Source organism: Candidatus Woesearchaeota archaeon (assembly GCA_021735165.1).
Classification (GTDB): domain Archaea; phylum Nanobdellota; class Nanobdellia; order Woesearchaeales; family 21-14-0-10-32-9; genus JAIPET01.
In genome coordinates, this window is sequence record JAIPHP010000010.1 from 1 (window position 1) to 45,524 (window position 45,524).

A 45,524-nucleotide genomic window follows, 5' to 3' on the forward strand; every position below is an offset into this window, starting at 1 on the left:
CCTTTTTCTTGGAGTTTTTGTAGTATTTTTTGTGGTATTTTTTCAGTGTTTGGTGTTGTTGGTGTTGTTGGAGTTATTGGTTGGGTTTTGTTGTCTGGTTTTTGCGTTTTATTATCTTTCTTTTCGGAAGCTTCAATTATCGTCACATTGAATTCGTTGCTTGTGAGTGTTGTTTGTTGGCTATTTGCATATATTTTTGTTGGCCATATTCCAGTTTTTAGTGGAGTTATTACTAGTATTTCGGGATTTGGATTGTTGAGTTCCAAGCTTTCAAATGTATAATTATATCCTGGACTGCTTTGAAGGTCGTAGAAAATATTTTGTCCTTGAAAGTATTCTGATAGGTTTAGTGTTATTTGCTGATTTGTTATTATTTCTTGGTTTTCTATGTTTTTTATTTGCTGTATTGTTTGGTTGGTTGTTGTTGTGAGGTGTATTGTTTCTAATTGCAATGTTCCTTGAGTAATCATTATTTGTATATTTTGTAAGTTTAATGATTGTAGACTGCAGGTTTCTTGACATTCTTGTTCGAAAGTATATGTTGTTTGTGTTTCATTGTTTATTTGGAGCGTAGTATTGGTTTTATTTATTGTTTCGTTAGTAGTCACGTTTGTTGTTGTGTTTGTTGTTGCATTAGTTAGATTTGGTGTGTTGTTTAATTGATTGTTTGTTGTTTCATTCTTTGTAGTATTTGTTTCATTTGTCGACGTATTTGTCCCTGTGTTTGTTTGATTTACCGTTTCGTTTATTGTAGTATTTGATGTTGTTGTATTTATCGTAGAATTTTCTGGGTTTTCGGGATTTACTATTGGTGTATTGGGCAAGGGTATATTAATTTCTGTTTGTTTATTTTTGTTATTTTCATTTTCTTTTGTTACAAATCCTGTTATTAAGTTTGTGGACGTTTGGTTTTGTGTTTGAGTTTTTTCTAGTATTGTAAGATTACCTCTATCTGTAATTGCTAAAATTTTTATTGGTTCATTTCCTGTGTAAGCTCCTGTTATTTTTATGCTTGTTACTTGCTGTTTTGTTATGTTAATGGTTGAGTTTTGGGAGAAGTTTTGGTTTATTTGTATTTGTTGACTTTGTTCTATGGGAAGAATCGTTAGTCCTGTTGAGAAATTGCTTTGGAATGAGTCGTTGGTTAGCACTAGTGCAACTAGAAATATTACTAAAATTATACTTATTGCTACTGTATATTGTATGCTATCAACACTGTGTTTTTTCATGAAACACCAATAGCCATCAGACTACAAACAGCGCTATATTATCCTCTATTCTTAACACTATTTAGTTTTGTCCTATGACTCCTTCTCCCAACATATAAAATCATTGTTTTTCTTTATAAATTTTTTGTTTTTTTCGTCGAGAAGCAGAACTGCAATTATGGGTGATGAAAAGCAAGCATTAAGGACGAAATATTTGAGTAAATATCATTTTGATACGAATAAATGCGTACAAAACAAAAAAAAGAACAAAACAAAACAGGAAACAAACAATAAATGAATAATAAATGAATAATAAAGCATATTTTTAAAAATATATGTTAGTTCACCATAGTTCGTATTAGTAAAAAAGTTTTTAAAGCACTTTTAAGTTCGATATGAATATGGCATTTATGATTTTTTGTTATGCAAGCATCAAAGTGTAACAAAATGGAAACAAATATGCGGGCCCGTGGCTTAGCCTGGTAGAGCGCACGACTGATACATTTGTGGAACGGAAATGGTCCGAACGCAAGTGAAAGACATCGTGAGGTCCGGAGTTCAAATCTCCGCGGGCCCATTTTAATTCATTCTTTTCTGTTTTGATGTTTTATTTTTGGGAATTTTTTGGATAATTCGTTGAATTAATGTGCGGCACTCCATGTTTTTTATTAGAAATGTCTTTATGTCTATGAAAAAAAATAGTTTTGCTAAAAAAATACAGAAATACATACAAAAACATATTAAAACATCTAACTACAAAAACAAAAACAAATACAAAACAAACATTAAAACACTTACTAAAATATCCTCTAAAAAAACAAAAAAAACAAATTAGTTATGGGGATACCAGTATCATCACTAACGCTCTGGACAGCCACCCCCATAAAAAAAAAACAAAAAAAACAAATTAGTTATGGGGATACCAGTATCATCACTAACGCTCTGGACAGCCACCCCCATAAAAAAAAAACAAAAAAAACAAATTAGTTATGGGGATACCAGGATTTGAACCCGGGTCTGACGGCCCCCAGCCGCCAATGATAGCCAAACTACACTATATCCCCTATCAACAATTGATATTGAAAGAAAAAAACACTCATTTAAAAATATTTTACTTTAACAACCAATTAAAGCCATTGTTTACAAGTTTAGAAACTCTAGTTTGTGTATTCTCGTCGATTTTTTTTGCATTATCTAGAATAAAACCTTTACTTTTAATACCGCAAAATCCAAGAATGTCTTTACAAACAACTTTTCTGCCTCTTCCTCCTAAGTATCCTTCAAAAGCAATTTTAGGAGAACCAGTAGTATAAAAAACAGCTGCTTTTTTCCCTATTAATAGTTTTATAGGAATGAATAAGTTTCTAGTTATTTCTTTGTAAGTAAAAGCGAATCTTCCTGTTAGAACTTTATCAAAAAAACCTTTCAAAATAGCAGGGGGCCCATTCCACCAAATGGGAAAAATAAAAATTAATTTTTCGTGTTCTTTAATTAAATTTTGATAATTGAAAACTTGTTTGGAAAGTTCTCTTTTTCCTTGTGTGTACAACTCAGTATCCTCGAGCACAGGGTTAAACTTGTCTTTATATAAATCAACGACGGAATAGTTCAAATTTTTTTCTTTAAGAAGTTTTTTTACATTATTAAAAATCAAGACGTTATGACCTTCTTTGCTGGGATGCGCAAAAACAATCAAAACTTCAGATTTTTTATTCATGAAATTAACACCTTAAGCTATTCTAACTCCAAACAAACCAAGTAAATCGCTAAATCCAAGTTTAATCCAACCTAAATAAGGAATTCTAAAAATTGCTTTACCGGCAACTGTTGATTCTAAAATTCTAGTCTCATCAAAATTGCTACTAGGAGGTTTTAGAGAACCAGGATTATTATCTCCTTTAGTACTATAAAAATACATACTGCTCTGTTCAAATTTATCATAGACTCTGTGAATAATAGGAGTCCCTCCCGTTCTATACATAACTATAACATCTCCAATATCTGTATTGTTGATGTTGGAACCTACTAAAACCATCAGATCTCCTTTGTTAAAACCATTTTTGAAAGGAAAATTCTTGAATTGTTGTTCTGAAATATTATGTTCCATATACCATTCTAATTGAGTACATTTGCCTGTAGAACAATAAGCTTGGTCCTCAACAAACCACATATTTCCTTGAGGGTGTTCCATGCTAGTGCTAATAACTGCCACAATAGGCAAATTAGTGCCAAAAAGTAAGCCTAAGCCAGGATAAACTAAGAATTTTATAATTAGAAACGCAATAACAACGTCAATAATCCAGCCCCAAGGACCATCATTATTGAATAAAAAATCCCAGATTTTTCTAAAATTGGACTTTTTTTTGTTTTTCTTAAGCTTCATAAGTCCAAGAAACATAGAACACATTTAAATAATCTTTTAATTTTACATCTATAATGAAAAAATTTTGTCCAAAATGTGGAAAAATAATAACTGAAGGAAAGTTCTGCGAAAATTGCAGAGTAATTAAACTAGAAATAAAACCTATCAACATAAAATTATGTCCAAGCAAGAGATATTTTTATAGAAATAAATGGACAAAATTTGAAGATTTAAAAAAACTGACAAAAAAATTAGTAGAAGAATCAACAAAACAAAAGATAAAAATAATTAAGGGACTTGAACAATACGAAGAAATTCTTTTACAACAAGGAATGCAAAAAGATTTGCCTGTGCAAATAGAATATAAAAAAGAAAAATTTGAAATACCTATAAACACAGAAATAACTTTAAGCCCTCAAGTAGCAAAAGTAGATTCAGAATATTATGAAGGAATATTACAAATAAGAAACAGCACTCCTGAAGTTAAAGCATACATACAAAAATATATTTCAAAAGATCCTGAGAGGTACATGATAAATAAAATACAGGAAAAAGAAAATTATTTAGATATTTATTTTCAGAAAAAGAAAGTGATAGAACATATAGCTTTAAAGATACAAAGAAATTATGGAGGAATAATGCATACAAATGCTCAATTATTCAGCTACAATAAGCAAAAGAGCAAAGACATATACAGAATAAACACATTATTAACTTTACCTAAGTTTGCAAAAAAAGATGTGATAATACACGACAATAAACCATTACAAATAACGGGGACAAAAAACATAATTACTGCAACCAATTTAAAGACAGGAAAAAAATATACATTTAAACCAACACAACAGGAATTAGATGAAATAAATCCTGTTAAAAAATATAAGACGCGAGTAACAAAAATTTATCCCCAATTAGAAATAATGGATCCTCAAACGTATCAAAGTATTCCTATTAAGTATAATTTGGATGCTACAATAGAGTTTAAGCCGGGGCAAAAAATTACTGTAATAAGATTCAAAAATCTGTATTATCTGATAGAATAGAAAACTTATGAGGTTTTTTGTAAAAAGAATCATCTTTAGAAATTTCTTTAATCACACCATAATCATTAACAATAAGCCATAAACTGTACATGAAATAATTTGAGATAGGATTGTCAATTTCTTTGGCAGAATCACGATTAAATAAATTGCCGTAATTATTTTCTATATTCAGAAAAAGTTCTGAATTCAATTCTTCTAAACTATTGTTGCTAGTGGATTCTAATTTTAGCATGCCAGTGACATAATCATATTGTAAGCCGCTCAAGATACCTTGAAAAATGAATTCATTATCAAAAAAAGCTATATTTTCAAACGGGAATTGTTTGATTAAAGACCCTATTTTTTTAGAGGAAATCAAATCACTTTTTTCAACAACCTTTAATTCGTCGTATTTCAAAACAATTCGTTTAAATTCTTCACCATTAGCGGTTTCTATAAAGAAATCAATTTTAGCATAATTTTCTGATAGATTGAAAGGATTTTGAGGATTCCTATATATTTCATGGACTAACCCTGAATAATGCTTTTTTTTAGAAGGTAAAAAAAAAGAAACTTCGTCACAAATATCTACACTCTCAAAGTTCAATAAATTATTTATCATTTTAATTTCTTTGAAAAAATGTTTTGAATATAAAACTTCCGTTCAAATATTTAAATATGATTTGTTTTACTAACATATTAGTTCATAAAGTAGCATAGATAATGTGTGTTTATTGTTTCCATAATTTTTATCGTCGCTGCCATCAAATTATCTTCATATTTATTGCATTAAAAATCTTCTAGACTTATTTGGCCTTTTCTTTTTTTTGGTTTGACAATTATTTTATCTTCTGATAAGTTTTGGCCAACTTGTTTTTTTACGTCCAAAGCCAGTTTTTTGCCGATTAAAGAAGCAAGGCTGGAAATATCAATTTTTTTAACGTCGCCAAGATCCTTGACGCTGTTAGCAAATAGTTTTCTAGCACGAACACGACCAACACCTTTTAACTTAAGCAAAGGTAATAATTCTTCGCGTACACCATTCTTTAATCTGATTCTTAACTTTAAAATAAAATTGCTAATTTCTCTAAATCCTCGAATTTTACTAAGTTCATAGCAACTAAACAATAACCAATCCATTCTGTCAAGTTTAGAATTCAATTCACCTGGAGTGACGTTGTATTCGTCAAATAATTTGTCCTCGCCAAATTCATCAATCCAAGAATCTAAAACAATGCTTGTTTTAATGCTGTCAAGAAACTCATCATATTCTTCGTTGTACTCATCAGGTTCTAAACAGTAAAAACTGCCAGATTCTTCAACAAGTTTGGAGTTGACTAAGGGAATATCTTTTTGTCTAGTGCGAATAAGAGGCCTCATTTCTAAAGTCCAACTAGCCATTTGCAAAAAACTAAAAGGTTTGAGAACTTTTGCATCATTAGCTCTTTGCATACAAAGCAATAAATAATTAGCAGTTTGGGGATCTAAGTATAGTTCAGCAATTCTTTCTCCTAGTTTTGTAGCTTTTAATTCAAAATCTTTATTTTCATTATTTAAGATGTCTGAAGCAGACATAAAATCAGTGTTTAAAGATTTGTATTCTGATCTTTGTTCTTTGTTCTTTGTTTTTTTATCATTATTTGAAATAATGAATTCCCATTCTTCTAATTTTAAAACCATTAAGTCAAGAATTGAAAATAATTTGGATAAATCTTTATATTGATGCGCATAAAAAGTTTTAGATAAAAATGTTCTCAGTTCAGACATGCTACCTACGATTTTAGTGGCAACTAAGCTAAGAATGTATGTTCTAAGAACTGGTTCAACAGCTAGCTTAGATAATATTTCTTCAGGAAAACCTTTAACATAAGTCTCCCAAATGTCTTCTTTTTCGCTATTAGTTGATGCAATGCAAACAGCTTCACCTGTTTTGTCAAATTTTGGGCGTCCGGCTCTCCCAGCTTGTTGTTCATATTCCAGAACAGGAATATTACTCATCCCCCAGACACCTCCGTACCTTTTCAAATCTCGAATAATAACACGACCTGCAGGTAAATCTACGCCTGCCGCAAGAGTTGGAGTAGCACAAATTATCTTTATTGTTTTGTTTCTAAAACCTTCTTCGATTAAATCTCTTTGTAAAGAATTAAGACCTGAGTGATGAAACGCAACACCTCTAAGTAAGGTTTTACTAAGGCGTTTACACTGTTTTGTAGGATTGGAAAGTGCATGTAAAACTTTATCAGATAATGTTTCTAAATCTTTAGACTCGTCATTAGTAGAAAACGCCTTGCTATAAAGGCGTTCAGCAACTGCTTCTGCACTTCTTTTAGTGTTTACAAAGACAATTAGCTGTTTATTTTTTTTTAAAGCATCCAGTGCAATATCCACTAAAGAATCTCCGCTTTTTTCACTGACTTGTTCAAAGACTCCCATTTCTTAATGAATGTTCAGATCATTTATAAATATTAAGCCGGTTTGACCAGTGAATCTTTGTTTATTATCTACAGGCAAAGAATTTTTTTGTTAAATTGTTTGTAAAAAGCTTTTTTTAGTTAACTTTTTTAATTGGTCTTTTTTTCTGTTATGTTATGGAAGCTGAAAAGACGAAATTTCATTCATGGAAAGCAGGGAATTTATGTACTGGGTGCAGTATGTGTGTTGAAGGTAAGAAACTTGTTTTATTTGTTACAGGTAAGTGTCCTAATCGTTGTTTTTATTGTCCTGTTAGCGAAGATAAATTTGGTGCAGATGTTGTTTATGCTAATGAGTGGCAAGTTCTTGATCCTAATAATCCTTTGGAGATGCTTGAGGAAGCTAGGCTTACTGAAGCAATGGGTGCTGGCATTACAGGAGGAGATCCTCTGGCGGATTTAAAGAGAACTTGTAAATATATTCGTATTTTAAAAGATGAGTTTGGTAAAAGTTTTCACATTCATCTCTATACTCCTTTGACATTAGTCACTGAAAGTTCTTTAAAAAAATTGTTTGATGCGGGTTTAGATGAAATTCGTTTTCATCCTATGGTTGATGATGATAAACTTTGGAAGCGTTTGGAGTTAGCCAAAGCTTTTGATTGGAGTGTTGGTGTTGAGATTCCTTGTGTTCCTGGAAAGGAAGCTGAAAGTAAGAAATTGATTGATTTTATGGTTGACAAAGTTGATTTTTTGAATTTGAATGAATTAGAGAGGAGTGATACTACTATTAGTCATTATAAATTGGATGAAATGGGTTTTAAGCAGAGAAATGATACTACTTATGGCGTTATTGGAAGTAGGGAGTTGGGTTTCGAATTGATTAAATACGGTCGTTCTAAAGGATTACCTGTTCATTTTTGTACCGGTAAATTGAAAGATAGTGTTCAGGTTGGAAATAGGTTGAAAAGAAGGGCTAAGAATGCTAAGAAAACTTTTGATTTTGTTACTAGTGAAGGTTTATTGATTAGGGGTGTTGCTTATTATTCTGGTTTGGAGCCTGGTTTTGATTTTAAGAAACGTATTTTAGAGGCGAACAGATTTAAAGTTGTTTATGAATTGTCTAATATGAAGAGTGAGCTTTTGAAAAGTTATGATTTGAAAGAAGAAGATATTTTTTTGGATGAATTGCATTTGAGGCTTTGTATGAGTACGGAATTGTGCGAAGATTTATGTGAGGATTTGAAAGCTTTAGGTTTGGTTCCTGCATTAGTCGAGGAGTATCCTACTGTGGATGCTTTTAGTGTTGAGGTTGAGTTTTTATGATTGGTTCAAGTAAGCTTTTGAGGGAAATTAAGGATAAATTGGATGTTTTTGACAGCAGATTAAAGGATGTTGAGAATTTTAATGAAAGCTTAAAAGTAAAGCTAAATTCTGTTGAAGGTTTTGTTTCTGGTTTTGATGTTAAATTAAAAGATGTTCATAATGATGTTGTTGAAAGTTTTGATTCTTTTAAATTGTCTTTGAGTGATGAATTGTCTAGACTTGGTGCTTTAAATGATGAGTTTGAGAAAAGAATTAATAATTTTAAATTTTTAGAAAGTAATCTTCAAAAAAAACTTGGTGAGAAGGCAGAATTTGAGTTAAAGGATCAATTAAAGGATTTGTCTAAAACTGCTAATGAATATAAGAAAATTGAAAAGGATATTGTTGAAAGCAAAGATTCTTTGAGTTATTTGAACAGGATTCTTGGTGATTTAGTTGATATTTCAAAAAGTATTAGAAAAGAAGATTTTGTTTTAAGTAAGCATGCTAAGAATTTGGAGTTGGCTGACAAAGAAAAGCTTAATTTGATAAGAGAAAATGAAAATTTGAAAAGACTTATTGGTAAATTAAGATCTAATAGAACATAATTATTTTTTTATGTAGTTGTGTAATAGTTTTTCTACATTTTCTGGTTCTTTTACGTATTTTAGTGTAAGGTCTGGTGTTGAATCTTCTGCAGTATGTAATATTATGTCTCCTGCCTTGCTTATTCTATCCCAAAGATCTACGTTTGTTGTTATGTTTGTGATTTTTGAGTATAGAGTTGATTTTTTTCTTATTATTATGAATTTGAATATTTTTTCTGCGTAATGGTTGTAAAATTTGTATGTTGTGCATTTTAGCATAATAATTCTTATTGTGGTAGGCACTATTGTTAATATTATCACGGGCGAAATTAAGACTATTATTTCTAGTTCAAATATCATAATATTTAGTCCTGTTAGTTTTAGTAGGAAGATGAATATGTAAAGTATTGTTGTTAGTATTATTGATATAAAGAAGCTTTTTATGAATGTTGGTAGTAAAGCATTTAAGAGACTTGGTTTTATTATGTAAGGTTTTTCTTCTTTTGACATTTAATATGCCTCAAAAAATAATAGTTTTAAATTATTAAAAAAAAAAGTATTTTGGTGTGATTTATTTTTTGTGTTCTTCTTTTTCAGCATGTTCTTTTTCTTGTTTGTGTTTTTTTGTGTTTTTTTCTTTTTTTGTATCTTGTTTTTTATGCACTAAGAACACTATTAATCCTATCACAACTAACAACACAATTATTATTGTTATTGTAGGCAATGGGTTTCTTTGTATTTTGCTAAATAACGTATTTTGGGTTTCTTCTGTTTCATCTGCAAGGTCTGTTTGTTCTTGTGTTTCTTGTTTTGTTATAGATCCTATTACAAAGTAGCTGAATCCTGGTGTTTCTGCTTCGAAATAATAGTTATTCTCGTCTTCATTAAAATATGTTGTCAGTAGTTCATCCCATTGGTTTGTGTATCTGTATAATCTTACGTCTTCTTTTATCATTCCTTTTTCTTGTAACCAAGTTTTTGATACTTTGAATTTTATTTTTGCGGTTTCTAAGTCTTCTTGTTTTATGTTTTCAACGTTTATTTCTAAGTATTGGTATGTTTCTCCTTCAAAATTCGGGGAGTCTTCTGTTTTTTCTGAGTATTTTCTTAAGGTTATTTTTCCGTTTGAAATTTCATTTTTTACTTTTAGCATTATTTCTTCTACGTCTATGTTTTCGTTTTCTATTTGTTTTCTTATTTCTTGTTTAGGCATTAAGTTTTCTAATGTTATTTCTTCTTCATCGATTATTATTTGTTGTTTTTGTTGTTGGGTTGTTTCTTCTTGAGTTGTTTCTTCTTCGTTTTGTTCTTCATCATTTAGTATTGTAGCTCCTGGCCCTCCTGAAGGTCCTCCTGAAGGGGTTGTGCTTGGCGTTGTTGTTTCACCTGTGTCTGAGTCATCATCTCCAGATACTATTGTTGTAACGCTATCTTGTAATGTGTCTCCTAAATATACGTATGTTGTATATGTATCAGCTGCGTCATATCCTGTGGTGCTTGACCAACTGTATGATGCTGATGCTCCTGCTGCTATGCTTGTAGGAAAGCTTCTTGTTGATTCTGTGTTTAGTTTTATTTTTACATTGTTTGCAGTTGTACCGCCTATGTTGGATATTTTTATATCTAATGAATCTCCAGTAGCGTATGCTGATGGCGGGTTTTGGTATTCTACTGTTAGTTGGGCGGGACTTGTGACTGTTACAGCGGTTTCATCTGCTCCTGACCAAGCATTTGTTGCACTGCTACTTATGGTGTATGAGACTTCGTACGTATTTGGTGAGTCTCCTGACACAGTCCATTTTGCGGTGCTTGAGGATTGGTCAGATATTGATGTGCTCATTGTTTGACTGTTTGTTAGCGTTAGTCCTGAGCTAGGGTTGATGTTTGGTGTTATTTGAACATTTGCTGCTGTTCCACCGCTTGCTGTACATCTTATTTCAATGTTTGAAGTTGAAAATTGAGGTATTGATATGCTAGCACTTGTTGTTTGTTGGCAGTTCAGTGTGGCTGCTTGCGCAGTTGTTATTATTAGTAAAAAGGTTATTAGCATTGTTAGTGCGTTTTTTATGTTTTTTTTCTGTGTCATTTTGTTTCACCTCAGCTCCATGTGCAACCTATATCTATGTCAGCAGGCATACATCCTTCTGAGTTATTTATGTATTGGCAGCTTTCTACAGTTATGCAGGTTGATGAATTTGTATTCCATGTGCATGCTCCGTAAGTTGCGTTTTGAACAGTAGTACAATTTCCACTATCTTGTATTGCTGTGCAGTCTAGTGTTCCTGAACAGCTTAGTGGACCTGTTATTATTGGTGTTACGTTCACTGGAAAGCTTATTTCATTTAGGAATATTCCTAATTGGCCTATGTTGTTTGCGATTGTTCCTGATAATACATTTTCTTGTGGTATATCCATAAAAAAGTCAAAAGATAAGTTGTTTATTCCTATTGTTGTCGGTGTTCTTTGTGTATCTAGGAATTCTGCAGTTTGAGGACCTAAGATTGTTATTGGTGCAGGATATAATGTTGTGTCTCCTATTAATGAAGCGTTGACATCAAAAGAGACGTTCATTGAGTAATTGTCTGAGTTATTAAATAGCACACTTATATTTGCTTGGGTTCCATTATCTATTTGAACTAATCCATTAACAGGTTCGTTATTTATGTATATGTCTCCTGATATGTGTGGAACCATTACGTTGAGCGTTTCTTGCGCGGTTATGTTTAGGCCCATTACTTCTATTTCTATATCTGAATAATCGTAGTATTCAGGTAGCATTATGAACAAATCGTATATTCCCGGAGGTAAAGATGTGTTGAACATGCTTTCATTGTTTGTGTATATTGTTGCTATTGTTTGCATATTGCTTGTGTTTATTATTTCTATTGTTGCGTTTTCTATTATTGATCCTGTTACTGTTCCTGATAAGCCCGCTGTTTGTGGTTCTTGGCTTTGGTTTCCAGGTATAATTTCTACTGTTTCTGTTGTAAAGCTGTAAACATTTGATTCATTAGTTAGTAAAGTCACATTATTAGTAGCATTACCTACATCAACAGCTGTAAAGTTCACTTCTGCTATGAATGCTTGACCTGTGTTTAGGTTTAAATCCCAAGTTATCCTGTTTAATGTTTCATTATAATCATCAAACAACGGATATGTTTCATTTTCAAAATCAAGTATTCCTTCAGGTATTCCCCCATACATATCTACGAGTTGGAAGTTTGTAGCGTTTAGAGTTCCTATGTTTGTAACATTAATTATAAAAGTTACAATGCTTCCATTTTCAACTCTGTTTTCAATAGCTGTTTTTGAAAGTGAAAGATTCATTGTTCCTTGTTGCTCTTGGCCTCCTTGGCTTTGAGGAATTACTTCAACTATTTCTTCATCAAAGTCTACAAAGTCACCTTGATTATCTAACAACGTCACATTATTAGTTGCATTACCAAGATTTGTTGCTGTAAAATTTACTTCTATCATTGTTGTTTGCCCAGCAGATATATTTAGATACCATATAATTTTGTCCAAAGATTCGTTGTAGTATGTATATATTGGATTTGCTTCATCTCCGAAATCAAGTATTCCTTCAGGTATTCCCCCATACATATCTATGAGCTCGACATTGGTTGCATTGATAATGTCTTGATTTGTTATATTTATGACAAATGTTATTACGCTGCCGTTTTCAACTGTTTGTTGTAGTGCTGTTTTTGTTACAGTCATGTTTATTGTGTTTTGTTCTTCGCTTCCACAGTCTGTTAATGCGTTTGAAATCATTGTCGATATTATTGTTGAGTTCATTCCATCGTCGAATTCTGTTGCAAATACTCCAGTTATGTTTGTGCATGTATCTATTTGTACTTGAGAGTTTGGTATTCTAAAAGTTATTGTGTTTGTATTGCAGTCTTTGTAGTAATCCATAGCGTTTGTTAGTGTGTTGTTTGTGACAAATTCTGATCCGTTCCAGTATGCTGCTTCAGGGTTTTGTGTTCCGTTGTAGTTCATTTCAACATTTAATTTGTAATCTTCTGTTCCATTGCATTCTTCTGGTATATTGCAACCTCCTGGTGCTTGGTTGTCAAAGGTTATTTGCCATCTTTCAAAACTGCCCATGTTTAAGTTTTCTCCTCCACACATAGAGATTGTGGAGAGGTTCTGCAGAGTCATTTGGAATTCTGTTGTTGTATCATTTTTGTTTATTACTGCGTTTGTTATGTTTAGTTCTTGTCTTTCTGATTGTGGTAAAGGTTCTTGTTCGCAGGTAATACCAATTGAATCTAGTAGGCTGTCTTGGATGTTGTAGAATTCCGTGGAGTCATCACCATACCATGTTTCGTATCGTAGTTGTATTACTCCGCATGTTATTCCTATGTCTTCTTTTAGTATGTTTATGAAGATTTGGTTTGTTTGGCAAGATATTTCTGTAGAGAATGTTTTTGATTCATTTACAGTCATTGAAGATCCGTTCCAGTATTCTAGTTCGTTTTCTTTGTATCCTGAGCTATTCACGCTTATTATTGCTGCGTAGTCTTCTTCAAGCCAACAACCCTCGTCGTCGCATCCACCGTTAGTGCTGTTTATTCCCACTACCCATTCTTCGAATTCTTCTTCTGTTATTGAAGTTCCATTGCAGTAAGGCGAATTAGATAAGTTTTCTATTTGGAATTCAAATAGCATGTGTGTGTCATTTGCTACTGTATTCGCATTATTTATTATTAGTTCTTCTAGTTCCTGGGTTTCATTTGTTTGGTTTGTGTCATTTAAGTCTCCGGGGGTTTCCCATACGCATTGGCTAAAATTCCATCCTCTGCAATCATCTATACATCCTAGTGTTCCTGATGTGTATCCGAAATTTGAACAGGTCATTCCGTTAACGTTTTGTCCGTCGCAATTCTCTGATCCTGTTACATTTCCATCCCCGCATATGTCTGTAACTCCACTACAATCTATGGAACAAGTTGATATTTCTTCTATCGCGCATCTTCCGTCTCCGCAGTAATTTTGTATTATTCCTCCGCTTAGTGAAGAGTTTACTTCGTATTCTTTTTCTAATAGCGCGGATATTGTTGCGTTTTGAATTTGGGAATTTTGCAGTATTATTGAAATTTCATTTGTCACATCTTTTTTGAGTTGTATTAGCACTTTGTAAGGTTCAGTTCTAGTTATGTTTTCTGGCGTTACTTCTGTTGTTTCTATTGTTGTTTCATTTAGAGTTACATTTGTAGTTATTAGTTCTTCAGATGCGGCTATTACGCTTAAATCTGAATTATCTAAGTCTACGAAGTTGTTTCCTGTGTTGTTCATTGTTGTTGTTACTAGTATTTTTTTTGTTGTCAAGTTTGTTGATGGAGTTATTTGTATTATTGTTTCGTTTAGTTCCGCATCCATATTTATGTCGTATATGTAAACTGTTAGGTTTGAGACGTCTTGTGTTATGTTTAGTAAGTTATCGGATTTTACGAAGTATTTTGTTCCATCACTCATTTTTTTCTCTAAGATTAGTTGTTTGAATCCTTTTGCTACATTCACAGAATATTGTCCTTGTGCATTTGTAAAGACTTCTGCTTTTCCTATTTTTATTTTTGCGTTGTAGACTGGAGAGTTATTTTCTAGGTAATGTACTGTTCCGTTTACTGTTTGTGTTTCTACTTTTACTGTTATTGGCGTTATGAGTATTTTTTGAAATGCTCCTTCTGAGTCCATTGACGCTGATATGTCCATTATAGGCATTCCTAAATAATATTCTCCTGGTTCTGACGGACTTAATATTTTGAAATCTGCGTAGCTTTTGTTATTCTCAGAATCATTCTTTAGGAATACGCCTCCTTCTACGAACCATTCTTTTTCTTTTTCTGTGTTGTCTTTTAGGAAGAACATTCCCATCATCGCTTTTAGTCTGTTATCATTTGTTGATTCTATATGTATGTCTATTAGTTCATTGACGCCTACTGTTTCGCTTGCAGTTATTGTTGAAACGTTATCATCCATTATTACAAATTGTAAATTATCTGTAGAGTATGATGTTCCATCTGCACCTATTACTCTTAAGAGCACGTTTACAGGTCCTGTTGTTATATTTGTTATGTTTTCTGTTTCTTCATCTATTCCTTGCGAGGGTATTGTAAATGAGTATTCTACGTTTCCTTGTGTTAAAGGTAGATTTAGAGATTCATTTTCATATACTATTATTTCGCTGAATCCTGTTAAGTCTTCAAGCAATGCTTCTATAGTGGTTAAGGTTCCGTTGATTGGTTCTCCGTAGTCATTTGTAACTGTTATGTTTAATGTTACTGTGTCTCCTATGGTGTAAGTTAAGTCTGAATTAACCTCTATGTTTCCTGAGCTTACGATGAAGTCTTGGAAATATCCTATGTCCTCTCTTTGATCATTGAATTCCATAAATTCCATTAGAGGAAATATGTCTACGAAGTATTCTCCGTCCGGCAGAGGACATAATTCTAATACTAGTTTTCCCAAACTATTTGTCTCTAGTTGCAAGTTGCTATTAGGAGCCCATCCTCCTCCAGATTCCCAACTTTGTGCAGCTTCTAAAGAAGTGCAATCTACTCCGCTTAAAGGCAGTATTGATCCTTCATAGTCTAAATCGTGGAATAGAGTCAAGTCTAGTTTTTGACTTATTGGATTTCCGTTTCTATCAGTTGTTGTTATATCTATTTTTAGATTTTCTCCTGGAGCAAATTTTGTTTTCATATCTACTTGTAGGGATTTTGTTCCAACATCTATAAAGTAAGCTATGTCTTGTCTTTTTCTTTCATTGTTTATTGTGCATGATGCTGTTCCTTCAACAAGATATTGACCTGGCAAGGAAGGTGTTATGTATGAAAATTCGTAAGTTCCATTTCCTGTTACATTTCCTGTTACATTCATCGTTTTTACTAGTTGGTAATTTTTCTCATCGTACATTCCTGTGAATCTTATAGTGCAGTTTGTTAGCGGATCTCCTTGTAAATCTGCTGCTAGCACCCACACATTTTGTGTGCTTTTTGGTTGCAAATTAACTGTATTTTTTGATATTGATACGTGGAATTGTTCTACTTGTACGAATTGTGTTTTTTGGTATTCTTCACTATCATCATCTATGTATTCAAATACTAAATCGTATTTTTTTCCTTGAGTTAAGTTTAGTATTGTAGGGTTTAATGTGAATACTGCCATGCCTGGCATTTCATATGGTCCCATCATTTCTCCTTCTCCCGGGCCTCCGCCCATCATGTCTTGTTCTCCTGAATACATGCAAGAGTCCATGTTCCATGAACAACCAGTATTGACACATTCTTGTTCTGAATCTATTATTCCGCACACGACAGATAGATCTTGACAGAAGTATGTTTCTGAAGGATCATCATATAACCAACCGCAATAATCTTTTGTGTCGCACTCTTCTTCGGTTTCTAAATCATAGCAAATAACGTTGTCTTCATTACTTTGATCTCCGCCAGATATCATAAAGTCAGGGAAGTCGTTTGTTGTTTGGTTTATTCCAAGATGAGATACATCTATTAATTGGAATGTTTGTAGGTCTTTTATACCGACTAATGTTATTGTTTTGTTAGCTAATGGTCCAAACCAAGAACCTGAGTTACAATCTGGGCAAAATGGATCTTCGTCTGATTCTCCAAATAATTCAGCAACCACTGTAAAATTTATTTCAGGTATTATGTTTTCACCATTAGGCATGAATGTTGTCATTTCTGTTCCGCTTCCTATTATGAAGTCTTCGTATATGAATTCTGAGAATCCTTCACTTCTTATTATTTCTATTTCCATGGTGTACCAACCAGGGAATTGAGGTGTTGTAAAGTTTAATTCCAAAGCGCTTCCTGTGTTTATTAGAGGTTCATTATAGGATTTCCCGTTTGGACCCCATATGTTTCTTAAGGTTGCATTTGTTGCGCCTGTTAATTGTAAAGTATAACTTTGTCCTCCAAAAATTACATCCGGTACAGATCCTGTTCCATCTATGATTTGAGCATTTGGTTTTGTGCCGTTGCTTAGTCTGAACCATGACCAACCATTTGAGACTCCGCTTGATGTTAAATTCATTTTTAGTTTGATTTCAAATTCATACACATTATCTAATAAAAGCGCTGAAGCATTTGGCTGCAATTCTATTAGGGCTTCTCCGTCAGTCACATCAAACGTCGAGGATGTTAATCCGAATGCACTTATTGGAATTTCTTGAGGTTCCCAAGTTCCTGGTTCGTGTTTTAGTATTTTTTCTATTTGTATATTTCCATCTTCTTCTATTGGTTGCCAGTCGTCTATATTTCTTGCTCTTGCATTAAGTTCTATTGTGTCAGTTATACCATATTCCCATTCTGTTGTGTATGCGTCTACTGCGTATGTTCTTACTTGGAAATCAAACCATATTGTTTGTCCTCCCACAAGCAGTCGTCCTGTGTATCCTCCTGTTTCTAAGCTTGGTATTTGCGATAAGTCCATTTTGAATTCTACGGAGCCATTAGTTGCTGTTTGATTTTCAGGTGTGAAACTGTATGCGGATGTTGGAACTACTATTTGTGTTGGTTCATCATCCCAATTTTCAGGTCTTGTTTCTAACCTAACAAATTGTGCTTGAACTCCTGAGACTGGTTGACCTGCATCTCTTACTTTTACTATCAAAGTGTAATTTTCCGATGTTGAATAATCCCATTTTGCCTGGTCCCAAAATACTTCTAGATTATCATTTCCTTTTACAAAGAAATCGACAGGTATAATTCTTGGAGTTCCTCCTATTGTTACGTTTAGTTCTGCGTGGTAGTTTCCTGTTTCAAAGTTGTCCGTTGTTATGTTTGCTGTGTTTCCTGAAGTTGTAAATGTGTATCTACTAGAGTCCATGTCACTCCAATAAATATCTTTTAGAACTGCCAAATCTATGTTTTCTGCAGTTACAGGTTGCCAGTTGTCTGTTATATTATATATATCGACTTGTATTTGTGCAGGGTTTCCTGCTTGGTATTCCCATTGTGTAGTCCATGCCCATGCTTCATAGTTGTCCGGGTATATGTCTATGAAGAAGTATTCTTTTGGTTTTTTTGTTGAGCCATCATCTAATTCCAGTATTATATCGTGAGGTCCTGTTGATGTTAGATTCAAGTCGTTTAAGCTGTAACTAAATATTTTGTTTTGATTTGAGGTTTCTGCTGTTGTAAGGTCTGTCTTTATAGTTTTTGTTCCTGTAAATAAGTTTTTGAAAGTTAAAGTTAATGATGCATTCGCTAATGTTGAAGATACGTTAAATGTGAAGTTTCTATTATCGGTTAATACGTATCTGTTGTTTCCATGAGGCCAATTTACATTGAATCCTGATTGTATTATTCTTATGTTTTCTCCGTTAGGAAATGCATCCCATTTTGTGTCGCCGTAGCTGTAAACGAAGTTTCCGTTGTAGTCAAAAGTGTAATTTATGTTTGTTAATCCCGGGCTTATTGTTCTTTTTAGTAATTCATTTCCTGTAAATGGATCTAGTATCCAAAAATTTGTTGTTCTATTTAAGCTTGAAGTTATGTTGAATTGTACCATTTCATTTACGTTAGCTTGTTCTGGTGCGTCTATTTGTACATCTTTGTATCTTATGTCAAAGAAAGCGTTCCAATAATATACTTCTCCGCTTTCATTTATTCTAAAGTTTGCTTCATAAAATCCGTTTTCTAAATTTGTTAGTTGGAATTCTGTTGTTCCGCCAAAAGCCATTAGTTGATCAGGATCCACATCTGTATATTCCCAAGTCTGATAGTTCCAGTATCCTTCAAGCCATATGTCTGGAGTGTTCAGACCATTGATTGTGAAATTTATTGTTGCATTTCGGGTGCTTGAATTTGTTGTTGTTTCGACGAATATTCTTACATTATTATCTATTCTAAAATACATGTTGTTTGTAAATTCTGGATTTTCTAGTATTTCAAAATTTAACAAGTAGTCTCCTGAACTAAGCGCGTATGAAGTTAAATCTAATGAATAAATATCATTTCCTTCTCCGTTAAAAGATATGCCTACAGGGATTTCTTCTCCAGTCCACATATTTTCTATTGTCGTAATATTTATTGTGCCATTAGCATCATTTATGCCATTTACACCATTTGTAAAAACGGTGTAATTTATGTTTATAGTATCGCTAGAGCCAAATGTTGGGTCTAAAGGAGGATTTATTTGCATCCATGGTGCAATTACATCAAACCATAGTGTTTTGGTTACTGTTTTTCCACTTTGAGTTATGCTTACATCCGCAAAATAAGGTCCTGGAGTTAGTTCATTATTTATAGTTAAAAGGTTGTTTGAATAATAATAATCTATTCCACTTACAGTGTTTCCTGTTATGTCTTTAATTGTGGTTGTTACAGTTGCGTCTCCTGTCACGCTTATATTTACATAGATTGTTTCTCCTGTTGAGTATGATTCTTTGTTATCTGTGAAGAAAACTGTTGTATCAAAGGGTTTAATTTCAAATTCTCCAGAGCCAAATCCTATAAAGTTGCCTGAATTTTCTTGTATGCTTAGGATTGGAGCGTACCTTCCTGGATTGTAGTTTGCTGCAGAGACTGTTATTGTTGCTACTCCGTTAGAAGCAGTTGTTGCTTGTTTGTTTGCTGCAACTGGAGCCCATGTATTGAAATTCATCAGTCCTGTTAAATTGACGGTAACATTTGATTTTGGAGTATCATTTTGATGTGTTACTTTAACATTTATTTCAATATTGTCCGTTTGGCTAAATTGTTTGTCTGCATCATTTATTGTTACAATTATTTTATCTTCCACTATTCTAAATCCAAATCCGCCAAATGTTAAATCTGTGCCTTTTGATGCTTGTAGTTCTACAAAATATTCTCCTGGTTCTAAATTACTATTTTGTAAAAGCGTAATCGTAGTGACACCATATTGATCTGTAAGCGCAGCACCTGTATCTGTAATTCTTGAAGTGACATCTGAAAAATCTGATGCTCTAAAAACTCTTGCCACAGTAACATTTGTTTGATTTACTAATGAACCTTGTTTTTCTATTGTTACGTCTGCAATTATATTATCGCCAGGAGCAAATTTTCCGTTGTTCCTTACATTAATGCTTCTGAAATTCAAATTTCTAATTTCAAAGAATCCATTACCTAATCCTGATTCTCCATCATCTGTTTCAACATCTATTCCAAAACCGTAGAAACCTGATTCGGAAGGAAGTTTCAAACTATTTGAGCTTGCAGTGCTTGACAATACCACTGAACCTTTTCCATTTATTACTTCAAAAGTTGCTTCTGGATAAAAATCTCTGTGGAGTCTGGCAGTTCCATTTTTGTTTGTAGATAATTGAATAGAAATGTTTATTGATTCACCTGAGGCGAATACTTCTTTTCTCTGACCATTAGAACCATAAGTTGAAACATCAACGTCAAAAGCACTTATTCCAAACCAGCCTTCTCCATTAAAGCTTTTACCTGCAGTGTCAACTAAAGTATATTCAACTCTGTAAATACCATTATCTAATGAGGGAGGCAGTATCTTGTATACTAATATGCCTACATCTTCATCGCTTAAACTATTATTTTTTATGGCATTAACATTGGCGTATTCTTTTTGATTTTCTTCATTTACAAGCTTATCTATTTTAACAGTAAAACCAGTCAGATCTGCAGGTTCATTATTAACTATGTCAAAAACATTGATATGTCCTAAAAAATTTTCTCCTGCTTGAAAACCGAACTGAAATTCATTATTTAAATTTCTCATATCCATAAAAGATTGATAATTTTGAACAGAAAACCATCTGTCCCTTACAACTGTGTTTCCATCACTTGTTGTTACTGTTAATTTAGCTCTATATTTCTCAGTTGTTTGTGGAACATTAAAAGAAATTTCGCTAGAGCTTTCTGAAGAAATGCTAACATTATAAGTGTTTTGAAGAACGCCATCTCTATTATAAATCTCAAGCACAGCAAATGAAAGATTAGTATTTGATTCAAATTTGACTTTTGCAGATTCTCCTGGATTAAAAATATCTCTGAATCCATCATAATAATCTGTTAATTTCATAAATAACTGAGTGTTAGAAACTTCAAAATATTCATTAGAACTTCCAGATTTTCCAGAACTTACTGCTTTAACCCTTAAAAAATAAGCGCCATCTTCTAAAGAAGCAGGAACCGTATATGCAACTACAGACGTTGTTGTAGGATCTGAATCTGAAGAAGCAACTACGCTACTAACATCATAAAATTTGCCGTTTTGTTCTAATTCGAAAAAATAAGTAACCTCATCATGATCTAAAAGAGTACCGTCTGTTAAATCTTTTACTATCAAATCAAACTCTGCAACTTCACCAGAAACATAAGGTTTTTTATCTACCAAATCAACATCAACATTTAAACCTAAAACTTTAAAGAATCCAAAAACTTTTTGTTCGTTATTGGATCTATCTCTCATTATGAATTCAACATTGTACTCTCCTGCTCTTAATTGTATAGGAGTGCCTGTTTGAGTAACATTAGTATTGCCGTTGTAAATACCGTTTGATTCAGCAAACGAAACTGTTTTAACAGTTCCTGCTGGATCAGTAACTTTTGCGGTAACGGTAGCATTAGTAATTCTTTGTCCATTAGAGTATCCTTCTACTTCAAAATAAGCAATGCCTCCTGGTTTAAAAGTGTCTTTAAGATTACCTACAGAGTCCGTTATTTTGAATTTAAGAGTGAATTTTGCAACTGACACCGTAAAAGATTTTTGGCCATTCACAATTATAGTATAAGTTCCGGCAACTGAAGGAAGCGTCAAAAGCTCAGATACACCGCTAATACCTGCATAAGTATTTACTGTAGAACCATTTTCATAGAAAACTGTATAATTATAAGGATTTGATGTGAGAACTAAACCTTCATATTCGTTCACAGTAAAATTAAGAACTGGATTACTAAAAGGAACAACTAATGAACTTGCAATGATTTGATAAGTGGGCTTGGCTTGAACAACACTAAATGTTAAGAACTGCTCTGCTTGGGAGGTATTAGCAGTAACATTATGAGATCCTATAGATACATTATTTATATAATATTCAAAGTATCCATTAATATCACTTGCTCCAGAATATACTAGGGTTCCATCGTAATAGATACTTATAGGCGTACTATTTAGTGCGCCAAAGTTATCATCTAAAGTATAGCCAAAAACTTTAGCGGATTCTCCTGTTGAATAAACTTGACTGTTCAAATTGAGAACTAGAGTCTCAGCAGAAACTGTTGTTGTAAAAATAATCAAACAAATAATTAATAACCCATAATTTACAAGCTTGTTGTTCATATTAGCAACCCCCTCGCTATCTTGAATAACAATTTTAACACTAAAATCGTTAATAATTATAACTTTGGAAAATTAAATATATATAAATTTGCGTCACCACCAATAATTAGTAAATTCAAGTCCCTGATTTATTTTCTCGACAATTTTTTAAATACAAAAGAATTAAAGAAGAATTGAGAACTAATTAAAGAAAAAAACATAAAAAACCTATATAAAAAAACACCATAAAACATCATTATAAAAAGTTGTTATAAAAGTTTCATTGATTTTAAAACAAAACTAAAAAACAAAACTAAAATAAACACGAAGCAAAAACAAACATTAAAGCTTTATTTAAAAAAAAGCTGTTTTTACACAAACAAAAATAATTTAAGATAAATTTAAATAGTACTAAATTGTCAAAGAAAATACTAAAAGAGGCAGTGAAAAAACAATGACCAAAGTCTTAAAACTCGAACTCAAAGGATTCAAATCATTTGCAAATAAAACAGAAATCCCCTTCGGTGACGATTTCAACTGTGTTCTAGGACCAAACGGATCCGGAAAATCAAACATATTAGACGCAATATGTTTCGTATTAGGAAAAGCAGGATCAAAAGGTCTTCGTGCAGAAAAAACCGCGAATCTGATATACAATGGTGGAAAGAAAAAAACACCTGCAAAAGAAGGAGAAGTCTCAATATACTTTGATAACACAAAAAAGATATTCAACAACACAGATAAAATCATAAAAGTAACACGAATAATAAAACAATCAGGACAATCAGTATACAAAATAAACGGGCAAAACAGAACAAGACAACAAATTCTAGACATGCTAAGCAAATCAAAAATAAACCCTGATGGATACAACATAATACTGCAAGGAGACATAGTAAAACTAGTAGAAATGACAGGAACAGAAAGAAGGCAAATAATAGAAGAAATAGCAGGCATAAGCATATACGAAGAAAAAAAACTCAAAGCAATACGCGAACTAGACAGAGTAGAACAAAAAATGAATGAAGCAGAAATCATACTTGCAGAAAGAAAAACCTACCTAAAAGAACTAAAGAGCGACAGAGACAAAGCAATGAAATTCAAAGATTTAGACGACAAAATAAAAAGAAACAAAGCAACAATGCTTGACAAACAATCAAAAGAAAAAACAGCAACAAAAGAAAAACACGAAAAAGAAATAGAAAATTACAAAAACGAAATAGCAAAATCAGAAGACCAAATACAACTAAGAAGAGAAGAAATAACAAATACAAAAGAACAAGTCAACGAAATAAACAAAGAAGTAGAACAAAAAGGAGAAAAAGAACAAGTAGAAATACACAAAAAAGTAGAACAACTAAAAGTAGACCTAGCACTAAACAACCAAAGAATAAAAAACATAGACCAAGAACTAGAAAAAATAGAAACCAGAAGAAAAGAACAAACAGGAAGCTTCACAGAAATAGAAGGAAAACTCAAAATACTAGAAAACTCAAAAAAAGAATTCAAAGAAAAAATAAAACATAAAGAAACACAAATCAAAACAATACAACAAAAAATTTCTGAATTCAAAAAGAAAAACAAAATGGAGAACGCTTCTGAATTCGACAAACAAATAGAAGAAATAGATCAAAAAATAGAAATCACACAAGAAGAAATAAACAAACTAAGAGATAAACAACAAGAAACAATAAGAGAAAAAGACAAAGTAGAAACAAGACTGCAAACAATAGATGAAAAAATGCAGAAAATGCTTGAAATAGAAAAAGAAAACAAAGGACAACTAGAAAAACTAAAACAATACAAAATAGAATTCAAAAAAGCAGCGCTAGACCTTAACAAATCACTAACAGAAGACTCAAGTCTAGCAAGTCAAATAAGCAACGCACATCAAAAATTACTATCAAGAAAAGAAGAACAAACCAAACTCAAAGCAAGAACTCAAAGCATTAGAGAACACCTAGCAGGAGGACAAGCAATACAAACAGTTCTAAGCATGAAAGACCCCGGCGTATACGGACTGATATCAGAACTGGGAAATGTAAAAGCAGAACACGCGCTAGCCTTAGAAGTAGCAGCCGGAGGAAGAATGAGAAGCATAGTCACCGATTCAGATCAAACAGCGGCAAAATGCATAAACTACCTAAAAAAAACAAGAGGAGGCATAGCAACATTCATACCTTTAAACAAAATAAGAACAACAAATACTGATCAACAACAAAACAATATTAAAACACCAGGAGTAATAGGCCCTGCAATAGACCTTATTTCCTACGACAAAAAGCACGAGAAAGCATTTCAATACGTATTTGGAAACACACTAGTAGTTCAAGACATAACAACTGCAAGAAAAATAGGTGTTGGAACCATAAGAATGGTAACACTAGACGGAGACCTAATAGAAACAAGCGGAGCAATGCAAGGAGGTCACAGACAAAGAGAAAGACAAGTCGGCTTCATGGAAAAAGAAACAAAAGAAAAACTAGACAGATTAGAAAAAGAAATAACAGAACTAGAGAACGTAACAATCAGCTTGCAACAAAAAAGAACAGACAACGAAGAACTAATAACAAGATTAAGAGAACTAAAAGCAAATCTAGAAGGAGATATAATAAAACTAGAAAAAATTCTAAGACTAGACTCAGAAGACACCACTGCAGACAAATCAATGAAAAAAGACATAAGTAAAGAACTGCAAGAAAAAGAAAAAACAATAGACCAATTGACAAATGAAATAATGAAAAAAAATTCTGAACTAGCCCAATTAAAAATAAAAAAACAAACATTTAGAGAACAAATCAACCAATTAAGAAATCCAAGGTTACTCGCAGAACTAACAAGCTACGAACAACAACAAAACGAACTAAACCAAAACATCCAACAACTAAACATGGAAATAAGAAACACAGACGCCCAAAGAGATACAATACTAGGGCCTGAAAGAGAAAACCTACAAAAAATATTAAAACAACTAGACAAAGAAGAAAAAGACTTTAAAGATGAACAAAAAAATCTAAAAGACTTAGTAAAAACACAAACCAAAGAACTACAAGAAAAAGAAGAATCAGAAAAAAAATTCTATGCGCAATTCAAAGACCTATTCAACAAAAGAAATAAACTAACAGACCAAATAAACAAACTAGAAAACCAAATATTAAAAGAAAATGACGACAACAGACAAAAAGAACAAAAAATGAACCTAATTGCTATGGAAAATGCAAAAGTAAAAGCAGAATTAGCAGGACTAGAAGAGGAATACAAACAGTATGAAGGAATACCACTATACAAAAATAAACCCATAGAAGAAATAAAAAAAGAAATAAAAGACTTTGAAAAAATGAGAGAAAGCATAGGCGCAGTAAATATGAAAGCCCTTGAAATATATGAAAACGTAGAAAAAGAATACTTTAAATTAACAGAAAAAAAAGAAAAACTTAATAGCGAAAAAAATGACGTACTAATAATGATAAACGAAGTAGACTCAAAGAAAAAAGAATTATTCATGAAAACATATGAAGTCGTAAACCACAATTTTAAAGAAATATTTAGAACGCTAAGCACAAAAGGAACAGCAACATTAGACTTAGAAGATAAAAAGGACCCATTCAACGGAGGACTGATGATAAAAGTAAAACTCTCCGGAAAAAAATACATGGACATACGTTCATTAAGCGGAGGCGAAAAAACAATGACTGCCTTAGCATTTATTTTTGCCGTCCAAGAACACGAACCAGCAGCATTTTACGTCTTAGACGAAGTAGACGCAGCACTTGACAAAAAAAATAGTGAAAGACTCGCAAAACTAGTTAAACAATACAGCAGAAGAGCCCAGTACATAATGATTTCTCATAATGATGGAGTGATAGGAGAAGCAACACAACTATACGGCATAAGCATGAACGAACACGGACAAAGCAAAGTCACAAGTTTGAAAGTATAATCTAAAAGTATACCCTCTTTTTACAAAAACTCTCAAAAAAAGTTCATATCAATACATTCTTCAAAAACTTTATAATTAAAACCTTAATTTGAATTTCTATGGTCATAGAAACCGGAAATATAATATTATCAACACTCACACTAGTAGGCAATATTTTTATAATTCTATTTTTAGTACATGCCCTTTACATAAAACTATTTAGCAAAGAAAACAAAATAAGTAAGTTCTTCACCAAAAACGCTTTAAAATTCTCATTAATAACGGCACTAATGGCGATGTTAGGAAGCCTATTTTATTCAGAAATCGCCAATTATACGCCTTGCGAACTATGCTGGTATCAAAGAATACTTATGTACCCATTAGTTTTGATATTAGGAATTGCTCTATACAAAAAAGATTACAAGATAAAAAATTACGTCATCCCTATTAGCATAATAGGTAGTTTAATAGCACTATATCACTACAGCATACAAAGACTCTCAATAATAACAAGTTGTTCAGCAGACGCTGTGAGCTGCACTTCAAAGTATGCTTTTCATTATGGGTATATCACAATACCTTTAATGGCATTTACAGCGTTCATGATGATAATAATATTCATGCACCACTGCAAGAATAAATAGAATCAGAGAAAAAAATTAATAACCGCAGAATTTTCGGAAATCTATAGTTTTTTTCCGAATTCTGGCTGATAAATATTAAAAATAAGTTTAAGTATTCTAAAACAATGAAAGATAATTTAATTAATATTTTAATTTTGTTCCACAAACTAATGTCGGACAAGTCTCAAATAGAAAAAAATAAAGAAACAAATAATAAAGAAACAAAATCTAAAGAAAACTACAACTCTAAAGAAACCACCTCTGAAAATACAACTAGCAACTCCAAAAAAAGTCCAGAATCTCAAAATCCACACAATAAAGAAAATTCCTCAAAAAGAGAACAATCAACGAATTATGCAAAAAACTCAAATACGAACACATATGCTTCAAGACCACGAGTAAGAACACAAAAAGGTTTTCTTTCAAAAAAAGAAATTATTAAAGAACTAGATAAATATGTTGTGAATCAATACGAAGCAAAAAATGTTCTTGCAGCTGCAGGATTTATACATCAATCAAGAATAAATAAAGGTGTTGGTGATAAATCTAATGTCCTAATATTCGGACCAAGTGGTTCAGGAAAAACATATTTAGTAAGCAACCTTTCCAAAATTCTTAAGTTGCCCATGTTATCAATTGATGCAACAGCACTAACCGCGTCAGGGTATGTAGGTGAAAAAATAGATCAAAATTTTAAAAATTTCGTTCAAAACTACACTATAAATGAAATAGAAAAAGGAATTGTTTTCATTGATGAAATTGACAAATTAGCTCCTGTGACAAGAGACTCTTCTGTAGGAACCACTGAAGTTCAATATGATTTACTTAAAGTTCTTGAAGGAAAAAATATTCTAACCCAAAAAGGAAAAATTAACACAGAAAACATACTTTTTATATGCGCAGGAGCATTTTTAGGCAATGAAAAAGAAAACATACCAAGTCTTAAAGACATGGTTTTAGAACGATATTCTTCTCATAAAAAAAACGATGTAGGCTTTGTAACTCATAATACTCATAAAAACTACGAATTAGATGAAATAAATGTTTATTCTCAAGTAACTCCTAAAGATCTAAGACAGTATGGGCTCATAAATGAACTTGTTGGCAGAATCCCTTTCAGAACATTTGTAAAAGAGCTTGAAGCTATAGAGCTAAAAAAAATATTAATAGAACCAGAGAATAATTTAGTTATTAAAACAAAAAAATTTTTTGATGCTTACAATCTTGAAATAGATTTTAAAGATTCAGCTCTTGATTTTATCGCGTGGAAAGCTTTTTATGATGGTTCAGGAGCCAGAGCTCTTTCAACTTATATTCAAAACATTCAAAAAAATTTAATGGATGAAATAGATATAAAACAAAGAATTGTTTTAGATCATAAGAATATTGAAGATTACATCAAATAGATTTACACGTAAACGTTTTTATTCTTATCGGAAATGACCTAATAAAACAACGAAAAGTATTCCAAGAATCAATGCAAATACTGTTGAACTTTCCATTTTTATAACTTTTTTATTATATTAATTATTTCAGGAAACTTAGAAATCTGAAAGTGCCCTGGAATATGTTTGTAAATGTGAATATTTGCTTTTTTTAATTTCTTTTTGTATTTCTCTGTTTGACTAGGCGGAACAACGGGATCATTTTCTGAAAAGAACAAATGAACACTTTTAGAACAATTATCAATCATTGATAAATCTTTTTTTAGCTTAAATCCACCGACTAAATCTTCCCCAGAAATTGTGTTGTCATAAGGAGGACAAACTAATAATAATGCTTTAATTTTCTTAGGAAATTTATTTTCTGATAAGTACTTTGCAAGAAAGATACCTCCTAACGAACTGCCAATAAGAATTACATTGTTTTTTAATAAGGGTAGATATCTTTCAAAATGAATTTTCCATTCAGCATATTTAGCATTATCTTGTAAAGGCATTCTTGGCCTAATTATTTCATATTTTTTTCCGAGTAACTTATCCATATAATCTTTTGTCCAACTATAATATTTATCAAGAGAAATGGTTCTTGTTCTCAAATGATTAATGTAGTCTTTTTTAGATTTAAAAGTCATGCCGCCGTGAATCATAAGGATTTGAGTTCTCATAAAAGTTTTTATCTGTGCATTTATTAATAAATATTCTGATTTAATATTTGTGTTCTGAAGATTTTTAGCGCTTTGAATACAACTCCAAGGTAATACAGATATTTGCAACGCACCCTTTTAAACAACAAATTATTTAAAACCCAATACTTAAAAAAAAGATTATGAATCAAAAGGATTATGTGATGGTTTGCCCTAAGTGTGGGTCTGTTGATGTCGTGCATGATTATTCTCAACCTGCTTTAGTTGCAGGAGGTATTTTTTCATATAAGTGCAATAATTGTGAACATGTAGCTGTAAGTTTTCCAGAAGTTCAGGTTAGAGATTTACAAAAACCAAAAGAACCTCAAAAAATACAAGATAAAGTGTTTGTTGAAGAAGAATTTGGAAAGGGCATGATGGGTTTTTTTAAAATTATAGCTCCTTTAGGCGTTTTATTTAATATTTTGTTAATGGTTGAATCTGATTATTTTTGGTTCGGATTATTCGGAGTTTTTTTCTTTTTGGCTATAACTTTACTTTCTTTTGATAAGGAAATTCATAAAGATCCTCTTAAGCTTAGTATTCTTTGGATTTTTATTATTTCAGGAATACTTTTAGGTTCAATAATATTTTTTTGGAGGTAGATAATATGAAAGAAATTAAGAAAATAGATGTTTTTAGTGCAGCATTAATTCAAGGAATTATCTCTGCAATGGTTGGTTTGTTAATTGGAATCTTCATGACCATAATTGCAAGTATCAGTCCTGTTGCAACACCTTTTTTAGGGATTGCGTTTGGCGTTGCGTCTATAATTATCATGCCTGTCTTTTACGGATTGATTGGTTTTGTATTCGGTGCACTTAGCGTTTGGGTTTATAATTTGATTGCTGGGCGGATTGGAGGAGTAAAGATAGATTTGAAGTAAATTTATTTTTATTTTTTTAGCTGTAACAAGGGTTATTTTTAAGCATTTAATTATAGAATTTTAAAGTTTTGACGTCTTTTGTTGCAAAATATTTAAAAATTAAAGGTTTATTTTGTATGTAGAGAGGATTTGAGGGAAGCATTATGATGAAATTTCTTGGTATGATATTGTTGATTTTTTTAGTGTTTAATGTTTCTGCCATGGCAGTTCCTTCAAATGTCGTTTACGATTCTGTTGAAGAAAAGATTCTTAATGAGGGAAACGCTAGAGTCATAGTTAAAGTTTTAGAGCACAAACCTGAAAAAAAGAAGAGTTCCAAGTTTGGTGTTTCTTTAGCTTCTAATGAAGCATCTAATGTTCAAAATTTGCCTATAATTAATGGTTTTTCAGGTGTTTTAACTATAGACGGTTTAAAGAAGCTTGAAGACTCCGGTTTAAAATATGAAATTTTTGAAGATACAATGATTCAGTTAACGCCTATTAAGTCAGAATATGAGGTTGCTTTGACAACTAGCAGAGATAGTGTTGGTGCTTCAATTGTAGAATCTAATTATAATATTACAGGCAGAGGCGTAAAGGTTGCAGTCATTGATACTGGAATTGATTATACTCATGAAAGTTTAGGAGCTTGCAACCCTAGACAGATTAATTACACTGGTACCCCTATCTTTTTGAATGAAACTGATTCTGAACTTGTTAACTCTACTATTGCGTATGATGGGTTAGTTGTTGAGTCTGGTCATCCATATACGGATAATACTTCACATGAGTGGAATATTACGATGCCTGGTTTTGAAAATATTAGTGTTCATTTTAGTTTGTTGGAATTAGAAGGAGGGTATGATTATATTTATGTATATGATGGTGGCGGAAGTTTAGTTGCTAATTATACTGGTAATATGACTGGTGTTTGGAGCCCTCATGTTTCAGGGAATACTACTAGAATAGTATTAGATTCAGATAGCGGGGTTTCAAAGCAAGGTTTTATTATTGATCGAGTTCTTAATGGTACGTCTAGCACTATTTATAATTGGTCTTCTTGTTCTAAAATTAAGGGCGGATATGATTTTTTTGAGGGAAATGAAGATCCTATGGATGATCATTATCATGGAACTCATGTTGCAGGTATAGTTGGAGGTAATGGAACCATTACAGGTATTGCTAAGGATGCTGAACTTTACGCTTTGAAAGCTTGCGATTATGGGGGTGCATGTTTTACTTCTGCAATTCTTAGTTCTTTGCAGTGGGCTCTTGATAATAATATGGATATTGCTAGTCTTTCAATCTCTTCAGGTATTAATGCGGATCTTTTAAATAGCAATACAGGTTTATCTGCGGTTAGTCAAGCAGTAAATACTGCGGCGAGCAATGGTTTAATTGTTGTGGTTGCTGCAGGTAATACTGGTCCTGGTGTAAATACTATTGGAAGTCCTGCAGATGCTGTTTCTGCAATTAGTGTTGGCGCTTCAAGTGATTATCAAAATACTGATTTAAGTGATGATTACGTTGCTAGTTTTAGTGCTCGTGGACCTAGTGCGTTTGGAAGATTAGATCCTGACTTAGTTGCGCCTGGTTATTTGATTTATAGCACTAGCATCGGAAATACTTATGTTACTATTTCAGGTACGAGTATGGCAACTCCTCATGTTTCTGGCGCTGCTGCGCTTTTGTTGGAAGAGTTTGGTTCCTTAACTCCGAGTCAAATTAGAGCAATGCTTATGGCTTCTTCACATAATATTTCTGGAAGTGTTTTAGAGAAGGGTGCAGGTCAGCTTAATGTTCTTAATGCTTTGAATCTTAACATGTATGCATTAGCTAATTATACGGATCCTACAAGTAACGTAGTTTCTTCTGATAGATGGGAATTTGTTGTTGATAGATATGGTTCTAATTCTGTTAATCTAACTATTTTTAATCGTAATAATTATGAAATTAATTTTACTTTTGCTATTGATTCTTTTAACGATTTAGTTTCGGGTTTTGATTTTAATGAATCTGATTTTTCAATTCCTAGTTTAGTAATTGTTCCTGCTAATAGCAACATTACTTTTCAGATTAATTACAGCGTTAGTGATTATTTTAATGCCGTGCCTGGTACTTATGCAGGTATTTTGAGAATGTATGGGCTTGGCAATAATGGGAGTTCTTCTGTTTCTAAGAATATTTCTTTCCCTATTGTCACAACAATGCCCATTAGTTATGATTATACTGGTAATTTTACTTCTTCTTATTCTGAATATGAGAGGCCTTCTGATAATATTAGTGTTGATGGAGACAACATTTATTTTGCGCTTACATCTAATGTTGATAGTTTATTTAATGTTTCTGTTAGTTATTCTAGTTATGAACCTGTTTTCAATATATCTATTTTTAATAGTACAGGGAGATTTTTAAGCAATGATGATTCTTTTAATAAGACCAGTATTAATTTAAGTTCTTCTGTTACAATTTCTGATAACGTGCACTGGATTCAAGCTTATAATTATAATACGAGTACGCCTTTTGTTTTTACTTTATCTGTTTCTGACAACATTAGTAATTCCGCGCCTAATATTTTTAATGTTACAACTCTTGCAGGTTCAGATAATTTAACTTTTGTCAGGCCTAATAATGTTACGTTGGTTTTGAATTTTAATGATAGTGATGACGATTTTGTTACGGTAAGCATTAATGATTCTTATTATTCTAATATTTCTGGTAATGGACGAAATATGTCTGTTTTTTATAGGGGTACTGATGAGTCTTGTTTTGGCAATCATTCTGTTTTATTTACTTTAGTTGATGAAGAAGCTAATTCCGTTAATTATACTGCTAACATAACTGTTTTAAGTCCTGTTGATTATTCGCCTATTTTTTTAAGTAGTTCTCCATGGCATGGTAATGTTAGTGTTTCTGAGTTTCAAAATCAGAGTTTTAGTGTTAGCGTTTGTGATGTTAATAGTTATTCTTTGAATTATTATTGGTTTTTGAACGGTAGTAATATTCTTAATGGTTCTGAGTACAATTTTTCAGGTAATTCTTCTTATGCCGATTATAATTTGACGTTGATAGTTTCCAATAATTTCAGCAATTCTTCTGTTGGATGGAATTTGAGTGTTGTTCCTAATGTTGCTCCAATTATTCATAATGTTTTTAATTTTAGTAATGGTACAGATTTTGTTTTTAATAGGTCAGAGATTGCTTATATAAGATTGAATTTTTCTGATGCTAATAATGATTCTGTTTCTTCAACTATTAATGAATCGGATTATTCTTTAGTTAGTTCTGATAATGTTAGTGCTTTGTTTTCTTTGAATACTAGTGCTACTTGTTTGATGAATCATTCTGTTGTTGTTAATGTTTCTGATGAGTTTGGCAATTATAGTTTAGCTGAAAAAAATATTAGCATTTTAACAGATATTGATTATCCTCCAATCATATATTCTTATGACGGCATCAACAATTTTGTTGTTAATAATGGTTCTTCTTATGTTCTTAATATAACTGTTTGTGATGGCAATAATAGAAATATGACTATTTATTGGTTTGTTAATGAAAGTATTATTTCTAGTTCTGAAAATGATACTTCTTTTAATATTGTTGATTCTGTTCTTCCTATGAGAAATAATAATGTTACAGTTATTGTGAGTAATGGGGTTAGTAATGTTAGTCATGAGTGGAACATTATAAGAAATAATCCTGTTTCGTATTATACTGCTGAGGATATTCCTAATTTATCTTGGGATCAAGGCAGTAGTGAGAGTGATGCTTTTGAGATTGATGATTATTTTAGGGATGCGGATGGTGATAGCATTTCTTATTATTTGATAAATGGTTCTAGTATTTCTATGTCTATTAGTAATAATTTGGTTTCTTTTACTTCTTCATCTAGTTATTCTGGTTCAAGAGAGGTTTATATTAGAGCTACTGATGGCTATAGTAATGCCACAAGCAACATTTTTACTTTGACTGTTAATTCTGTTTCTTCTCCAGGCTCTACTACTAGTTCGAGCACAAACAGTCCTGGTAGTAATTTGGGTTCTGATGATACTAGCGGTGTTGTTGAATATTCTAAGCTTTTTACGACTGCTTCTGGAACAATTGAGTTGTCTGAGGATTATTCGAGTGTTGCTATTAATAATGTTAAGGTTTCTTTGAATGGAGAAAGATCTAATGTTAGAATTGGTGTGAAAAAGCTTGATGGTTCAGAGGAACCTTCTTATGTTTCTGATTTTGGTTTTGTTAAGTATCAGGTTTTAGAGATTGAGCATGAGAATTTGGATGATTCAGATATTTCTGATGTCAAAATAGGGTTTAAAGTTCCTAAAACTTATGTTTTAACTCAGAGCATTAGTAGGAACGATATTGTTCTTTATAGATATTCTGATGGAAAGTGGAAGCCTTTGAGTACTTCTTATACTGGTGTTTCTGGAGATAATTATTTGTTTGAAGCAGATAGTCCTGGTCTTAGTACTTTTATTGTTGGACATGAAGAAAAATCTGTTGTTTCTCAGTCTAATAATGAAATAAGTGGAGATAATCAGGATTCATCTAAAAATTCAAATTCAGGTTTTGTTAGTGGTTCTGATAATAATAGTGTTAATGGAACAGGGTTAGGTTCTAAAGGTGTACTTTCTGGCGTTGTTGTTGTGAGCTATGTTGTATTCGGGATTTTTATTGTTTTAGGCATTTTTATTGTTGTTAAGCATCATTTGCAATTGGTTCATGATGAGAAGAATTCTAAATTAAAAAGTAAAGATAAGAAATTCAAAGTCCAACCTAGAGTCAAAAGAGATGATTTTAAGCATACTAAGATTAGTATTCCTGGTTATTCTGATACGGAAAAGAAAAGTAAGAAAAATAATGTTAATTATGTTTCGTCTGAATCAAGTTATGTTTTTGATATGAGGAAAAAGATTGCTGATAAGCTTAAAGAAAAAAGCGAGTTTTTTAAAACTAGGTTAAAGGAAGGTTCTAAGAAAACTAAAGATTTAATTAAGAGCAAGAAAAAAGATAAATATGAACATGGAAGAATAAAGCTTGATTAAACTTTTATTTTATTATTATTGCAGGTTTTCCTGGTATTGCGTTTCCTGCTTTGTTTTCTTTTGACTTATCTCCTAATTCTAGTTCTATAGTGCAGTTGAATTCTTTTTCTAGGTTTTCTTTGTTGTCTTTGAGGTTTTTTAGTTCTTCTTCTAAGTTTATTGTTTGTTTGGGAATTTTTGATTCATCTTTTAGAAATGCAGGTATTAATTTCATTATGTCTTTCCCGTTTTTCTTTAGTTCTGTTTTCATGACTTTTGATATTATGTCTTTTGGGTTTCTTGTTTCTTTTATTGTCTCTTTGAACAATTTTATGAATTCATATTTCCATTTCTGACTTAATATTATTTTTATTTTTTCTGGGTTTTCTTTTCCTAGTAGTTTTAGCAATTGTCTTAAGTCTTCTTTTAGGTTGTCTATTGATTCGTCTAAGTAATCAAGTTTTTCATCTATTAAATCTTCGTTGTGTTTTGGCCATTTTTCTAGGGATATTAATTTTTTATTTCCTAGTTTTTCCCATAGTTCTTCTGCTGTGTGAGGACAAAAGGGCGCTAAGAGTTTAATGTAGCATTCTAAATCTGTTTTGCTTATTCCTTTTTCTAAGTGTTCAAATAATTCTCTTATTTGTATTATGGCAATATTATATTTCATGTTTTCAATATTTTCTGTTACGTTCTTAATTGTTGCATGTAATTTATTTTTTACTTTTGAATTTGTTTCTATTTGTGTTTTTGTTTCTTTGTAGTTTTCTATGAAATTTATTATTTTGTTTAGGAATCTTTGACTTCCTTCTGCTCCTTTATCTGACCAGTTTATGTCTTTGTCTGGACTGGCTTGAGAAACTAAGAACATTCTCGCGCTATCTAATCCGAATTTTTCAGAGACGGTTTCTGGCAATATAATGTTGCCTTTTGATTTTGACATTTTTTCTCCGTCCGGGCCTTGTAACATGCCTTGGTTGAATAATTTTTTTGCTGGCTCATCAAAGTTTAACAGTCCTATATCTCTTAGGAATTTAGTGTAGAATCTTATGTAAATTAAGTGCATACATGCGTGTTCTTTTCCGCCTATGTATGTATCAACAGGACACCAGTAATCAGCTTTTTGAGAAGTGAATGGCGTTTCATTATTTTTAGGGTCTGTGTATCTTAGGTAGTACCATGAGCTGTTTACAAAGGTGTCCATGGTATCTGTTTCTAATCGATATTCTTTTCCTTCAATATTTATTTTGTGACTCTTTGAGGTTTCTAAGGGGTTTCCTTTTCCTTCTTCAAATGTTACGTCTTCAGGAAGAGTTATGGGGAGCATTTCTTCAGGAACGGGCTTAGGTTTGTTGTTTTCATCGTAATATATTGGTATTGGTGTTCCCCAGTATCTTTGTCTTGAAATAAGCCAATCTCGTAATCTAAAATTAACTGTTTGTTTTCCTTTTTCTATAACTTCAAGTTTTTTTGTTATAATTTCTTTTGCTTTTTCTGATTCTAAACCATCGAATTCATAGCTATTTACAAGTATTCCATGTTCTGTGTAAGCTTGTTTTTGATCAAGAACTTCTTTTAATAGTTCTGGGAATTCTTTTGTTTTCATATCTCCTTCAGTGAGATGTCCTTTGCCTTTAAGTTCAGTAATTTTGCCGCCTAAGATTTTATTTATTTCTTTTACACTTTTTATTATGTCTTTATTATCGTCATCAGAGTAAATTATACTTAAAGAATCTAAACAGTTTTTAGTTTTTGAACTTAAGTTGAAACTGTATAGGTCTGTTATTCTTTTTGTTCTTTCATCTTCTACGTAAGCAGGAGCTGCTAATACAACTTTATGCACTTTCTTTTTTGTTTCTTGTAAATATCTTAAAATGAATGCACAACCAGCACTATGTCCAATAAGTATCGAATTTTCATTTATGTTATTCTTTTCAAAGATTTTTTTCCATTCTTCATAGTTTGGTTTCCAGTCGCTAGGATATAATTCGTTAGACACATTCATTCCAACTTTTTCAAGTTCTTTTTTTAGCCATGGTTTCCAGTGTCTTTCATTTTCTCTGCAGGGGTTCATTGCTTTTTCTTCGTTTGCATTTGATCCGTGTACTATTATGCAATTCTGGTTCTTTGGTTTTATTACCTGTTTTATTGGTATGTTGTACTTCTTTGCGAATTCATAATCTCTTTGATCGTGTGCTGGTACTGCCATTACCATTCCGCTTCCATAATCTGCAAGGACGAAGTTTCCTGCGTATACAGGGATTTGTTCGCCTGTAAGAGGGTGTATTGCGTAGCTTCCTGTAAATACGCCTTCTTTTTCCATTTGGTCTATGTCTTCTGCTTTTATGCTGTGAATTGTTTTTTTGAATTTTTCAACTTCTTCTTTTTGTTCTTTTGTTATTAATTGGTTTAGTTTTGGATGGTTTGCGGCAACTACTAAGAAGGTTACTCCCATTAGTGTGTCTGGTCTTGTTGTGAATACTGGCCATTTTGAGTTTAATTCTTTTTTTAAGAATTCTTTGACTTTTGGTATGTCTTGATTGTAGAGGTGTGTTTTTATTCCTATTGATTCTGCAGATTTTTTTGCTTCTTCTCCATGTTCAAAGTAAATTACGTTTTCTGATTTTAGGGCGTATTTTTTTAATAGGGTTTCGTAATATTTTGGGTTTTCTTTTGAAGGGTTGAATTCTTGCGTGAATATTTCATAGTTAATTTTTGAAAATAATTTTGTGTGGAGTTCTTTTTTTGCATTTGTTAGCACTATTTTTTTGTTAGGTAATGAATCTAGAAATTTTTTTAATTCTATGTTTACGTTGCCTTTTTCATCAACTAATGTGTGGACTGCGTCTACAAAGATTGTTTTTTGGTTTGGTATTTCAAATATTATTTCTGAGCCATAAGATTTGTTTATCCAGTTTGTTTGGAGTTTTTTTATTAGTTCAGGCCAGTTTTCTAATTTTTTTATTCCTTCGTATAGTTCGTCTGCATACTCTGTTATTTTAAGATACCACTGCGCAAGTTTTTTTACTTCTACTTCTGTATCTTCGTGTCTCCAGCACTTTCCGTTGTGTACTTGTTCATTAGCAAGGACTGTGTTGCATTTTGGGCACCAGTTCACGCTTGATTCTTTCTTGTATACTAGGCCTTTTTTGTACATTTGTAAGAATATCCATTGGTCCCATTTGAAGTATTCTGGTGTGTGGGTTTGAATCATTCTGTCCCAGTCATAGCTTAGTCCTAGGGATTTCATTTGTTTGATGTAGTTTTTTATTGCTTCTTCTGTGAATTCTTTTGGGTGTCTTCTGTTTTTTATGGCAGCGTTTTCTGCTGGTAGGCCAAATGAATCAAAGCCCATTGGGTAGAGAACGTTAAAACCTTGCATTCTTTTGAATCGAGCGTAGATGTCTCCTATTGTGTAATTTAATGCATGACCCATGTGAAGTCCTGAAGCTGATGGATAGGGGAACATTTCAAGAACGTAGTATTTTGGTTTTTTGCTCTTTTCATCTGCTTTGAATGCCTGTTTTTCTTCCCATTTAGTTTGCCATTTTTCTGTTATTTGTTTGTGATTTATCTTTTCCTGAGCCATATCCTAGAGTTGTGAGAGGTTATTTATTAAGGTTTTTATGTATTTTAATGGTTTATTCAAAAAAACAAGCTCCGGTTCTCCACGTAATTTTGAGAATTGTTGTACATTGAATCACATCTGTCTATTATTTTTACAAGAGTGCTGTCTTCTATTGGCTTTTTTAGGTTTGAAGGATGTCTTGAATGGGGTTGCATCCTGTATTGTTCTAGTTCTGGAAAGAGTTTTGATTCGTATTCGCGCATTCTTAGCAGGCTTTGTGATAACATAAGTCTTTTAAAGCTCGTTTTTGGTTCCTCGAGTATTTTGCTGGATGTCTTTTTCGTTATTTCTGCTGTTTCTTTTATTGAGTTTTTTTGTGCATTGTAGTTCATATTTGCATTAATTTCGTGTGTTGCTACTGCTAGTGTTATAAACACAAGTGTGCTTATTAATGCATCTTTTCCATATGTTTTTATTTTTTCAAGTGTATTATTCATTTTTTCACCTCTTTTTGTTATTACTATTTAATAGTGTTTAAAATGTTTAATAATGTTGGTTCAATAATAATTAAACCAAAAAGTTTAAATATAGAATTAAATTATTTAGTTTAATGAGTTTAAGTATTGATTTGCCTCTTGGAAAAGAAAATAGTACTAAGAACTTGATATTTTCAATATTAACAAAAGAATATCCTCTGAAGTTAATTGAACTTACAAACTATATCAAAAGAAGATATGGAAAATCTGTGACTTTTCAGGCAGTAAGAAAAGCAGCGCTCGAACTTGAAGAAAACGAAGTGCTTGTCAAAGAAAAAAATGAATTTAGAATAAACAAGCAATGGGTAGCTGATGCAAAGAAAACAGTAGATAATCTCTATGAAGACTTAAATAAAGACAAATCAACTCCAGAAGGATTGGATTCTATAAGAGGAGAAGTGTCTGTGTTTACTTTTGATTCGCCTAATGAAATGATAAAATTCTGGTATTCAATCATGAAGAATTGGATTGGAAATTTTAAGAAGGGAGATCATGATTTTAATTGTTATCAAGCACCTCATATTTGGGAGGCTCTTTTGCATCCTGATAAAGAAAAAGAGACTCTTCTGAATTTTATTAAGAAGGGAATAAAGTGCTACTCTTTAACAACGGGAGGAACTCCTCTAGACAGGTATGCCAAGAGATTCTATGAAAAAATGGGTGTAAAGACAGAGTTCATAAAATCACTATCAGACTTTGATAGAACTTATTTTGTTGCAACTTACGGAGAGACAATAGTGCAAGTCTATTATCCTAAGAAAGTAATAGATAAGCTTGAAGAATTTTATAAAAAAAATGTTTCTCTTGAAGATTTAGATGTTCATGAACTTTCTGAAATTATGAATATCGACATTAAAACAAAGATGACTGTCATAAAGAATCTTGAAATGGCTAAACAGATTAATAAATCAATTATTAGTCAGATTGAGTAGTTAGTATTTTTTCCAAATTTCATCTGCTTCACTGCACCCCATAATTCTTTCATTTTTTCTAATTGAATGTTGAGCAGTTCGTACATTTTATATTCTTTTTTTAATTTTTCTTATAAAGTTTACTGAATTTATTTTTTGTGTGCTTTTCTCCGTTTCTTATCATTAGGAATAATCCGTTTAGCAAAATTATTATTCCGAGGACAAGTATTGCTGTGTACATTGAAAAGGCTCCTGTTAGGTATCCTGCTATTGGCAGTATGATTGATTTACCTAGTTCTTTCATCAGTTGTAGTGTGCTTTCAAGTGTTGCTCTTTGTTTTGAACTTATATTTTGGTTAAATAGGTTGTTTGCTATTGGGCTTCTTATGTTTTCTATTATTAGTATTAAGAAAAGAAGAGCTATTCCTATGTAAGATATCCATCCCAAACCTAATATTATTGCAGGTATTGCTGCTAGTAATGTTACCATATTTATTGTGTGTATTGTACCCATATTTTTTTCTACTAAGTATGAATATCTTACAGCTAGTGCGCTGAGTAGGAGGCCTATGCTGTATATTAATCCAAATATTTCTATTGGTACCCCTGTTACTTTCATATATGGTTGTATGTATTTGTCAATTGCAGCTATTGCTCCTGAGAATATTGTGATGTTTAAAACAAGTCTTACTAAGAATTTATGTCTATATAAGTATTTTATTGAATCTTTTACGTGATTTAGAGATTCTGTTATTGATATTTTTTTGTTTTCTGCTTCTTTTATTTTTTCAAAGCTTACTGCTAATAAAAAATTTAGGAATGCTGGTATTGTTGCTATGAAGAATACCCAGCTGAATCCTAGCAAGGATGCTATTAATCCTCCTGCAAGAGTTGCTAGTGATTCTCCTATTCTTCCGTAGAATTTTTGTTTTCCTTTAACTTCCGTATAACCTGGGAGTTTATTTTTGTCTGTTTTATTTTGTTCTATGTAATCGTAGACGAATCCTGTTTCTGTTCCGCTTCTTAATGCGTTGCCTAGTTCATATATTATTTGGAACATTACAAATGACCAAAACGTATTAGAAAATCCAAATCCTAGATATGCTATTATGAGGACTAATTTTCCTATGATTATTGTTTTTCTTTTTCCATATAGGTCTGCGAGTACTCCTGTCGGTATTTCTATTAGGAGGCTGAATATGCTGCCTATTGTGAATATTAGGAATATTTCTTGTAACGATAGAAAGTGTGATTGTAAAAATATTATAAAGATCGGCGTGAAATATGTTTGGTTTTTTAGAAATGAAGTTAAGTAAAATTTTTTTATTTGGTCCATATTCTTTTTATTAGGATATTTTATTTATATGTGTTTTGGGTTTTTTAAAATTAAGAAAAAATATTTTGCGTTTTTAGAATTTTTTGAATTCTGAAACTACATCTATTAGGTCTACGTGTCCTAAAAATACTCCTCTGCAACAGCTTCTTTCTAGTCCTAAATCGTCTAATACTTTTTTTGGGTCGTCTCCTTTTGCTACTTTTTCTTTGAAGGTTTCCCAATTTTGACCTATTGGTTTTCCGCAACTAAAACATCTGACTGGTATAATCATCTTCTATTCTCACCTATATGGTTTTTGTTTTATTTAAGCTTGACTTGAATGCCCAGAAATCATCTGTATGATTTCTGTCGTGTACAAACTTGTTTTGTGTACCCAAAAGTCTTATCTGTAAGACTTTTGTCGTTTGGCTCTTGCTTTTCCTTGACTGTTTGGTTTTCTTGTTTCTTTAAATCTTACGTCTGCTACTAAGAGTTGTCTGTCGTAGTCCAAGTATTTTTCTCTTAGTGTTGTATCTTGTTTTGATAGTGCTTTTGCGATTGCTAGTCTTGCTGCATCTGCTTGACTGCTTGTTCCTCCGCCTTTTACTTTTACGGTTATATTGAATTTTTTTGTTTGGTCTCCTGCTAGTATTATTGGTTCTAGTATTCTCATTTTGGCCATTTTTGGTTCTACTATGTCTATTAATTTGTTATTTACTATGAATACTCCTTTTCCTGGTTTTATGGTTGCTCTTGCAATTGCACTTTTTCTTTTTCCGCTTTCGTGTATTACTTTGTTATTGGCCATTTTAATCGAACTTTGCTCCTAATTGTTTGCTTATTTCTCTTATGTACATAAATTTTGCGTTTGTTTTTTCAACGCTGAATTGATTTAGTGTTTCTATCTTTTCGTTTTTCATGCTGTTTGGTATTCCTATGTAGCATTTTATTCTTGATAGTGCTTCTCTTCCTCTTGGTTTTTTGTATGGTAGCATGCCTCTTAATGTTCTTTTTACTAGCATGTGAGGCATTCTAGGAAAGTATGGTCCTACTAGTGGTGCTCCTCTTTCTCTTGCTTGTTTAAATGATGCAAATACTTTTTGTGGGTGTCCTGTTATGACTGCTTTTTCACAGTTTACTAAGTGTATTGTTTGTCCTAAGAGCGCATTTTTTGCTACGTAGGTTCCTAATCTTCCTATTATCATATCTGTTGCGTCGATTATCATTTTTTTATCCCAATATTTTAATGTTTTTTCCTGTTGGATTTTTTTTCATTAAGTCTGTAATTGTTATTGCTTCTCCTTTTTCGTTTATTTTTGTTAGTGCATCTTCTGAGAAGTTGTATGCTGCTACTTTTATTTTGTGAGTTATTGTTCCTGTTCCTAATACTTTTCCAGGTACTATTATTGTGTCGTTTTCTTTTGAGTATTGTGCTAATTTGTATATGTTTATTATTCTTCTTTGTCTTACAGGTTTTTCTAGGTCTTCTGCTACTCGTTTCCAGATTTTTACATTGTTATCTATCGATAACTTTTTTAGTTCTGAAATGAGTTTTTTTAGTTCTTCGTTCCTTACGTTTTTTCTTTGTTTCATTTTTAATCCTTTGAGTTTCATGTGTTATGGTTTTAGCGCCGTGTTTTTTTCAGGTAATTCTTTTTTTGAAGTTTTTTATGCGGGGGACGAGGTTTGAACTCGCGCACCCACTAAGGGACTAGGCCCTCAACCTAGCGCATTTGACCACTCTGCCACCCCCACGTTATCGGGTTGGTGTTCTCTTTATGAGTTTTTCATGAGTTTTGCAAACTCATCTATTTGATCATTATATTGTTTTATTCCTTCTTCTACTATTTCAGTTGGATTCAGTTGTCCCCAACTTTCTATTGTGAATATGTATTCTTTTATTGGGTTATTGTATTCTATTTTTACTATATCGTTATCTACGTCTGTGCAAGCATCTATTAGCTCTGGCGTATTTATTTTTTCTTGCAATATTTCGCCTTTTTTGACTATTTGTGGAGGGAATTTATGTATTGAGTCTTTTAGTTTTGCTGATTTGTTGTTCACTGTTATTTTTGGTTTGTAGTAGTAGGATACTAGTCCTGTGTTCCATTTTGCGTGGTTTATTCCTAGTCCTAATTGTGCTGTTGCTAAAAGTTCTACTTCTTGGTTTTCTGTAAGTTTTACTATTGGGGTGTCTGCGTGTACCGGTATTACTTTTGCATCTTTTGAAACTAGGTCTGAGGCATATATTGTTTTTGGTCCTGCTACTTTTAATGTTAATTTTAAGTGTGTTGCAGCGGATTCTTCTTCTCCTTCTTTTGGCACGTTGTAGCTTTTTAGGTCTGTTTTTATTGCGAGTAATCCTAATCTGTGTGCGATTATTTCATCGTATAGTGCACTTGTGTTCTGTTTGAATTCTACAGTTGATATTGCCATTGTTGGAACTTCGCCCATGAATATTCTTCTTAGTGTGTTTATGTATGCAGGCGTAGGTCCATTTATTTCAAAGGTTAATTTTTCATTCTTTTTTTTCTCTATGAGTTGAAGTTTCATTTTTAGATTTATACTCTCCTTCCTCTTCTTCCGCCTTTTTTTCTGCATCCTCCGTGTGGTAGAGGTGTTACGTCTTCTATTAGGCCTATTCTTAGTCCTCGTCTTGATAGTGCTCTTACTGCTGCTTGTGCTCCTGGTCCAGGGTTCATTGGTCCGTTGTGTCCTCCTGGAGCTTTTATTTTTACGTGTATGCTGTTTATACCTTTATCTAATGCTAGTTCTGCTGCTTTTTTTGCTGCTGCCATAGCTGTTGTTGGACTGCTTTCTAGTCTGTCTGATCTGACCATTTGTCCTCCGCTTGCTAGCGCGATTGTTTCTGATCCTGTTAGGTCTGTTATGTGTATTATTATGTTATTGTAAGAAGCGTAAATGTTTGCTAGTCCCCATCTTCCGACTGGTCTTCGTTGCTGCTCTTTTCTTTCGCTCATTCTTTATCCTCTTGTGTTTTTTCTTGTTCTTTTGATTCTGATTCTGATTCTGATTCTGTTTGTTTTGGTGATTCTGTTTCTTGTTTTTTCTTGGATTCAGATTCTGATTTAATGCCTTCTTTAGTTTCTGATTTAGGTTCTTCCTTTTTAGTTTCTGATTTAGTCTCTTTTTTAGTCTCTACTTTGCTCTCTTCCTTTTTAGCCTCTGATTTAGTCACTTTAGTGATTTCTTCGGCTTCTTTTTTTAGTGGTTTTCTCTCTGGGTGATCAGGATCTTCAAAAGTAGAACCTGATACGTATCCTATTGAATTTTCTTCATTTAACCTTATCAAGTAACCTGGCGCAGTAATCATTTTCCCGTTTACAGTCACGTGTTTGTGCGTTATCATTTGTCTTGCTTGCTGTACGCTTCTTGCAAGTCCTTTTTTGAATAGTATTGTTTGTAGTCTTCTATCAAGTAATTGATTTAGTTCTAATCCTAAAATTTCATCAAAGTCGTTTGATGTTATAAGATTTAGTGATTTTAATTTTGTTACTAGTTGTGTTCTTTCTTTTTCTGATTGTGTGTCTGTTCTTGCAACTAAGGCTTTTGCTGTATCTTTGAAATTTTTGAGTTTTGAGCCTGCTTTCCAGATTTCTCTTTTGTTTTTCAAGCCGTATTCTTTCATTAGTGGCTTTTCAAAATCTATCCTGTCTTTTTGCCAAGGATGCCTTGGTGTTTCAAATTTGTTGCTTGTTTTTCTTGGATCTCCCATTTTATATCATATCGTTTATTTTTTTCTTTTTACGCCTAAGCCTTTGCCTTTTTGTCGTCTGAAGTTAGATTTGGTTTTCTGTCCTCTTACAGGTAGTCCCCATTGATGTCTTAGGCCTCTGTAAGATTTTATTTTTTTAAGTCTTTTTAGGTCATTGTCTTTTGTGAATGTTAGATCTGCATTTAGTATGTGAAAGTCTTCTCCTGTTTCGTAGTCTTTTCTTCTGTTGTAAAGCCAGGTTGGTACGTCATGATTTTTTGGGTTGTTTATTACTTCATTTATTTTTGTTACTTCTGTATCTGATAGGTTTCCTGCTTTTTTTGTCTTTTGCACTCCTGATATTCCTAGAACCATGTTCGCATACATTATATTTACGCCTTTTATTTTTGTCATTGCAAAAAGAACATGTTTATTACCATCTAGGTCTGTATTTGCTATTCTTACAATGTGTTTGAATTCTGCCATTTTTTTGTCACATATCTCCGAAAAGCTTTTAGAACGCGTATAATTTGGTCCTGCACGCTTTCACTCGGACGTTTTAGTGTTGGAAAACAAGTTGGTTTATAAAGGTTTTGTTTAGCGCTGAGTTTTGTGTTATCCTGTAAGTATTTCCCTTCGATACCTTTTTTCGTTTTATCATTTATTAAACCTCCGCTTTCAACTTTCGTTGAAAGGCTTGTTCTGGTGTTTCCAGAACATTAAATCTAAGAGCCATGTGTGGCCTTA

Annotated in this window: 30 protein-coding genes and 3 tRNA genes; 11 read left to right on the forward strand and 22 right to left on the reverse strand. The window is 32.3% G+C overall.

What is annotated here, in order from left to right:
* On the reverse strand, window positions 1-1,229 hold a 1,229-nt coding region (locus K9L97_03370), incomplete at its 3' end, for a hypothetical protein (protein MCF7872051.1).
* 442 nt (window positions 1,230-1,671) lie between these two features.
* On the opposite strand from K9L97_03370, the gene K9L97_03375 reads away from it, so the two are divergent.
* A tRNA-Ile gene (locus K9L97_03375) sits at window positions 1,672-1,785 on the forward strand.
* A gap of 413 nt (window positions 1,786-2,198) precedes the next feature.
* On the opposite strand, the gene K9L97_03380 is transcribed toward K9L97_03375, so the two are convergent.
* The 3 genes from K9L97_03380 to K9L97_03390 form a co-directional block, all read right to left on the reverse strand.
* Window positions 2,199-2,272: transfer RNA gene (locus tag K9L97_03380), tRNA-Pro, on the reverse strand.
* Between the two features lie 47 nt (window positions 2,273-2,319).
* Window positions 2,320-2,925, reverse strand: coding sequence for an NAD(P)H-dependent oxidoreductase (locus K9L97_03385; protein MCF7872052.1), 606 nt, complete (start codon window positions 2,923-2,925; stop codon window positions 2,320-2,322).
* A 12-nt stretch (window positions 2,926-2,937) separates the two neighbouring features.
* Window positions 2,938-3,591 carry a signal peptidase I gene (locus K9L97_03390; protein MCF7872053.1) on the reverse strand — a complete coding sequence of 218 codons (654 nt, stop codon included), beginning with the start codon at window positions 3,589-3,591 and terminating at the stop codon, window positions 2,938-2,940.
* 53 nt (window positions 3,592-3,644) lie between these two features.
* Here K9L97_03390 and K9L97_03395 point away from each other — a divergent pair, with 53 nt between their 5' ends.
* Entirely contained in the window at window positions 3,645-4,613 is a 969-nt protein-coding gene (locus K9L97_03395; protein ID MCF7872054.1) for a hypothetical protein, read from the forward strand.
* Here K9L97_03395 and K9L97_03400 read toward each other — a convergent pair.
* The gene (locus K9L97_03400) at window positions 4,585-5,214 is read right to left on the reverse strand and encodes a hypothetical protein (GenBank protein ID MCF7872055.1); all 630 of its coding nucleotides are present in this window, start codon (window positions 5,212-5,214) and stop codon (window positions 4,585-4,587) included. The two genes, K9L97_03395 and K9L97_03400, sit on opposite strands and share 29 nt — an antisense overlap.
* A 167-nt stretch (window positions 5,215-5,381) precedes the next feature.
* On the reverse strand, window positions 5,382-7,028 hold the full coding sequence (locus K9L97_03405; protein MCF7872056.1) for a hypothetical protein: 1,647 nt from the start codon (window positions 7,026-7,028) through the stop codon (window positions 5,382-5,384).
* Between the two features lie 155 nt (window positions 7,029-7,183).
* Between K9L97_03405 and K9L97_03410 the strand changes: the two genes are divergently transcribed.
* Complete coding sequence (locus tag K9L97_03410) at window positions 7,184-8,332, forward strand: radical SAM protein (protein ID MCF7872057.1); 1,149 nt, start codon at window positions 7,184-7,186, stop codon at window positions 8,330-8,332.
* Window positions 8,329-8,919 carry a hypothetical protein gene (locus tag K9L97_03415; protein ID MCF7872058.1) on the forward strand — a complete coding sequence of 197 codons (591 nt, stop codon included), beginning with the start codon at window positions 8,329-8,331 and terminating at the stop codon, window positions 8,917-8,919. Before K9L97_03410 ends, K9L97_03415 begins: the two co-directional genes overlap by 4 nt.
* Here the strand turns inward: K9L97_03415 and K9L97_03420 are convergent, their stop codons facing one another.
* From K9L97_03420 to K9L97_03430, 3 genes are all read right to left on the reverse strand, one after another.
* Window positions 8,920-9,408 (reverse strand): PH domain-containing protein, encoded by a 489-nt coding sequence (locus tag K9L97_03420; protein ID MCF7872059.1) that lies wholly within the window; start codon window positions 9,406-9,408, stop codon window positions 8,920-8,922.
* A gap of 61 nt (window positions 9,409-9,469) precedes the next feature.
* Complete coding sequence (locus K9L97_03425) at window positions 9,470-10,984, reverse strand: PGF-pre-PGF domain-containing protein (protein ID MCF7872060.1); 1,515 nt, start codon at window positions 10,982-10,984, stop codon at window positions 9,470-9,472.
* 11 nt (window positions 10,985-10,995) lie between these two features.
* On the reverse strand, window positions 10,996-22,194 hold the full coding sequence (locus tag K9L97_03430) for a DUF11 domain-containing protein (GenBank protein ID MCF7872061.1): 11,199 nt from the start codon (window positions 22,192-22,194) through the stop codon (window positions 10,996-10,998).
* 433 nt (window positions 22,195-22,627) lie between these two features.
* Here K9L97_03430 and smc point away from each other — a divergent pair, with 433 nt between their 5' ends.
* The 3 genes from smc to K9L97_03445 all read left to right on the forward strand — a co-directional run bounded on the left by smc (window position 22,628) and on the right by K9L97_03445 (window position 28,121).
* A complete protein-coding gene (smc, locus tag K9L97_03435; protein MCF7872062.1) occupies window positions 22,628-26,113 on the forward strand; it encodes a chromosome segregation protein SMC in 3,486 nt (1,161 codons plus the stop codon).
* Window positions 26,114-26,211: 98 nt separating this feature from the next.
* Window positions 26,212-26,736 (forward strand): disulfide bond formation protein B, encoded by a 525-nt coding sequence (locus K9L97_03440; GenBank protein MCF7872063.1) that lies wholly within the window; start codon window positions 26,212-26,214, stop codon window positions 26,734-26,736.
* A 104-nt stretch (window positions 26,737-26,840) separates the two neighbouring features.
* Window positions 26,841-28,121, forward strand: a complete 1,281-nt coding sequence (locus K9L97_03445) for an AAA family ATPase (protein ID MCF7872064.1) — start codon at window positions 26,841-26,843, stop codon at window positions 28,119-28,121.
* Between the two features lie 98 nt (window positions 28,122-28,219).
* On the opposite strand, the gene K9L97_03450 is transcribed toward K9L97_03445, so the two are convergent.
* On the reverse strand, window positions 28,220-28,822 hold the full coding sequence (locus K9L97_03450) for an alpha/beta hydrolase (GenBank protein MCF7872065.1): 603 nt from the start codon (window positions 28,820-28,822) through the stop codon (window positions 28,220-28,222).
* Between the two features lie 161 nt (window positions 28,823-28,983).
* Here K9L97_03450 and K9L97_03455 point away from each other — a divergent pair, with 161 nt between their 5' ends.
* From K9L97_03455 to K9L97_03465, 3 genes are all read left to right on the forward strand, one after another.
* On the forward strand, window positions 28,984-29,445 hold the full coding sequence (locus tag K9L97_03455; GenBank protein ID MCF7872066.1) for a hypothetical protein: 462 nt from the start codon (window positions 28,984-28,986) through the stop codon (window positions 29,443-29,445).
* A gap of 5 nt (window positions 29,446-29,450) precedes the next feature.
* The gene (locus tag K9L97_03460; protein ID MCF7872067.1) at window positions 29,451-29,726 is read left to right on the forward strand and encodes a hypothetical protein; all 276 of its coding nucleotides are present in this window, start codon (window positions 29,451-29,453) and stop codon (window positions 29,724-29,726) included.
* Between the two features lie 143 nt (window positions 29,727-29,869).
* Window positions 29,870-34,753 (forward strand): S8 family serine peptidase, encoded by a 4,884-nt coding sequence (locus K9L97_03465; protein MCF7872068.1) that lies wholly within the window; start codon window positions 29,870-29,872, stop codon window positions 34,751-34,753.
* A gap of 4 nt (window positions 34,754-34,757) precedes the next feature.
* Here K9L97_03465 and K9L97_03470 read toward each other — a convergent pair whose 3' ends face one another.
* A complete protein-coding gene (locus K9L97_03470; GenBank protein ID MCF7872069.1) occupies window positions 34,758-38,321 on the reverse strand; it encodes an HAD-IA family hydrolase in 3,564 nt (1,187 codons plus the stop codon).
* Between the two features lie 56 nt (window positions 38,322-38,377).
* Window positions 38,378-38,797, reverse strand: a complete 420-nt coding sequence (locus K9L97_03475; protein ID MCF7872070.1) for a hypothetical protein — start codon at window positions 38,795-38,797, stop codon at window positions 38,378-38,380.
* A 113-nt stretch (window positions 38,798-38,910) separates the two neighbouring features.
* Between K9L97_03475 and K9L97_03480 the strand changes: the two genes are divergently transcribed.
* Complete coding sequence (locus K9L97_03480) at window positions 38,911-39,768, forward strand: hypothetical protein (GenBank protein ID MCF7872071.1); 858 nt, start codon at window positions 38,911-38,913, stop codon at window positions 39,766-39,768.
* Between the two features lie 100 nt (window positions 39,769-39,868).
* On the opposite strand, the gene K9L97_03485 is transcribed toward K9L97_03480, so the two are convergent.
* The 10 genes from K9L97_03485 to K9L97_03530 form a co-directional block, all read right to left on the reverse strand.
* The gene (locus tag K9L97_03485) at window positions 39,869-41,083 is read right to left on the reverse strand and encodes an MFS transporter (GenBank protein ID MCF7872072.1); all 1,215 of its coding nucleotides are present in this window, start codon (window positions 41,081-41,083) and stop codon (window positions 39,869-39,871) included.
* Between the two features lie 73 nt (window positions 41,084-41,156).
* Complete coding sequence (locus tag K9L97_03490) at window positions 41,157-41,354, reverse strand: DNA-directed RNA polymerase subunit N (protein MCF7872073.1); 198 nt, start codon at window positions 41,352-41,354, stop codon at window positions 41,157-41,159.
* 111 nt (window positions 41,355-41,465) lie between these two features.
* Window positions 41,466-41,870, reverse strand: coding sequence for a 30S ribosomal protein S9 (locus K9L97_03495; protein ID MCF7872074.1), 405 nt, complete (start codon window positions 41,868-41,870; stop codon window positions 41,466-41,468).
* Window position 41,871: 1 nt separating this feature from the next.
* Window positions 41,872-42,288, reverse strand: coding sequence for a 50S ribosomal protein L13 (locus tag K9L97_03500; GenBank protein MCF7872075.1), 417 nt, complete (start codon window positions 42,286-42,288; stop codon window positions 41,872-41,874).
* Window positions 42,289-42,292: 4 nt separating this feature from the next.
* A complete protein-coding gene (locus K9L97_03505) occupies window positions 42,293-42,655 on the reverse strand; it encodes a 50S ribosomal protein L18e (GenBank protein ID MCF7872076.1) in 363 nt (120 codons plus the stop codon).
* Between the two features lie 78 nt (window positions 42,656-42,733).
* Window positions 42,734-42,817: transfer RNA gene (locus K9L97_03510), tRNA-Leu, on the reverse strand.
* 21 nt (window positions 42,818-42,838) lie between these two features.
* A complete protein-coding gene (locus K9L97_03515; protein MCF7872077.1) occupies window positions 42,839-43,615 on the reverse strand; it encodes a DNA-directed RNA polymerase subunit D in 777 nt (258 codons plus the stop codon).
* Window positions 43,616-43,623: 8 nt separating this feature from the next.
* The gene (locus K9L97_03520; GenBank protein MCF7872078.1) at window positions 43,624-44,043 is read right to left on the reverse strand and encodes a 30S ribosomal protein S11; all 420 of its coding nucleotides are present in this window, start codon (window positions 44,041-44,043) and stop codon (window positions 43,624-43,626) included.
* The gene (locus K9L97_03525) at window positions 44,040-44,798 is read right to left on the reverse strand and encodes a 30S ribosomal protein S4 (protein ID MCF7872079.1); all 759 of its coding nucleotides are present in this window, start codon (window positions 44,796-44,798) and stop codon (window positions 44,040-44,042) included. Before K9L97_03525 ends, K9L97_03520 begins: the two co-directional genes overlap by 4 nt.
* Window positions 44,799-44,813: 15 nt before the next feature.
* Complete coding sequence (locus tag K9L97_03530; GenBank protein MCF7872080.1) at window positions 44,814-45,263, reverse strand: 30S ribosomal protein S13; 450 nt, start codon at window positions 45,261-45,263, stop codon at window positions 44,814-44,816.
* Between the last annotated feature and the right edge of the window lie 261 nt (window positions 45,264-45,524).

What these genes read in the sequence shown, in the direction of transcription:
- K9L97_03385 (MCF7872052.1), bottom strand. Translation starts at nt 2,925, where the DNA reads ATGAATAAAAAATCTGAAGTTTTGATTGTTTTTGCGCATCCCAGCAAA.
- K9L97_03390 (MCF7872053.1), bottom strand. Translation starts at nt 3,591, where the DNA reads ATGAAGCTTAAGAAAAACAAAAAAAAGTCCAATTTTAGAAAAATCTGG.
- K9L97_03395 (MCF7872054.1), top strand. Translation starts at nt 3,645, where the DNA reads ATGAAAAAATTTTGTCCAAAATGTGGAAAAATAATAACTGAAGGAAAG.
- K9L97_03400 (MCF7872055.1), bottom strand. Translation starts at nt 5,214, where the DNA reads ATGATAAATAATTTATTGAACTTTGAGAGTGTAGATATTTGTGACGAA.
- K9L97_03405 (MCF7872056.1), bottom strand. Translation starts at nt 7,028, where the DNA reads ATGGGAGTCTTTGAACAAGTCAGTGAAAAAAGCGGAGATTCTTTAGTG.
- K9L97_03410 (MCF7872057.1), top strand. Translation starts at nt 7,184, where the DNA reads ATGGAAGCTGAAAAGACGAAATTTCATTCATGGAAAGCAGGGAATTTA.
- K9L97_03415 (MCF7872058.1), top strand. Translation starts at nt 8,329, where the DNA reads ATGATTGGTTCAAGTAAGCTTTTGAGGGAAATTAAGGATAAATTGGAT.
- K9L97_03420 (MCF7872059.1), bottom strand. Translation starts at nt 9,408, where the DNA reads ATGTCAAAAGAAGAAAAACCTTACATAATAAAACCAAGTCTCTTAAAT.
- K9L97_03425 (MCF7872060.1), bottom strand. Translation starts at nt 10,984, where the DNA reads ATGACACAGAAAAAAAACATAAAAAACGCACTAACAATGCTAATAACC.
- K9L97_03430 (MCF7872061.1), bottom strand. Translation starts at nt 22,194, where the DNA reads ATGAACAACAAGCTTGTAAATTATGGGTTATTAATTATTTGTTTGATT.
- smc (MCF7872062.1), top strand. Translation starts at nt 22,628, where the DNA reads ATGACCAAAGTCTTAAAACTCGAACTCAAAGGATTCAAATCATTTGCA.
- K9L97_03440 (MCF7872063.1), top strand. Translation starts at nt 26,212, where the DNA reads ATGGTCATAGAAACCGGAAATATAATATTATCAACACTCACACTAGTA.
- K9L97_03445 (MCF7872064.1), top strand. Translation starts at nt 26,841, where the DNA reads ATGAAAGATAATTTAATTAATATTTTAATTTTGTTCCACAAACTAATG.
- K9L97_03450 (MCF7872065.1), bottom strand. Translation starts at nt 28,822, where the DNA reads ATGAGAACTCAAATCCTTATGATTCACGGCGGCATGACTTTTAAATCT.
- K9L97_03455 (MCF7872066.1), top strand. Translation starts at nt 28,984, where the DNA reads ATGAATCAAAAGGATTATGTGATGGTTTGCCCTAAGTGTGGGTCTGTT.
- K9L97_03460 (MCF7872067.1), top strand. Translation starts at nt 29,451, where the DNA reads ATGAAAGAAATTAAGAAAATAGATGTTTTTAGTGCAGCATTAATTCAA.
- K9L97_03465 (MCF7872068.1), top strand. Translation starts at nt 29,870, where the DNA reads ATGATGAAATTTCTTGGTATGATATTGTTGATTTTTTTAGTGTTTAAT.
- K9L97_03470 (MCF7872069.1), bottom strand. Translation starts at nt 38,321, where the DNA reads ATGGCTCAGGAAAAGATAAATCACAAACAAATAACAGAAAAATGGCAA.
- K9L97_03475 (MCF7872070.1), bottom strand. Translation starts at nt 38,797, where the DNA reads ATGAATAATACACTTGAAAAAATAAAAACATATGGAAAAGATGCATTA.
- K9L97_03480 (MCF7872071.1), top strand. Translation starts at nt 38,911, where the DNA reads ATGAGTTTAAGTATTGATTTGCCTCTTGGAAAAGAAAATAGTACTAAG.
- K9L97_03485 (MCF7872072.1), bottom strand. Translation starts at nt 41,083, where the DNA reads ATGGACCAAATAAAAAAATTTTACTTAACTTCATTTCTAAAAAACCAA.
- K9L97_03490 (MCF7872073.1), bottom strand. Translation starts at nt 41,354, where the DNA reads ATGATTATACCAGTCAGATGTTTTAGTTGCGGAAAACCAATAGGTCAA.
- K9L97_03495 (MCF7872074.1), bottom strand. Translation starts at nt 41,870, where the DNA reads ATGGCCAATAACAAAGTAATACACGAAAGCGGAAAAAGAAAAAGTGCA.
- K9L97_03500 (MCF7872075.1), bottom strand. Translation starts at nt 42,288, where the DNA reads ATGATAATCGACGCAACAGATATGATAATAGGAAGATTAGGAACCTAC.
- K9L97_03505 (MCF7872076.1), bottom strand. Translation starts at nt 42,655, where the DNA reads ATGAAACAAAGAAAAAACGTAAGGAACGAAGAACTAAAAAAACTCATT.
- K9L97_03515 (MCF7872077.1), bottom strand. Translation starts at nt 43,615, where the DNA reads ATGAAACTTCAACTCATAGAGAAAAAAAAGAATGAAAAATTAACCTTT.
- K9L97_03520 (MCF7872078.1), bottom strand. Translation starts at nt 44,043, where the DNA reads ATGAGCGAAAGAAAAGAGCAGCAACGAAGACCAGTCGGAAGATGGGGA.
- K9L97_03525 (MCF7872079.1), bottom strand. Translation starts at nt 44,798, where the DNA reads ATGGGAGATCCAAGAAAAACAAGCAACAAATTTGAAACACCAAGGCAT.
- K9L97_03530 (MCF7872080.1), bottom strand. Translation starts at nt 45,263, where the DNA reads ATGGCAGAATTCAAACACATTGTAAGAATAGCAAATACAGACCTAGAT.